Genomic DNA, 57,671 nt, shown 5'->3' on the forward strand with positions numbered 1-57,671 from the left:
TTCGAGCCCATTGCTTTCAGGAGGTCGAGCGCAGGCTGCATTGCTTTCTTTTCTTCTTCGACCGGATTCACCAGTAGGTTGAGCGAATGCCAGCCCGATACATAGCGAAGTTTGCGCGGTTCAAGCACAGCTTTTAGTGCGGCCGGCTCATGCGGAAACTTGTGACCTTTCTCTATCCCGTCGAAACCAATCTCAGCGGTTTCATCGAGACATTGATCCAGGGTGATATGTGCGCCGAGGCTGCGATCATCGTCGTTCGACCAGGCAATAGGATTGGTGCCATAGAGGATCATCGGTCAGTTTCTTTCTTTGAGCTTAGCTTCATAATCAGTACGAGCTGCACGCACCTGTTCGCGCTCCGAGACTTCCGGCACAGCGACATCCCACCACCAACCGCCAGTTTCAGGGGTAGGGTAAGGATCGGTGTCGATAATGACGACAGTGGTGCGTGGGCTGTTGCGGGTTTCCGCCAGTGCTTCTTCCAGTTCGCGGATTGAGCCTACTTTCTTCGTATCTGCACCCATGGCTCCGGCGTGAGCAGCGAAATCGATGTGCGACGGGTTCACGTGGCTCGAATGGTCGAGCAGATTGTTGAATTCGGCGCCGCCGGTTGCCATCTGCAGCCGGTTGATACAGCCAAAACCGCGATTGTCGGTAACAACAACTGTAATCTTCTGCCCCATCATGACGGCAGTGGCGAGTTCGGAATTGGCCATCATGTAGGAACCGTCGCCAACCATTACGATGACGTCCCGATCCGGTTCGGCCATCTTGATGCCAAGGCCACCGGCGATTTCATAACCCATGCACGAAAAGCCATATTCCATGTGATAGGACATGGGACGACCAGCCTTCCAGAGTTGGTGCAACTCTCCCGGCATCGTGCCTGCCGCGCACATGACAACGGTGTTCTCTCGTGCATGACGCTGCACTGCGCCGATTACCTGCATATCAGTCGGCAAGGTATTGCCATCGCTTGGGGCAGCGGTAAACCGGTCTGCCGCCGCAAACCATTTCTCTTTCAATGCTGCGTCTACGGGGTGGCGTTTATAGCTGCCAACCGCTTTCGTGAGCGCTTCAAGACCAATCTTTGCATCGGCAACCAATGGAAGCGAACCGTGCTTTGAGCCGTCGTAGGGTTGGACGTTTAGCGAGAGAAGCTTGCGTCCGGGGTGTTTGAACAGCGCCCATGATCCCGTCGTGAAGTCCTGAAAGCGCGTGCCAACACCGATCACCAGATCGGCTTCCGCTGCGATGGCATTGGCGCTGTCTGCCCCAGTCACGCCAACCGGACCAAAATTGAGCGGGTGATCCCACGGTAGCGCCGATTTCCCAGCCTGTGTCTCGATGACTGGAATGCCATGTGCTTCGGCAAAATTGTGCAACGCTTCGTGAGCGCCGGAGTAGTGCACTCCGCCGCCTGCAACGATAACGGGTTTAAGCGCTGCCTTGATTGCCGCTGCTGCGGCATTCAGTTCATTCTCATCCGGCGGTGGACGGCGCCAGTGCCAGACTTTCGGTTCAAAGAACTCTTCCGGCCAGTCATATGCTTCCGTTTGCACATCCTGACAGAAAGCAAGCGTAACCGGCCCACAATCAGCAGGATCGGTCATGGTGCGGAAGGAGCGGGGCAGGGCAGTGAGAAGCTGTTCAGGTCGGGTGATCCTGTCGAAATAGCGGCTGACCGGACGAAAACAGTCATTCACGGTCATAGTGCCGTCATTGAAATCTTCGATTTGCTGCAAGACGGGATCAGGTCCACGATTGGCAAAGACGTCGCCGGGAATGAGGAGAACTGGTAGGCGGTTCACATGGGCAAGGGCTGCTGCCGTGACCATATTTGTTGCGCCGGGGCCGATGGAGGAGGTGACAGCACAGGCACGCTTGCGGCCAAGCTGCTTGGTATAAGCAATAGCTGCATGGGCCATGGTCTGTTCATTATGGCCGCGCCATGTAGGCAGTTCTTCGCGAATGCCATGGAGGGCCTCGCCAAGTCCGGCCACATTCCCGTGGCCGAAAATAGCCCAGACACCTGCGATAAAGGTCTCACCATTTGGTGTCATCTGATTGGCAAGGTAGCGTACCAATGCCTGCGCAGCGGTCAATCGAACGGTTTTCATAGCTCCTCCAGCTTCCTCCCGGCAGAACGAATTCAAAATGTACGCACGCCATCCCAGACATTGCAAAGGCCACGATAGCGCGTCACCATGTCGGCGATTGCTTCGTCGTCGCTGATCAGGCCGTTCAGCCATTTGCGTGCCGCGTCACCAAAGATCGTACGCCCCACTGCAAAGCCTTTGACGAGGTCGAACTCGGCAGCAATTGCAAGGCTGGCTTCCAGTTCTTCGGCAGGTGCGTCCAGCCCCAGAACAACGATGCCGCGTGTGTGTGCATCGTTGCGTATGATCGCGTCACAGGCATTGGCCCAGGCTGCTTTGGTTTTCATGGGCTCGAGCTTCCACCAGTCGGGATAAACGCCGATTTCATAAAACCGCTCGATCACGCGTGCCGTGGTGTCATCGTCGATGGGGCCCGCTTTGGAAGGAATGATTTCTAAAAGGAATTCCAGTCGATTGCGCCGAGCGGCTGCAAAAAGACGTGAAACTGTTTCTTCCTGTTCTGCCTTGAACTCGGCTGTGTCATCCGGGTGGTAGAAGCATAGCAACTTCACGACATTCTCTACAGGCCACTCGATCAGTCCACCGCAGTCTGGTCCGAGTTCCGGTTCCAGCTTGAGCGGACGTGAACCAGGCCACTCGGTCGGACGTCCAATCCACAAGCCCGTGCCGGCAGCCCGGTAAAGAGCATCGCGGCCCAGTCGCCCATCACATAATATGCCGTAACCTTCAGCGCCGTTCGCCACTTGCAAGGCTGCATTTAGGCAAAGTTGCTTGAATTCACCGATCTTGTCGGTCGAAACGCCCGCCTCAGCGACCATTTCTTCCAACTGGACGCGGTGGTCAAAGGCGAAAACGCGCATATGTGGCCAGTGACCGTTGCGATTGGTGGACCAATGGATCTGCTCCAGAGCGGTGTCCATGCGCAAAGCCTTGTTGCGAATGCCGCGCTGCAGGAAGAATTGCAGTTCCTCCCAGCTTGGATAGGCAGGCGTGCAGCCATGACGCGACACTGCAAAAGCGCCGCAGGCATTGGCGAACTTCAGGCAGGTCGGCCAGTCTTCATCCTTCAGCCAGCCTCGCAAAAGCCCGGACATGAATCCGTCGCCTGCGCCGAGTACGTTGAAAACGTCAATCGGGAAGCCTTCGCCGGTCTGTCCTTCGTCGAGGCTTTCAGGAATTGGGCCTTCGAAAACCACTGCCCCCATGGGGCCACGTTTGCAAACCAGTGCGGCGCCTGTTACGGCCCGCACAGCTTTCAGTGCCTGAAGCGTATCTGTTGAGCCGCCTGCAATATGAAACTCTTCTTCTGTTCCGACGACAAGATCAAATAGGTGGAGCGTCGATTGCAGTTTTGTCGTGACATCTGCGGATTCGATAAAACGGTTTTCGCCATCGCCGTGTCCGGAAAGCCCCCAGAGATTGGGGCGATAATCTATATCGAGCGCCGTTCGGCTGCCATTGTTGCGCGCAAGACGGAGTGCTTTCAGGACAGCTGCTTCCGTCTTTGGATGGGATAAGTGTGTGCCAGTAGCCAGAACACAGCCCGCTTCGGCGATGAAGGCCGGATTAATGTCGTCCTCGCACAATGCCATGTCGGCACAATTCTCGCGATAGAATATCAGCGGAAAATGCTGCTGGTCACGAATGCCGAGAATGACGAGGGCGGTCAGGCGCTCCGGGTCGGTGACGATGCCGCGCGTGTCAACGCCTTCGCGTTCCAGTTCGCGCAGGAGGAACCGCCCCATATGCTCGTCGCCGACGCGCGTAATCAACGCCGATTTGAGGCCAAGGCGCGCAGTCCCGGTTGCGATATTGGTGGGAGAGCCGCCCACATATTTGTTGAAGGATGCCATGTCTTCCAGAAGGCCGCCAACCTGCGCGCCATACAGGTCAACCGAAGATCGGCCAATCGTGATCAAGTCCAGCCGCTTCACTACAATCCTCCCTCGCTACTTTCTTATTGCTGCAAGGCTGTGCATGATTGATGCGCACATAGCAGTTATTCCATTTTTGATTAAAATGGATTTATTATTCTATTTCAACTGAAAAATGGAACATGCACGGGAAGTGTCAATCGCTTTGACGCGCGGTGCCAACGGCGACAGCGAGCGCTATGGCGAGACAAAGCGTTGCGGAGAGTGAACGGAAGGCACCGAAATCCACCTCGGAAACAAGCAATATCTGCTTCGCGGATTTGCTCATCGGGCTGACAAACGTGTCGGTTATGCCGACGACATCGATACCGCGTGCGGCGACAGTTTCGGCCATGGCGACCGTTTCCGGTGAGTAGGGCGAAAACGTAATCGCCAGAAGTACGTCGCCTTCTCGGATAGCATGCAGGTTCTCCAGTTTGCCGACAGCACTGTGCAGCATGGCAGGCACTTGCATCTTTTCCAGCGCGTAAGCCAGGTAGCTAGCGACGGGAAAAGCACGGCGGATGCCGACAATGTGGATTGTCTGTGCACCGGCCAAAAGTTGAACTGCCTTTTCGAGTGCTTCCGGATCAATGGTTTTGAGCAAGCCTTCAAGAGACGTGCGCCCTGCTTCAGCAAATTCGGCAAGGAGGGCCGGCGCGCTGCCCGTTGCGGTCTCACGCAAATGCTGCAGTCTGGTTGAATAGTCAGGCCAACCTCCCGCATAGGAATCCCGGAACAGCTTTTGCATTTCCGAAAAGCCTGAGAACCCCATGATCTGGCAGAAGCGCATGAAGGCGGAACTCTGCACCCCAGCGCCTTCAGCCATCTCGGCGACGGTCGACACTGCGATACGATCCTGGTTGGCAGCAACGAAATCGGCGCACTGTTTCAGTCTCTTCGGTAAACGGTCGGAAACCTCTAGCAGCTTCGCCTCGAATTCCTTGATATTCGTTGGAACGCTGATTGATGACGGTGTAGGGGAATCCATCATTGGCCTCTCCATATGATCTCTTGACAAACTTTATGTCACATTCTAGCAAAATAGAATAAATATTCTATAACATATCTTCGGCTGACTGAAGGTGGCCAGTTTCCTGGGAGGATGAGGCAATGGTGACACGTTTGGCACTGCTCGGCGCGGGCCGTATCGGCAAGGTTCATGCCGGCGCAATCGCGGCGGACAAGCGGGCTCAACTAATCGCCGTTGCGGACGCCAACCAGGCGGCGGCAAGGGCAATCGCCGATTCTGCCGGGGCGGATGTTCGCAGCATTGATGCTATCGAGAAATCAGATGACATCGACGCAGTGCTCATATGCACACCGACCAATACACACGCCGATCTTATCGAACGGTTTTCGCACGCCGGCAAGGCTGTTTTCTGTGAGAAGCCGATCGATCTTGATATTGCACGTGTTCGAGCTTGTCTCGCTGTCATTCGTGATACCAGCGCGAAGGTGATGCTGGGTTTCAATCGCCGTTTCGATCCGCATTTTGCGGCAGTCCACAAGGCCATCGAAGATGGACGCATCGGCAATGTTGAAATGGTAACGATTACCAGCCGCGATCCGGGTGCGCCGCCTGCAGAATATATCAAGGTATCCGGCGGCATTTTCCGTGACATGACGATCCATGATTTTGACATGGCACGTTTCCTTCTCGGTGAGGAAGTCGAGAGTGTATCGGCCTCGGCCTCAGTGCTTGTCGATCCAAAGATCGGAGTACTCGGCGATTACGATAGCGCGAGCGTCATTTTGACGACTGCTTCCGGCCGTCAGTGCGTTATTTCCAATTCACGGCGCGCTTCCTATGGCTACGATCAACGCATTGAAGTTCACGGATCGCTCGGTGCTGTTTCGGCGGAAAACCAGCGTCCGGTCTCGATAGAAATCGCGTCCAGAGATGGTTATAACCGCCCGCCACTGCACGATTTTTTCATGACGCGCTATACCGCTGCATACGCGGCGGAAATAGCATCGTTTATCGATGCACTTGATACAGGCAAAGCACCGCACCCTTCGGCAGAGGATGGATTGCAAGCTTTGGCTCTGGCTGAGGCGGCTCTTCATTCGGTCAAGGAAGGACGCACTGTCAAAGTTGCGGAAGTTCTCGGATAAGGCGGTAATTTTGTTTGCCTTTTTCCGCAATCGGCTGCGATATGCGGGGCATGGCCTATAAGATCGATGATTTGCCTTTTGAAGAGTTTTTCGTACCCGTGAACAAGGCTACGGCGGCTCTGGTGCGGCTGGACGAACGGCTTTCGCGCTCGCCCATTCGCGAAGGTATGGTCGAGCGGATGCATATGCACGATGCCGTCGCTTCGATGTGGCTTGAAGCTGAGCTTGTGCATATGGAAGACTTGGTCTTGCACGACGCCTTGATGGACAGCCGAATGCCAAGCCATGCGCTGACCATCGCACATGCCGTATTACGCATGCGCCGACAGATTGCTGGAAGGTCCGCTGACTGGGCTCTTGGCCCGATCGGCATTCAACAATTGCTCGGTCGAACGGTTGATACGACACCTCCAGAAATTGAGCCGTCAGAGGGAACGGACGACGAAGTCAATCCGTTGTTTGATGATATTGACAATTTGCTTGCACGGACTGACGCACTTTTGAAAGGCGGAGTTCCAGGCAAATCCAAACCAGAAACGACTGCGCGGGATACGCTACTTTACGACGATGACTGGGATGAGGATGCGCGTTTGCAGGAATGGCGGGATTGTCTTGTTGGGACAAGGCATCTGCCGCCACTTATGCGCGCCGCATTGATCCACGACGCATGGTTTTCTCTGGAGGTTGTACAGCGATCGTCATGGATTGGCCGATTGCTGACTGCCGCCTTCTTGCGTCAAAGTGGTCTTGCAATGGGGCATCTGCCGGCGATTAGTCTCGGCCTTCGCACAAAGCGACCGGATGAACGGCGTTCGCCCAACCGTCTGATCCGTCTCAAGGCGTTTTGCGAAAGCATCGAACATGCAGCCGATACGACCATGAAGGAGCACGACCGACTGCTTCTGGCGCGCGAACAGATGCAGCGTAAGCTCAAGGGGCGCAGGTCCAATTCGCGATTGCCACAATTGATGGAGATGGTTCTGCGCAGTCCCGTTATTTCCAGCCAGATGGTGGAGAAGGAACTGCAGGTTACACAACAAGGGGCGCTGAAGCTGATTTCGGAACTCAATTTGCGGGAAATCACAGGGCGGGGGCGGTTTCGCGCGTGGGGAGTTCTTTAAATCGGCTTCATGCACTTGCTGCGAAGATGGTCAGCGAAGAGCTGAAATTCGTTGCGGCGAGCGGCGTTGGAGCGCCAGACGAGAACCAGTGAACGGTAATTGTTCCTGCCCTCATAAGGAACGATACTCAGCTCTGTTCCGCGGGTAACTCCGGCTTTGACCGCGACTTCCGGCAATAGTGTAACCCCCATCCCGAAATCGACGAGTTGTACCAAGGTCATGATGGATGTGGCGTGAACGTCGCCACTCGCTTGAGCTGGGGTAGAACCTATAGCAGCCATGACGTGTTCACGAAGGCAATGCCCGGTTTCCAGCAAAAGAAACGGCTGGTCCTGCAAGTCGTCTGCGTCGACCCGGTCGCGATTGGCTAGGGCATGATCGCGTCGCACTGCCAGATAGAAGATGTCCCGACCAAGCTCTGCTACCTCAAATTCATCAAGGTCGTAGGGATGGGCTACGAGTGCGACATCTAGCGAACCCGAACGCAAACTGTCGAGCAACGATCGCGTAAGGCCCTCGCGAATGGTCAACTGCAGTTCGGGAAAGGCTTTGGCGGTGGCTGGCAGGACTTTAGGTAGCAGAAAAGGCGCTATCGACGGAATGACGCCCATTCGCAATCTGGTCGTCAGCGGTCGCTCGGCCTGCCGCGCATGTTCGGGTAGTTCTTCAATGAGGGCTATGATCGTACGAGCGCGAGCCAAAAAATCTTCACCGGCAGGCAGAAGCTGCATTCTTCGGCCCGAGCGATCGATCAGTATTACACCAAGTTCTGTCTCGAGCGTCTGGATCGCCGCACTCAGCGTCGACTGGGTAACGCCCACGACCTCGGCTGCACGCGAAAAGGACCCCGCTTTGACAAGGGCCATAAAGTAATGGAGCTGACGGATGCTTATGTTGAGCATTGAATCTTTCGATTTTTCTCCATCGTTAAAATCGATGGATTTGATCGTTATAATCGTTTTGACCGATTTAACAAGAATCCCTATATATGAATCGCAGACGGAAAATTCTGAAAATTCAGAAATTTCCGCATAACAATTGAATTTACAGGCAGGTATAAAATGCTCGGTATCGGCGACAAGCTTCCCTCCTTCAAGGTCACCGGCGTAAAGCCCGGTTTCAACCATCACGAAGAAAACGGCGTTTCGGCATTTGAAGAAATCACCGAAGCAAGCTTCGCGGGCAAGTGGAAGGTTATCTTCTTTTACCCGAAGGATTTTACCTTTGTGTGCCCGACCGAAATCGCTGAATTTGCGCGTCTTGCTTCGGATTTCGAAGACCGCGACGCAGTCGTTCTGGGCGGTTCGACCGACAATGAATTCGTGAAGCTTGCATGGCGTCGCGATCACAAGGACCTCGACAAGTTGCCGATCTGGTCGTTTGCCGATACCAATGGTTCGCTGGTCGATGGCCTCGGTGTTCGTTCGCCGGACGGCGTCGCATACCGCTACACCTTTGTTGTCGATCCGGACAACACGATCCAGCACGTTTACGCAACCAACCTCAATGTTGGTCGCGCTCCAAAAGATACGCTGCGCGTTCTCGATGCGCTGCAGACCGATGAGCTTTGCCCATGCAACCGCGAAGTCGGTGGCGAGACGCTCAAGGCTGCCTGATAGGCCCTGATTGGTTTGCAGAAAGGCGGGTCAAGGCCCGCCTTTCTTTTATCTAATATCCAAATGACAGATAAAGAGGGTTCCATGTCCATTGATGATCTGAAGTCAAAGATCCCGGATTTCGCCAAGGACGTTCGTCTCAATCTTTCGTCGATGGCAAGCGACGAAACTCTGACATCGCAACAGAAATACGGTCTGTTTGTCGCCTGCGGCATTGCCTCTCGAAATGCCGATGTGCGCAAGGCGCTTGTTGCCGAAGCAGCTGCCAAGGTCGATGCTTCCGTCATTCAGGCGGCAAAGTCTGCTGCGTCGATCATGGGCATGAACAACGTCTATTACCGCTTCGTGCATCTTGCGACCAACAAGGACTATCGCACCATGCCAGCGAAGCTGCGCATGAATGTGATCGGTAATCCGGGTGTCGATAAGATTGATTTCGAACTCTGGTCGCTGGCTGTATCTGCGATCAACGGTTGTGGCATGTGCATTGATGCGCATGAGGATGTCCTGCGCAAGGCCAATGTGACGTCGGAAACGATCCAGACCGCCGTGCGTTTTGCATCGATTATTCAGTCGGTGGCTATCGCGCTGGAAGCTGCAGACACTGAATAAGAGCAGCACGCTTTTTTAAAAAAGAAAAGCCCGCGTGGATTAGTCCACGCGGGCTTTTTGTTTCGTAGGGTTTATTACTCGTCGCGCTTGAACGAGATGAATGCAAAACCGATCAGCGAGATGACCGCAGCAACAGACATGTAATAGCCGACATAGTCGAAGCTATAATGCGTTGCGAGCCAGGTCGCGATATAGGGCGCAACCGAAGCACCGAGAATACCCGCCAGATTGAAGGTCAGCGAAGCGCCTGTATAGCGGACCGAGGTTGGGAACGGCTCGGCCAGAGCTGCACCGATTGGGCCATAAGTGAGGCCCATCAAACCAAAGCCGATGATAAGGAATGCGAGAACGCCAGCCGTACCAGCCATGAACAAAGGTGCCATGATGAAGCCGTAGAGGCCGATCAGAACAGTGACGATGATCATGACCGGACGCATGCCGAAGCGGTCGGACAATAGGGCTGCTACCGGAATCATGAGGCCGAAGAATATCACGCCAACCATCTGAAGAATAAGAAATTCCTCGCGGCTGTAACCAAGAGCGCGTGTACCCCAGCCGAGTGAGAAGACTGTCATGAGGTAGAACAGGACGAAGGTTGCAACCGCACCGATGGTGCCGAGGAGAAGGCTCATCTTGTGCTGCTTGAACAGGGTTGCGACCGGTACCTCGACGCGTTCAGCCTTGTCGATTGCCTTTTGGAATTCTGGCGTTTCAGCGATTTTCAGTCGGATGAACAACCCGACACCGACCAGAAGGGCGCTGGCGATGAAAGGAATGCGCCAGCCGAAAGCAAAAAACTGTTCTTCAGTGAGAGCTTCAGCCAGGACAAGGAAGATGCCGGTTGCCAGAATGAAGCCAACCGGCGCGCCGAGCTGCGGGAACATGCCGTACCACGTACGCTTGCCTTCCGGCGCATTTTCAGTTGCGAGCAGGACTGCACCGCCCCATTCACCACCAAGACCAAGCCCCTGACCCAGACGGCAGAGAGCCAGCAGAAGTGCCGCCCAGACGCCGATGGAGTCGTAGGTTGGCAGGAAACCAATGGCGACCGTGGAAATGCCCATGGTCATGAGCGCGGCAACCAACGTCGCCTTGCGTCCAACTTTATCGCCGAAGTGACCAAACAGGGCGCCGCCGATAGGGCGGGCAAAGAAGGCAATCGCGAAGGTCGCGAGTGACTGTAGAAGCGCAGAATTGCCATCACTCGCAGGGAAGAACAGATGCGGGAATACGATCACCGCAGCGGTGGCATAAATATAGAAATCGAAGAATTCGATCGTTGTGCCGATCATGCTTGCGGCCAGAACGCGGCGCGCGGAATTTTTCTGCGGAGAAACCGCTACAGCGACAGTCATTGTTTCAAATCCAATACTTGCGGGCGTCTAGATTGGGGGAGGAGCCCGAGATGTGGTTTCTTTAAAACCGCAGAGTATGGAATCGCAAGCAGAAAACGGCTTTTGAGCAACTTTATAAGTTCGGATGCGCTGTTTTGGAAAGAAACGCGAAAATGGATAAAATTCCCGTCATCACTCGGCTCGGTCTTTCAATTGTCGTGACTGATGACTAGATTTCCGGTGTCGTCCGTTTGGAAATAAAGATGTATCGAGCAAAGTACGATATCGGAGTAAGGAGTACAGCGCGAGGCCATGCGGTCTTGCGTTTGCCTTCCCGTGTATTCGTGACATTGCTTTCGTTCCTGTTTCTCGTTTCCGCGCAACTTTGTTATGCGATGTCGCATGATACACCATCTGTGCAGACAGTTTCCGAATGCCATGTGAACATTTCGGATCATATGGACGACTCGGCTATGTCGGCGGACAAAGGCAAGGCTGCACCGATGGATCGCGGTGCCAAAACGCCAAATGCTTGTGTCATGATGACATGTGGCTGTGTTGTCCAGTTGGCAGCGGACTTGCGCGCGTTTGTTCCAGCACAGGATTTTGGCTTGCCGCCGCTGGTCGCGGCGCTGAACGGCAAGTCTCCAAATAGAGATCTGCGACCTCCAATATCGCTTCAGGCTTGATCTGGAAATCGCCGTCAAAGGTTTGGCGGCTATTATGATTATTGTCTGGAGAATAACCATGACTGGAATTACACGTCGTCGCCTGCTGACTCTTGGAGCAGGGGCCGCCTTTATTGCTGCCATTCGCCCTTTTGACATCGGGGCACAGGATGTACATCAGCATATGCGGCACGGTGCAGTCGCCCCATCAACCGCTCGAACCGGCGGGCCTTTGCCTCTGCCTGCTCTGATCGAACCCGATGCATCAGGTGTCGTTAAGCTGAAAATACAGAAGGGGCGACATAGTTTTGAAGAAGGTAGTGAAGCGGCATCTGCTGGCATCAATGGCGCTTATCTTGGCCCGCTCGTGCGCTTGAAGAACGGTGAAACGGTCACCCTTTCCGTTGAAAATGGCATGGATGAAGAAACCACGCTTCATTGGCATGGGCTGTTTGTTCCGTCTGTCCTCGACGGTGGACCACATAATATGATAGCGGGGGGCACAGTGTGGAAGCCGAAAGTTACGGTTAACCAGCCGGCTTCGTTCAACTGGTTCCATCCGCATCTGCATGGAAACACCGCTCGGCAGGCGCATATGGGTATCGCTGGTTTGATGGTGGTTACGGATGGCAAGGATGCTGAACGCGGGCTGCCTGAAGATTACGGCGTGGATGATATTCCGCTGGTGCTTCAGGATCGCCGGGTGATTGAGGGCGATAAGGTTTATCAACCCGATATCATGGACTTGATGCATGGATTCCGTGGTGACAAGCTTATCGTGAACGGTGTCGTTTCACCCGAAGCGCGTGTCCCTGCATCCATCGTTCGCCTGCGTATTCTGAACGGTGCCAATGCGCGAAATTTTCATGTTCGTCTGAGTGATGATCGGCCTTTACTCGTCATTGCATCGGATGGCGGATTTATCGGAAAACCTGAGCCAGTCGAAAGGCTGACCATCAGCCCCGGTGAACGTTATGAGATTCTGGTTGATTTCTCCAACGGCGAGGCGGCTGACCTGCTGACCTATGGCGATGATAGCGGCGGTGACGATCTACATTTAATGCGGTTTGTCGTAGACGCTGCATTGCAAGGGAAAATCACGACCCTTCCAGATCGCCTTGACGGTCCTGATACGCCTGATGAAAAACTTTCTGTAAGGCGCCGCTCATTTTTCTTCGATGAGAGGATGGCGGACAACATGAAGCTAATGATGGCGAAGCCGTCAGCCGATCCTTATGCTGGGCATAATATGGGCAATATGGACATGGACCTAATGCAGTTCGGTGCGATGGATCATGATTTGCATGGCGCCAAAAGTTCTGCCGATACAGGACCGGCGCTTGAAGCTCTGACGTCAGGTGTCGAAATGGCGATTGCGGGTAAGCCATTCGATATGGATCGCATTGATGTCGAGGCTAAACTTGGCTCTTGGGAGATTTGGGATCTTGCAACAAAAGAGATGCCGCATCCATTCCATATCCATGGGGCATCATTTCGCATTCTTTCCCAAAACGGAGAGGTTCCTCCAGCACATCAATCAGGATGGAAAGATACTGCATTGATCGATGGAAAGGCCGAAATACTTGTCCATTTTGATCGCGAGGCAGTGAAAAGCCATCCATTCATGTTTCATTGCCACGTTCTGGAACATGAAGATGTGGGTATGATGGCGCAGTTTGTAACAGTATAGGCTTTGACGGGCCGTGAGACACGCATATGTCACGCGGCCCTTCTTTCGACAATTTAATTTCGAACAATTTCAGACAGTGTGCGTTGTCTTTGGGTCACGAAACAATGTGATCAGGAGAAAGAGATGCAACCGTTATTGATTGCTTCAGCAATGATGCTTTTGACAGTTCCCGCTGTCGCTGCAGATATGAGTGTCAAACTCTACGAAGCTTTGCCGACTGGTCAGGGGAAGGAGATCGGCACCGTGACGATCTCGCAAACTGCAGAAGGACTGCAATTCAAACCGGATTTGCGCGGCCTTCCCACGGGTGAGCACGGTTTTCATGTTCATGAGAAAGGAAGCTGCGCGCCTGCCGAGCAAGATGGAAAAACTGTTCCGGCGCAAGCCGCCGGTGGGCATTACGACCCTTCACATTCCAAGCATCACATGGGGCCGGAAGGCGAAGGGCATCTTGGTGATTTGCCTTTGCTCAAAACTGATGCCGAGGGCAATGTGACCCAAAGCGTTACGGCTCCGCGTCTCAAGTCGCTAGATGAAATCAAAGGCAGGGCTTTGATGGTTCATGTTGGTGGCGACAATTATTCCGATGAACCCAAGCCACTTGGCGGCGGCGGAGCGCGTTTTGCCTGCGGTGTGATCGAGTAGTCCGGAGTGAAGACCTATCTATCCCCAGTTCTCGATGCGGATTTTGGAACCATCGGAGAAGCGCGATATATGAAACGCCGAAGGATCGACGATCGGCGTTTCTCCTGTGACCATATCGGCTACAAGTTTACCCGCTCCTGGGCCGATCCCGAAGCCATGTCCTGAAAAGCCTGTTGCCACGATCAATCCTTCAACGCCAGGAAGAGGTGAAATGACGGGAATGACATCGGGCATCGTATCGATGAGACCTGCCCATTCCTGTGCTATTGTGGCAGATGCGAAAGAAGGGATTGCCTGCTTCAGTTTCGCAAGCACTTGAGCATTGGCTGCCTTGTGCGGAGCAGGGTCGAGTGTACGGATTTTCTCGAAGACCGAGACCTGATCTGCAGGTCGGAGCTTCCACTGGAATGCTTCTTCGAAAAACCGTTCGCCAAACCGGAATCGCAATGAGCGCCATTCGGTCGAAAGCGACGGTATGAAATCGCGGAAAAACCGGAAACTATCGGGTACGATATCCGCGATGGATCCACCAAGGCTCGCTACCGTATAACCACCATCCAGCCGTTTGCGCAGGGCGAAGTCTGAAAATGCAATCGCAGGTTCCACACTGGCCTCGAGAGGTGTCGTACGGAAGACGGAAGAACGGACTTTCAGCTGCGGCAGGTGGGCATTGAATTCAGAAACAATAAGCTTGGACCATGCCCCTCCCGCGACAACCACCGCCTCACAGCGCAAGCGACCTTTTTCAGTCAGGACAGCGGTGGTTCGGCCATTGGTCGTTTCGATACCGCGTACAGCACAATTTTGTAAAATGACAGCGCCATCTTCTTGTGCTTTTGCTGCAAATGCGGGAACGGCCTTTTGCGGTTCCGCACGACCGTCGAGCGGCGTAATCATGCCACCGGCAAGGCGACGATTGATCCCCGGTGCAAGTGCTGCAACTTGTTTGGTGTTGAGAAGTTCCGTTTCGATACCATGCTCGCGGGCGATTTTGATCCACTCGGCATAAAGAGCCATTTGCTCTTCTTTTTCAGCCGTGTAAGCAATTCCAGTAACGTGGAAGCCGGTTTCGCGGCCCGTGCGTTTATTCATGCCTTCCCATAGTCGCATACTTTCGACGATGAGCGGCATTTCGCGGCTGTCACGACCCGTACGACGACACCAGCCCCAATTGCGGCTCGATTGTTCGCCAGCGATTTCGCCTTTTTCAAGGAGGGTAACAGGGACGCCTCGCTCGGCCAGAAAGAGAGCCGTGGAAACACCGATGACGCCGCCGCCGATGATGGCGATTTTGGTTTCCTGCGGCAAGCTTTCGGTTGTCGCCACCTTATCCGTGACCGGCCCCATTTCGGTATTCTCCTGCAATGCGATTGGGTGATTTGGCATGTGGAAGCATTGCGAACATGGCTCGCTTTTCATTCGCGATCAACAAGATAAGCCGTTCTAGAAATACTTAATCACGATATTCCTGAGATATTCTATCCTGTTTTGGTAGCTTTCTGGAAAATGTATCTCTATATCCGCATCAACTGTAATTTGGATACGCGATCTGGCTCATGGACGCACGCAACCCGTACGACGACAGACAGGTTTCCGGTCATTCCGGTCCGGCGCTAGCTTTGTCCGGTATCAGCCGTCAGTTTGGCCCGGTGCGTGCTCTCAATGATATCTCTCTGGACGTTCATGCGGGCGAGATTATCTGTCTGGTTGGTCATTCTGGCTGTGGTAAGACTTCTCTATTGCGCATTATTGCCGGCATTGATGCCCCAGACAGTGGAACGCTCACGATGGGAGGCAAGACGCTAGTCGGATCGGCGATATTTATTGAGCCGGAAAAGCGCAATGTTGGTGTCGTCTTCCAAGACTACGCCTTGTTTCCGCATTTGACGGTCAAAGAAAACATCCAGTTCGGCTTGCGGAGAATGCCTCGCGAAAAAGCGAATGTTCGGACAAGAGAGCTTCTAGAACTGGTGTCGCTCTCTCATATGGCGGATCGTTATCCGCATATGCTCTCAGGTGGTGAGCAGCAGCGTGTTGCTCTCGTTCGGGCTCTTGCGCCGAAGCCGCATCTTCTGCTGATGGACGAGCCGTTCTCAAATCTTGATCGAGGTTTGCGTGCCCGGGTTCGTCGTGAGACGGTAGCTTTGTTGAGGGAGCTCGGGACAACCGCGATTATCGTGACTCATGAGGCTGAAGAGGCACTGTCTACCGGGGACAGAGTTGTGCTGATGCGATCCGGCGAGATCGTTCAGAGCGGCAATGCGCGCGAACTCCATGATCGGCCAGCGAACCGTTATGCGGCAGATTTTTTCTGTGACTTCAATATGATACCGGGAAAAGTTGAAGGCGATAACTTGGTCACTCCCTTTGGGATTCTCGCCGCGGCTGAAAAGCTTGAACCAGATGTCGAGGCGTTCGTTTATCTGCGTCCGCGTGATTTTTCCATCCTGACTGACGGCGAGACTGGCGAAGATTCATTGCGAGGTCGCATTGAATCACGCACGTTTCTCGGTGAAATCGAAGAATTGGTCGTACTGGTGACAGACACAGCTTTTCGTTTGCGAGTACGCACAGAACTGCGGCTTCCCGCATCGACTACCAATATTGTTCTGTGCCCGCACTGGGATAAGGCGCTTATTTTCCCCAAATGACCGAAAATATATGTGTCAGAGTTGCATGGGTAATTGACCGTTAGCGAGCCTCACCGTATAACTTGATTACTTCGCTCATAATTCAAAATGAAATAGGTTCATCCGGAGGTAAAATGTCCAAATTTGCGCGTTCTGGTCTCGCTCTCGTTGCAATAACGCTGTTCGCAGGAGCCGCCCACGCAGATGAAGTGAACATTTACACGACACGTGAGCCGGGCCTCATTCAGCCCTTGCTCGACGCTTTTAAGTCGTCCACGGGTATTACCGTCAATACCGTGTTCTTGAAGGATGGTCTGGCAGAACGTGTGGCCTCCGAGGGGACGAATTCGCCAGCGGACATTCTTATGACAGTCGATGCCGGTAATCTGGTTGATCTCGTCGATAAAGGACTCACCCAGCCTGTCGATTCCAAGGTACTGAAAGAGGCTGTTCCAGAGCAGCTTCGCGATGCAAAGGATAACTGGTTCGCGCTCTCCATGCGGGCTCGCGTTGTTTATGCAGCCAAGGACCTTGAGCTCGACAAGATCAATTATGAAGATCTATCTGATCCGAAATGGAAGGGTAAGGTTTGTATCCGTGCAGGCCAGCATCCTTACAATACCGCGCTCTTCGCGGATTTCATCGCGCATTATGGTCCGGAAAAGACCGAAGAATGGTTGAAGGGGCTGAAAGATAATCTCGCACGCAAGGCTGCGGGCGGGGATCGGGATGGCGCCAAGGATATAGTCGGCGGTATCTGCGATATTGCAGTCGCAAATTCCTATTATGTCGGCCTGATGCGTTCGGGTAAGGGCGGTGATGAACAGAAGGCCTGGGGCGAAGGCATCAAGGTTCTGTTGCCTACCTTCAAGGATGGTGGAACCCAGGTCAACATCAGCGGTGCAGCTATTGCCAAGAATGCGCCGAACAAGGATGCTGCAGTCAAGCTGCTTGAATATCTGGTGTCTGATGAGGCCCAACAGATCTACGCCAAGGCCAATTTCGAATATCCGGTCAAGCCGGGTGCGCCCCTTGATCCAATCGTGGAATCGTTCGGGGAGCTGAAAATCGACAGCGTTCCGCTGTCCGAAATCGTCAGCCATCGCAAGCAAGCAAGCGAACTGGTCGACAAAGTCGGTTTTGATAACTAAAAGCCGAATGACCTAGGCAGACTAACGCCGGTGCAGTTCATGCGCCGGCGTTGCATTATAGAGAGCCCAATGGAAACTTTTCCAGTTATGCGGAAACGATTTTTGCAGCCCGCAAGGGCAGGGCGCAGTTGGCTGTGGTTCTCCATTGTTGTCGCAGTTCTGGTTTTGCTGCCGATCCTCGCCCTTACGTTGGAAGCTATACAAGGCTCAACCCGACTATGGGCACATCTGTTCGCGACCAATCTGCCATCTGCTTTTCTCGAAACGGTAGTTCTGCTCACCGGGGTCGGCATTATTGCTGCGATTCTTGGTACATCGACGGCGTGGCTGGTTACAGCCTATGACTTTCGCGGGCGGGCTGTGTTGGAATGGGCGCTTTTGCTGCCATTGGCTGTGCCAACCTATATTATTGCTTACGCCTATCTTGATATCCTGCATCCTATTGGTCCGGTCCAAGGCGCGGTTCGTTTCGTGCTGGGATATGATAGCCCGCGCCAGTTGCGGTTACCCGATATCCGTTCGATGGCTGGATGTATTCTTCTTCTGGGTTTCGTTCTCTATCCTTATGTTTATATTCCCACGCGGGCTATGTTTCTCACTCAGTCTGCCAGTCTCATTGAGGCGGCAAGAACACTGGGTGTAAGCCGCAAGGGTATCTTCTGGCGAGTCGCCTTACCGCTAGCCCGGCCCGCTGTGGCGGTCGGAGTTAGCTTGGCCTTGATGGAAACGCTGAATGATGTGGGCGCCGCAGAGTTTTTAGGTGTTCGTACATTGACCGTATCGATTTACACGACCTGGATAACGCGTTCTGATTTACCAGGTGCGGCCCAATTAGCGCTCGCTCTCTTGCTTCTGGTTGTTGCTCTGGTTTCGATCGAGCGTTGGGCCCGGCGCAAACAGCGCTTTGCTTCCAATATTCGTCACTCACGCGGCTTTGAGCCGTTGAAAGTTAAGCGAGGGCAGGCTGCCTGGTTGTTCTGTCTTTGCTCACTGCCCATCGTCATAGGATTCGTCATGCCTGCGATCTATCTGGTCGTGGAGGCCATAAAGCGCGTTCGCTTTGCCGGTGTATCCCCCCGATTGGTCGGCGAAGCTTTCAACACAGTCACTCTGGCTTCAATCGCAACAGTTCTGGTACTGATCTGCGGAATGCTTGTTGCATATGCGGCTCGGCTTTTCCCCATTGCGATTTCACGCTGGTCTTATCGCTTTTCGACGATGGGTTATGCTGCGCCTGGAACCGTAATCGCTATCGGCATTCTTGTCGTTGCGAGTGGCTTCGATAGCCTCATCAATCAGTTTACATCACATATATTCGGGTTCTCGGCAGGACTGGTGCTGATAGGAACAGGCGCAGCGGTGATCTATGCCTACGTCGTCCGATTTCTCGCCATTTCTGCGGGTGGTATCGATTCCGGTCTTGAGCGCATTCCCTTGTCACTGGATCAAGCATCGCGCACCTTGGGACGTGGTGTGACGCAGACATTTTGCGCAGTTCATTTACCGCTTTCCAAAACGGCTATTGTTGCGGCTGGGCTACTCGTATTCGTTGATTGCGTGAAAGAACTGCCAGCTACACTCTTGCTGCGTCCGCTCAACGTTGAAACCTTTGCGACGCATCTTTATGGCGAAGCCGCACGTGGGACTTATGAAGAAGCGGCCATTGCCGCGCTCGCCATTGTGGTAGTTGGAATTTTGCCGGTGATATTGCTTGCCCGTGTCGGGAAACGTTATGGAAAGCGTGCCTGATCATCAATTCGGCGCGATATTCGCACGGTGTCCCTCTTTAATGGGTAGAAAACACAGATTTGTATATTACGGAATTCAGATTTGCTTAAATAGTTATTGGTAGTTTTGTCCAGGGAAAAAGCACAGTCTGAGTGATGCCTCTTGTTGTATTTTTATAAGAAGTGCACTTCGGACTAAAGCGGGGCGGTATGTTTAAAGTCCTGGAATGCGTGGCAGTACAGCACGATCAGCCTTTTGTTGTCTTGGCTGCATCTATTTCATTTGCAAGTATGTTTGCCTTTTTCCTATTGCTAGCACGTGCGCGAGAATGCACAAAAAGCCGCCGCGACAATTGGCTGGCAACGAGTGCGTTTGCGGGTGGGTTGGGTGTGTGGGCGACCCATTTCGTAGCCATGCTCGCTTATCGCGGCACGGTGGCTATCGAGTTTGACTTCACAATCACTGTTCTTTCGGCGGTGATAGCTGTACTTGGCTTTTGGCTAAGTCTGCGATTTCTCAAGGGGCCGACTTTCAGCAATATTCTGATCGCTGCCGTTTCTGCGACGTTATCGATTGCGGCAATGCATTTTACCGGCATGAGTGCGATCAAAGCTGCAGCTAATGTGCGCTATGATCTTCCACCGGTCCTCGTCGGCAGCATTATATCGACTCTATTGCTCATAGCCGCTTTTTGGTTTGTGACAAATGCATCGGGTTGGATGCGTATTGTACTTCCGACTGTTGGAGGGATACTCGCGGTTTGTACGCTTCATTTTACAACTGTTGCGTCAACTGAGTTGGTTCCGAATCCCACTCTTCCAGCGGCCGATCCGCTTGGCATAGGTCGTCTCTGGTTGATTGGTGCCATAGCTGCAGTTGTTTGTGTCGTCGCACTAACGACGATTGTTGCCGTATTCGTAGACCGTTACATGACAGACCTTAAGGGATTTGCGAACGCTACGCTGGATGGTTTGGCGGTGATCCGAGAAGGTGGAATCGTTGAAATGAACGCTCGGTTTTCTGAACTTATGCGACGTAGTGAAAAGGCGCTCGCTGGCGTTGCGCCGGATACCCTGTTATTGGCGGCTGATGGACTTCCCGTCTGTGCCCCCCGTTCGGAAGCAATTGAGGCCGCGCCGCGATTCCCAAATGACGAGCGCATTTTTGAACTTGCAGTTCACACGATTGAGTATCAGGGGCGTCCTTGTGAGGTTCTGGCCGTTCGCGACCTCACCGAAAAACGCACGGCCCAGCGCCAAATCGAACATATGGCGCGGCATGACGCACTCACTGATTTACCTAACCGCATGTTTTTTGAGGAGCGTCTTTCGAATGCTGTAGCGCGCCGTAACCGTGAACCTTTCGCTGTACTGGCGCTCGATCTGGACCGCTTCAAGGCCGTGAACGATATTTTCGGTCATGCAGAAGGCGACCGTGTATTGAAAACGGTCTCCAACATTCTGAAGCGATCCATCAACGGCATAGACACAGCTGCACGTATCGGTGGTGACGAGTTTATCATTCTACAGGTGGGGGTGCCACAACCCAAAGGTGCGCGAAAACTATCTGAGAAGATTCTGGAGACCTTCCGATCAGAACTGAATACCGTGCTCGATCCGACTGCTGTCGGTGTCAGCATTGGTGTCGCTGTATATCCGAGTGACGGCAAGGACGTTGAAGCAATTCGGCATGCGGCAGATATTGCCCTTTATCGGGCTAAGACGGAAGGGCGGGGTACGGTTGCATTCTACTCACCGGAAATGGACCGTGAGATAAGCGAACGTCGCCAGATGGAGGCCGATTTGCGCCACGCGATGGTTCGCGGGCAGATCAGTATTGCCTATCAGCCATTGTTCGCGACGGCTGACGGAAGCTGCACAGGTTATGAAGCTTTGGTTCGCTGGAACCATCCAGAGCGTGGCCAGATACCGCCGGAAGTTTTTATCCCAATCGCTGAGGAAACGGGAACAATAATAGCTTTGGGCGAGTGGGTTCTGCGTGAGGCTTGTCGCACGGCTGCCGGATGGGACAAGCACCTGAACATAGCGGTAAATCTTTCGCCGGTGCAGTTTCGACTGGTTAATCTACCCGATACGGTCGGTTCGGCCCTCAAGGAAACTGGTCTGAATCCAGAAAGATTGGAACTGGAGGTCACGGAATCTGCGCTGATGAAGGATCGGTTGACGACACTTGAGCTGTTGCGTCGCATGAAAAAGCTGGGTGTTCGTATCGTTATGGACGATTTCGGCACCGGTTATTCCTCGCTCAGCAATCTTCAAAGTTTCCCGTTCGATAAGATTAAAATAGACCGCAGCTTTATCACCAGTATGGAAACTGATGTTAGTGCGCGGGCCATCGTACGAGCCATCGTCGGATTGGGGCGTAGTCTGGATCTGCCTGTGGTAGCCGAAGGTATAGAAACCTTCGATCAGCATCGCATGGTGACCGAAGAGGGCTGTGAACAGGTTCAGGGTTTTCTTTTCGGGCGTCCCGCCAACGCGCCAGCTGCCGTGGACCCATCATTGATGCTTCCCCGCAAGAAGGGCGAGGGGCAAGTAAAAGCCAGCTGATAAACTGCAGACATGTGAATAACTGTGCGACCTCGGTGTTGCTGAGGCCATTTTGCTGTGCCGAATTGTTACACCGCTGTCATATGATGCGATTGTGAATGAAATAGCCCAGTGGAACCTTCTGAGCAGGAAATGCAAATTTCTTTGTTCCTGGAATGGGTTACATGGGGTGAACCCGATCCTGCTCCGCGAATAGATTAATGTTTTCAACACGATATTTCGCGTTATCGCAATAATAAGTGAATTTATCCGAAGGAGCTTTCCGTGCTTCTAACACGTTGCGGCCACAAAGCGAAAGCTGAATAGGACGAACAGTAACAGTACTTTGGATCGTAGCGAAAATCTCGTAACAGAATTTCTCGATGCGCATCTTGGTGAAGTGGATGATGGAAACGATGCTTACTTCGCAACAATGGCTGCCAGTCGAGTTGCTCAATATCGGGTTGGCCGCTGCCCTTTTCTTCGCCTGCCTTGTACACTCACTGTGGAAGGCTGTCTTTGATGAGATCAACCCGGTATTCTGGCGGCGCACGGCGTCGTTGCTCTGGGCGGGTATCTTCATTGTTGCACTGAGTGGCGGGATTGAAAGCTTCAACTGGCCACAGGCTATTGGCTGGCTTCTCGTTCTGGGCGGTGTGGTTGCGACCGTCACACGTACTGGGATGAGCTATTATCGTCAATATTCCGCTCATACATCGCGCGTTGTCCATTCGGGTCGCACCCGGCTCTCGGGACGGTGATCGCCATGTTTGCAAAGACCGTAGAAATGCCTTTGCGGCTTCACCGCCCTCATAGTTTGCGCTCGTTTTTTATCCGCGCTTTTGCTGCTGCACGATCCCGTAAATATTCGTAGAGCGTGCACCTGATCGGCAGTAGCCAAGAATGGGTCCTTCGGCTTCATCCAACGCTGCTGCCATCGCATCCACATCTTCCTGCGTCAACTGCCCGCCAATGACCGGAATGTAATAGGTTGCAAGTCCAGCCTTCTCTGCCACACGTGCAATTTCGCTGAATTGAGGTTGCTCGGGGCCACCTTCGCCATCAGGCCGGTTGCAGATGATCGTGCGAAATCCCTCCGCAGCAATATCGCGCACATCGTCGGGTTCGATCTGGCCCGAAACCGAGTAATTGTCGTCTACTTGGCGAATATCCATCTTTTCCTCACTTGCCATCCAAATTGCGACGGCTTGTCCGGTGGCACCTTACATAAAAGTTGTTTTCATGCCACATGAAACTGTTGGGAGGATTGATGCGATGGCAGGTAAGCAAGTAAGATGACGATCCACAAGATAAGTCAGAGTGCTGCGCGCCTCGCGCATCGTGCGTCCAGCTTCCATGAGGGTATACGCATTGTACCGGAAGAAGTACCGGTGGCAGTGAGCTATAACGGCTCAACGCAAGCCGTGATGATGGCTACTCCTGACAATCTTGAGGACTTCGCGATCGGTTTCACTCTTACCGAGAATATCGTCGATCATGTTTCGGAGATAGAAGCGGTTGAGGTGGTAGCCTTCGAGAAAGGCATTGACGTTCAGATCAGACTGTCCGAACGCCCCGAGCAGAGACTTGCAGCGCGACGCAGATTTATGGCCGGTCCAGTCGGATGTGGTCTCTGCGGCATAGATTCCATCGAACACGCTCTGCGGCCGCTTGGGGCGCTCAGCGAGAACAGCCGAAAATTTGCCCCGCGCGATATCTCAATGGCTATCTCGTCGCTTGCGGAAGGACAACTGCTGAATGCGCAAACCCATGCGGTTCATGCTGCGGGTTTCTACGTTCCACGTGAGGGCCTCATAGCCGTGCGTGAGGACGTTGGACGTCACAATGCTTTGGATAAACTCGTCGGTGCCGTCTCGCGTATCGGTTCCTCGCCGGAAAGCGGGATCATTGCGATCACCAGCCGTGTATCGGTCGAAATGGTGCAGAAGGCAGTCATGTTTGGAGCGCCGGTTCTGGCGGCGATTTCTGCTCCGACGGCACTTGCCATTCGGACAGCTCTGGAATCGAATCTGACACTTGTTGCGTTGGTGCGAGGCGGTGAGTTCGACGTTTATGCTCACCGAGAACGCGTCGTCGGAGAATGACCGGCCTCTACAATAAGGCCGGTCTGAACATCTTTATGCGAGGGCCGCTATACGGCTGCGTTCACTAATGAGTTGTAACGCCGCATTGGCTGCTTCCACGCCCTTCACCTTGAAGTGGGCATGGAAGAAGTCATGGTGCTCCTTGCTTTCATGGAAATGATGCGGCGTCAGGACGACGCTGAGAACCGGAACTTCAGTCTCAAGGCCGACTTGCATCATGCCGTCGATAACGGCAGTTGCCACGAAATCATGCCGATAAATGCCACCGTCTACGACCAACGCCGCGCCGATGATGGCCGCATACTGGCCGGTCTTGGCGAGGGTTTTGGCATGGAGAGGGATTTCATAGGCACCAGGAACGTCGAAGATTTCCACTTCCACGCTAGTGCCAGCTTTCGCTGATAGTTCCGCGACAAAGCTCTTGCGGGCTTCGTCGACAATATCAGCATGCCAGCGGGCTTGAATGAATGCAATCTTGAATGAAGTTTTGTTCGGATAGCTCTGGTTCATAGGTTCCTCGCGAAACTAGAATCAGGGCGCACAAAAGAACGCATAGATAATGCCCAAGGGCATGATCCTGACGCTCAATCGCTCTCTTCCATCCGGACTTTAACCGTCGGCCCCGGCATCTCACCGGATCTGCTGACCCTGAACTGAAGCCGAATCGGCCTCTGTACAGGCGCTCGCGGGCTCGAAACGTTCGTTTCATACCGCCGGTGGGGAGTTTCACCCCGCCCCGAGAACAAGCCCGCACACCATTGTGCAAGCGCCGCGAAACTATGCTCTCGTAACACGCTTGTCCAGTGAATTGAGGAGGATTTCTGTCTCCGATTTTTCAGGTTGAAGAGGGCATATTGAGGGTGCAATGCAACAGGAAGTGCGATGCAGAGCACTTCGTTGAGGCTAAGTGGTTAATTTATAAGATCTTTTCCGATGGAAATTCGCTCTTTGATTCTAATCGATTAAATTTCACCGATTTTATCAATCAAGGGATATTGACACCCTGGCGGGTTATGAGCCTATCCTATGGTCACATCTTGTCTTGCGGATATTTCGCATCCATGAAAGACAACGTTGTCAATTGTGCTGAAGCGGCGTATGAGTGGGATGGAGGATTTCAGGAAAACGTCGTGAAGGATGGCCGAGCACAGGTGAAAGCAGATGCTTTCGCATCGTATTGCGGCAGTAAATAGCGGGGTCAGCTGTTTGGAGCAGCCGGTTCTGGGTCCGTGCCGAGGAGGTGCGGATGGGAATGACGAGACGGATTACCATGGAGAAGCAATGGCTTGTCCGGATATCCGATAGTTATGGTTTCGTTTGTTTCTACGGGAGGTAGACATGCATAAACTTTTGAAGCTCGCTGCGATGGGTACGGCCGCCTGTGCTTTGCTCGCCGGAATGGCCCCTGTTGCCAACGCGCAGGACAAGCAGAATGTTGAAGTTCTGCACTGGTGGACCGCTGGCGGTGAAGCTGCGGCTCTCGACGTTCTCAAGAAAGATCTTGAAAAGAAGGGTATCAGCTGGACCGATATGCCGGTTGCCGGTGGTGGCGGTACGGAAGCTATGACAGTGCTGCGTGCGCGCGTCACAGCGGGCAATGCGCCGACGGCGGTGCAGATGCTTGGCTTCGACATTCGCGACTGGGCGGAGCAGGGTGCCCTTGGCAACCTCGATGAGGTTGCTAACAAGGAAGGTTGGGAAAAGGTCATCCCGGCTCCTTTGCAGGAATTCGCCAAATATGATGGCCACTGGATCGCTGCTCCGGTCAATGTTCACTCCACCAATTGGATGTGGATCAACAAGGCGGCACTCGACAAGGCTGGCGGCAAGGAACCTGCCAACTGGGATGAACTGATCGCTTTGCTCGATAAATTCAAGGAGCAGGGCATCACGCCGATCGCTCATGGTGGACAGCCTTGGCAGGACGCGACCATTTTTGATGCGGTCGTCCTGTCTTATGGCACCGACTTTTATAAGAAAGCTTTCATCGATCTCGACCCTGCAACTCTCGGCAGCGATACGATGAAGCAGGCTTTCGACCGTATGACGAAGTTGCGGTCCTACGTTGATGACAATTTCTCCGGTCGCGACTGGAACCTCGCTTCCGCTATGGTCATTGAAGGCAAAGCTGGTCTTCAGTTCATGGGCGATTGGGCAAAGGGCGAATTCATCAAGGCTGGCAAGAAGCCGGGCGAGGATTTTGTCTGCATGCGCTATCCGGGTACGCAGGGCGCTATCACCTTCAATTCCGATATGTTCGCTATGTTCAAGGTCTCGGAAGATAAGGTTCCGGCGCAGCTTGAAATGGCCTCGGCGATTGAAAGCCCGACATTCCAGTCGGCCTTCAATGTGGTGAAGGGATCTGCTCCGGCGCGCACCGACGTACCGGACACTGACTTCGATGCTTGCGGCAAGAAGGCTATCGCCGACGAAAAGGAAGCGAGTGAAAAGGGCACGATGCTGGGCTCCATGGCCCATGGCTATGCTAATCCGGCTGCAGTCAAGAACGCGATCTATGACGTTGTAACACGCCAGTTTAACGGTCAGCTTTCTTCGGAAGATGCCGTCAAGGAACTCGTGTCGGCTGTCGAAGCTGCCAAGTAACAGCATATGGGCGTCTGGGATATTCTTCCCGGACGCTTTTCATTCCAGGCGTTCTGAATATGGGCGCGCATTTTAAAGTGCTGGCAGCAACGGCCAGAAATCAAAACAACAATTGCATGATTTAGGTCTGCATGTTTCCATCGGAAATTGCAGCAGGCCGAGCTTATTAAGTGCATTCGGTTGCGTGTCATAGAATAGCACCGGATTGCCAATCAAACCGATGTCCGGATCCTTCGCCAGATAATTGGCCTGGTTTCCGGCGGCGTGAACAGGGTGACGCAAATATGCAGCGTAACAGCCGATTACAGGAACTGGTGCCAAAGCTGGTTCTGGGACCGAGCTTTCTGATAGTGCTCGTGTTTGTCTATGGTTTCATCATCTATACAGGTGTTCTTTCGCTAACCAATAGTCGAATGTTACCATCCTATGGTTTCGTCGCTCTCACGAACTACACCAAACTTTGGGCTTTGCCGCACTGGTGGCGCGCGATCACCAATCTGGCAATCTTTGCATCGCTCTACATCATCATCTGTTCGGTTATCGGACTATTTCTCGCAATCCTCCTCGACCAGAAGATTCGTGGTGAAGGCATTCTGCGCCCGATCTATCTCTATCCGATGGCGCTGTCTTTCATCGTCACTGGTACGGCATGGAAGTGGTTTCTCGATCCGGGCATTGGTCTGGAAAATACAATGCATTTATGGGGTTGGGAGAGTTTCTCCTTCAACTGGATCAAGAGCAATACCATGGCAATTTACTGTCTGGTGATTGCTGCCGTATGGCAATCTTCCGGATTTGTGATGGCGATGTTCCTCGCAGGATTGCGCGGCGTGGATAATGAAATCATCAAGGCTGCCCAGATAGATGGAGCATCCACGGGGACCATTTATCGCCGCATCATTATTCCGTTGATGCGTCCGGTTTTCCTGTCCGCTTTCGTGGTTCTCGCTCATCTGGCGATCAAGGCATATGATCTCGTTATCGCGCTGACCGGCGGTGGGCCGGGCCAGGCCACGGAGTTGCCTGCGACGTTTATGTATTCTTACACCTTCACACGCAACCAGATGGGCATCGGTGCATCATCTGCAATCATCATGCTTGCAATGATCTTCTCGATCATTATCCCTTATCTTTACTCTGAAATTCGCGGAGGGTCGCGATCATGAGCGCCCAGTCGCAAGACAATGCCATCAACAGTGGAAAGCTAACGCGTGCGCTGATCTATACTGCGCTACTGCTCTTCGCTTTCTACTATCTGTTGCCGCTCTATGTAATGCTGGTTAACTCCTTCAAACCCCTTGAAGAAATCCGCCAGGGCGGGATGTTGAACCTGCCGCAGCAGTGGACCATTGATCCGTGGCTATCTGCCTGGTCGACAGCTCAGATTGGGGTTCAGCCCACCGGGCTGAAGCCGTTCTTCATCAACTCGATCCTGATGGTCGTTCCAGCCGTTGCAATCTCAACCATTGTCGGCGCGTTGAACGGTTACGTCCTGACCAAATGGCAATTTCGTGGATCGAACATCTTTTTCGGCCTGCTGCTTCTGTCGTGCTTTATTCCGTTCCAGATCGTGCTCATTCCGATGGCGCGTGTTCTTGGTTTTCTGGGGATCGCTGGCACGATCTGGGGACTGATCCTCGTGCATGTGGTTTATGGCATCGGATTTACGACGCTCTATTTCCGCAATTATTATGAAGCCTTCCCAACAGAACTGGTTCGGGCTGCCCAAATAGACGGAGCAAGCTTCTTCCAGATATTCTGGCGTATTTTGCTGCCATCCTCAGGACCGATCATCGTAGTGTCCGTGATCTGGCAGTTCACCAATATCTGGAACGACTTCCTGTTCGGGGCTTCCTTCTCTGGTGCGAATTCCACGCCGATGACGGTTGCGCTCAACAATCTGGTTTCCTCTTCCACCGGCGTCAAAGAATACAATGTCCACTTCGCAGGAGCCATCTTGGCGGCTCTGCCGACGCTGATCGTTTATATCGTTTCTGGCCGCTATTTCGTACGTGGTCTGATGTCCGGTGCCGTTAAGGGATAAGTTGCAAATGTCTTTTCTGAAAATTTCCGACCTCTACAAGTCCTACGGCAATGTTTCGGTTTTGAAGGATATCAATATCGAGATCGACGAGGGCGGTTTCCTCGTCCTCGTCGGCCCATCTGGTTGTGGTAAATCAACATTGCTGAACACTATCGCCGGGCTCGAACCAATCACGTCTGGTGACATTGCTATCAATGGCAAGACGGTTTCCGGCTTGCACCCGTCGCAGCGCGATATTGCGATGGTCTTTCAGTCCTATGCGCTTTATCCGAACATGACAGTTGCCGGGAATATCGCTTTTGGTATGGAAATTCGTAAGGTTCCGAAGGCTGAACGCGACAAGGCTATTCAGGAAGTTGCCGATATTCTGCAGATCGGTCATCTGCTGGACCGCAAGCCGAGCCAGCTTTCAGGTGGTCAACGTCAGCGTGTAGCCATGGGACGCGCTCTGGTGCGCAATCCTCAAGTCTTCCTGTTCGATGAACCGCTTTCCAATCTCGATGCCAAGCTGCGTGTCGACATGCGCACTGAGATTAAACGGCTACACAGCCGGATGAAGACCACGATCGTCTATGTAACCCATGATCAGATCGAGGCAATGACCTTGGCAACCAAGATTGCAGTTCTGAAGGATGGAATCTTGCAGCAATTCGGAACTCCAGCCGAGATTTACAACAATCCGGCTAACATGTTCGTTGCTGATTTCATGGGATCACCAGCGATGAATCTGGTGACTGCGCGGGTCGAAAAAAACGGATCGGGTTATGCGATTCATCTTGGACGCGGTGAGGACGAGCCGCTGAAGCTGCCATTGAAGGCGGCGCCTCAAGGATTAGGCGCGTACGAAGGCAAGGATATTGTCTTCGGTATTCGTCCTGAAGCACTCACCGATCTAGATGGAGCTGATCGCAATGCAGACGCTGTCGTGGAAGGGGATTGTCTGATCGATGTTGTTGAGCCAGCGGGATCGGATACATTTGCCGTCACGCGTCTGGGTGGCAAGCATGTCGTGGCGCGGCTGCGTGCGGATGCCCGCATTACTGCAGGACAGTCAGCCCAGCTTGCATTCAACCTGGATAAGTCGGTTTTCTTTGATCCGAGCAGTCAGGAAAGAGTTCTCTAATCATAAGGTACATAGTGCAGCCTCTGCCAAGAGAGCGGAAGCTGCGTGAAACGAAAAGAGCGCTTCCATTTTATTGAAAGCGCTCTTCTTCATGTCTGCCTGGAGGGCAAAAAACTTTGTTTAGGGGCACACTTTAACGCAAGAAATCTAGCCCGAGAAGGCCAACCGCAAGCGCTGTGTTGAGTGAAATGATCATCATCCCATAGATGATGGCGGTTCTTGTAATATCGTTCATTTCCTACCTCCTTGAACCGGAGCGGCCCCCCACCCGGTTCGAAGCCTCGTGAAACTGTAACGAAATGTAACAAGCTGTTACGGGAAGCGCAACCCCGTTTTACGCAAATGTGAACGACTGAAATCTGGCGTGAGATACTGGGCAGATTCTACATCGAGAAGGATATTTGGCTCAAAATGGTGATAAATTACTGATTTTATCGCACATTCACCGCAATGTGACGCCGTTCCGACTAGCAATGTTTAGCTCAGCGCGACATAGGATAGTCGGTTCTTTCATATCCGTTGTTTCGGAACATTACCGTGAATCGCATCATTCCCCTTGTGTTGGCTATAGCTCTGTTCATGGAACAGATGGATTCGAACGTGATCTCGACGTCGCTTCCCGCTATCGCTGCTGACATCGGCACAAGCCCTATAGCACTCAAGCTGGCGTTGACGGCCTACCTTGTTGCGCTCGCGGTTTTCATACCGGTAAGCGGTTGGATGGCGGATCGCTTCGGTGCCAAAAATGTCTTCCGGGCGGCGATCGCGGTATTCGTGGTTGGCTCTGTTGCCTGCGCAGCATCGAACTCATTGGCCGCTTTTGTTGTTGCACGGTTTTTGCAGGGCATGGGCGGTGCGATGATGACGCCAGTTGGTCGTCTTGTGCTTATTCGTTCGACCCCGCGCAGTGAACTCGTGTCAGCTATGGCTTGGCTGACGATCCCCGCGATGGTCGGCCCTCTGGTCGGCCCACCGGTTGGCGGCTTCATCACCACCTTTTTGACTTGGCACTGGATTTTCCTGATTAACGTGCCGATTGGCTTCGTCGGCATCTGGTTCGCGACACGGTTTCTGCCCGACACAGACGAGCGTATCGTAAAGCGCCTTGATTGGACGGGCTTCTTTCTTTCAGGGATCGCAATGTCGGGCGTTGTGTTCGGACTGTCGGTCGTCAGCCTGCCAGCTTTGCCACCTGCGGTTGGCTTTACAACTCTTGCAATCGGCATTGTCTGTACTGTTCTCTATCTTCACCATGCGAAGAGAGTTGATGATCCTCTGCTGAATCTTAAGCTTTTCGATAATCAGGTATTTCGTTCTGCCGTTATCGGCGGAAGTATCTTCCGGTTTGGGATTGGCGCGATCCCATTTCTGCTGCCTTTGATGTTCCAGCTTGGTTTCGGCCTGACGCCGTTTCAGTCCGGTATGATGACTTTCGTTTCGGCGATTGGCGCTATCAGCATGAAATTCGGAGCAAAGCGTATTTTTGTCCGTGTCGGCTTCCGGCGCGCTCTGATGGCAGGGTCTCTGATTTCAGCCTGTTTCATTGCCATTAATGGTTTGTTCACACCGACAACACCCTACTGGATCATCATCGGTTTTCTGCTGGTAGGAGGCTTTGCACGTTCATTGTTCTTCACTGGTGTCAACGCGCTGGCTTTCGCCGAAATACCGGATGAAAAGACAAGTCAGGCGACGCCTATCACCGCCGTTGCCCAACAGGTTTCCATTGCTATTGGTGTGGCACTGGCAGGTGGTATTCTAGAAATCAGTACGTCGCTGCGCGGGGCTCCTCTAGAATTGGTGGACTTCCACATCGGATTCTTTGTGGTTGCTGCCGTTTCAGCCCTGGCGTTCCTTTGGTTCGCTCGGCTCGCACCGGATGCTGGCAAGGAACTTGCCGCACCGACTGTCGTTAAACATCACAGCAAAGAACGCGCAACCGTAGAAGCTGCGAGCACCTCCGCCGGAAAATAAGCCTTAGCCCTTGAAGTCGCGGGCAAGCAGATAAAGCTCGACGGATTCGGCGCGGGATGCCGGCGGCTTTACATGATGCACGGAGCGAAATTTCTGCTTGAGTAGTGCCAGGAGTTCGTTTTCCGTGCCACCCTGGAATGTCTTGGTGAGAAAATGCCCGCCCGGCTTCAGAACCGAAATGGCAAAATCAGCAGCGACTTCGCAGAGATGCACTGTACGCAGGTGGTCAGTACGGCGGTGCCCGGTGGTTGGTGCAGCCATATCTGAAATGACGAGATCTGGCTTGTCGCCGAGCGCGTCCATCAGCTTTTGCGGGGCCTCATCATCAAGGAAATCCATTTCCAGCAGCACAACTCCGGGCAGGGGATCGACATGTAGATAGTCGATGCCCACGACATGCGGGTTCTCGTCGGTTGAACCTACGATCTTGGCGGCGATCTGCGACCAGCCACCCGGCGCAGCGCCGAGATCGATGATTTTCTGACCCTTCTTGAGCAGATCATAACGATCATTGATTTCAATGAGCTTATAGGCTGCTCGCGAACGATACCCATCCTGCTTGGATTTATGAACATAGGGGTCGTTCAAGTGACGCTGAAGCCAGCGGCGCGATGATTCCTTGATCGTGCCGGCCTTCTTCTTCACGCGCACCTGCAGATTGCTGGAACCCGCACCACCGCGACCGCCAGTTTTTACTCCGCCTTTGTTTCCGCTTGCCTTGCTCATTATCAGTGCCTGTTTCTAGCGCCTGTCGCGCGATTGTGTCGCCATGCGCCATCGCGCGACATCAGTTCGGTCAAAATGCCTTCACGCAGACCACGATCGGCAACAAGTAGTTTCTCACTGGGCCATATTTTGCGTATCGCATCAAGAATAGCACAGCCTGCCAATACCAGATCGGCGCGGTCTGCGCCAATGCATGGGTTCGCTACACGGGCGTCAAAATCCCACGATAGAAGACGGTTGGTCATCTGCGTCACGTCGTCGGCACCCATCCACATACCATCAACCCGACGACGATCGTAACGATCGAGACCAAGGTGAATTCCCGCCAGTGTGGTCACCGTTCCCGATGTGCCCAGCAAGTGGAAACGCGGACTTGCCGCAAGATTTCCAAGACACTGACGCTCAGCAAATTGCGCAAGCAGATCGGTTACATGGGAAACCATGGAATCGAAGCTTTCCTGCGTGACGTTACGTCCGCCGAACCGTTCCGCCAGTGTCACAACACCGACCGGGAGAGATGTCCAGGCCATTATATGTTCTGCCAGGCGTGGAGAACGGCGACGGGAAACATCAATCAGCGCGATTTCAGAAGAGCCGCCGCCAATATCGAACAGCACGACGGCATCCGTCTCGCGGGTAACCAGCGTGCCGCAGCCTGAGACAGCAAGCCGGGCTTCCGTCTGCCGGTCTACGATCTCCAGTTCAAGTCCAGTTTCAGCCAGAACCCGTTCCAAAAACGCTTCGCCATTCGAGGCTGAGCGGCAGGCTTCGGTGGCTATCAGCCGCGAACGCCGGATTTTTTTGCCTGCAAGTTTGTCACGGCAAATCTTCAGCGCTTCGACGGCACGATCCATCGCATTGTCGCTAAGTCGGCCGGTAGCACTCAAGCCCTCTCCCAATCGTACGATACGTGAAAACGCATCCACAACGCGGAATTGGCCGGGTCTCGTCGGCGACGCAACCAGCAGGCGGCAATTATTTGTGCCAAGATCCAAGGCAGCATAAAGCGGAGCATCGCCCTTTTCGGGGTGCGCGCCGTTAACGGCCCTCAATGTTTGGCCATTGCTATCCTTACGCTTGTTTTGAGCCGAAGCATGCGGGTTATCCCCACGTGCACCGTTGTGCTGAGCCTTTGCTGTTATCTCGACTACCGGAGGCGTCTGTCCACCTTGCTGCCGTGCCTGCTTCTTCTTGCGAGCACGACGACGGCGATTCGAGATTTTACCGGGAGATCGCTGTTGGTTGTTTTCTGCCTCAGTTGCTGTGGGCTTTTGTGCAGAAGATTCGACGACAGGTACGGACTTGCCACGCCGACGCCGACGCGCCCGTTTACGCTGGCTCTGCGAGTTCGTGCCTTCGGTCTCGTCCTGTGATTTTGAGCGTCCTGAATCGGATGCACTACGGGCATTACCGATATCTATAACGGCTTTTTTGCGCGGTCTGCGCTTGCCGTTATCGGACGGATTCCGGGCTTGCGAGTTGCCCGATTGTCCGCCGGACGCCCCTTGGTGCACCATTTCGGCGGTGCGCTCGTCGGGGTTCTTCAAGGTTCTTGTCCTTATGGCGCCGCGCGAACCTGTCAGGACGCAAGCAAGGCGCTTCAATTTCTACGTTGTGCATAATGTAACAGTGGTTTTCTGTTTTACCAAGGGGCAGGCTGTGGGGAGCCGCCGGAAATTTTTGAATGCACGTATGAAATTTGAGGCAACGGCGCGCCCGGGGGCTTTCGCTGGTGGCGAAAGCCCTTACTGAGTCGATATATCTAGGCCTAGATGTCGTAAGTATGGGCAGCGTTGATTGTCGCAACGAATTGTTTGGTGCGCTCTTGCTTGGGCTTTGTGAAAATCTCGTGTGCAGTTCCGGTTTCGACGATACTGCCCGACTCGAGAAAGACGACATTTTTTGCAATCTTGGATGCAAGCCGTAGGTCATGCGTAGCAATCACCATGGTCGTGCCTTCCTTGGCGAGCTTGCTCAAAACATCAACGACTTCAGATGCAAGCTCGGGATCAAGTGCCGAGGTGGGCTCATCGCACAAGAGCACACGCGGTGACGGAGCCAGTGCACGTGCAATTGCGATACGCTGTTGCTGTCCGCCAGAGAGCGTTGAAGGCCAAGCATCTGCTTTATGCGCCATGCCCACTTTGGTAAGCAGCTCCATCGCACGTTCTTTTGCTTTGTCTTTTGGCCATTTTAGAACCGTAACAAGGCCTTCCATCACATTCTGGATAGCTGTCTGATGAGGAAAGAGCTGGAAGTTCTGAAACACCATGCCCGTCTGACGGCGGATTGACTGGATCGCTTGCCAGCTCGGCTTGCGGTCAGGTTCGAAGCTCAGGCTCTGACCACCCAGAATAAGAGTGCCCGACGTCGGAATCTCAAGCAGGTTTATGCACCGCAACAACGTGCTCTTGCCGCCACCGGATGGACCAACCAGTGCTGTCACTGTGCCTTCTGCTATCGCAACATTGATATCGTTGAGAATAACAGCGTCGTCAAAGCGCTTTACGATGTGTCGAAGCTCGATCATGCGTTTGTCTCCAGTGTGCCGCCATAGCGTCCGAAGCGCCGTTCAAGCCGCACTTGCAGGGCGGAAAGAACGGAACTCATCACCAGATAGATCAGGGCTGCTTCGATGTAGAGGATGAGAGGTTCGTAAGTGGTCGCGACGATACGTTGTGCCGACTGGAAAAGTTCAGGCACTGTGATCGCGGCAGCGAGCGATGTGTCCTTTACCAGAGAAATAAAGGAATTAGAGAGCGGCGGCACCGCAGTCCGGGTTGCCTGAGGCAGGACTGTGCGTGCAAGCGCCTGACGCCAGCTCATACCGATGGAGTATGCGGCTTCCCATTGACCTTTCGGAACGGCGGATATGACAGCCCGGATAATCTCAGAACTGTATGCGCCGACGCTGAGAGAGAAACCAATCACGGCTGCTGGAAATGCATCAAGATAGATGCCTGCGCTTGGCAGACCGTAAAAGATCACGAACAACTGTACGAGGAGAGGTGTGCCGCGGAATATCCAGACATAAAAGCGGGCGACGGACGAAAGCCAGAGTGGTGCAAACAATCGCACAAGTGCGGTTAGCAATCCCAATGTCAGGCCGAAAGCAAAGGACAAAAGGGTAAGGGGAATGGTGAAGATCAAACCAGCCCACAGAAGAGTGGGCAGGGATTCCAACATCAGTTGAAGCCAATCGGGCACGTTTTTCGGCTCCTCATCAATACTTGGAAGTCAGACTGAAATGAAGCTGTACGCTCTTATCTTATACAGTCTGGCATTCATGTCTTTGGAATAGTTTTTTAAAATCACAATAAAACGAAGCCGGAAGTAGCTTCCGGCTTCGCGCATGAACCCGTTACAACGCTTACTTGGAGACGTCCTGGCCGAAATATTTCTGCGAAATCTTGTCGTAGATGCCGTCAGCTTTGATTTCGTCGAGAGCCTTGTTGATGGCTGCTACGAGATCGTCGTCGCCTTTACGGACAATGATGCCCGAAGCGTCTGCATTCTCCTTCTCGGCCACAATTTTTACCGGTGCCTTCGGCTGATGCTTTTTGAAGTCGAGGAAAGAAAGGCTGTCATTGAGCGTTGCGTCGGCACGGCCCGCCAGAACGAGCTGGATTGACTGGTCGAAGCCATCGGTTGCAACGAGCTCGGCCCCAGCTTCCTTCGCAAGCTTGCCATAGTTGCTGGTCAGCGATTGCGCGGACTTCTTACCCTTGAGGTCGGCAAAATCCTTGATCGTGTCGTCCTTGTCATTGACGATCAGAACGACTTTCGAAACGATATAGGGATTGGAGAAGTTGAACTTCTTCTGGCGTTCTTCGGTAATGCCTACCTGATTGATAACAGCATCATAGCGCTTGGCATCAAGACCTGCGATGAGGCCATCCCATTTGCCTTCCACGAATTCCGGCTTTACGCCGAGCTTGGCGGCAACAGCCTCACCAATTTCCACATCGAAACCGACAAGTTTGTTTTCCTTGTCATGGTAGGTAAACGGCGCATACGTGCCTTCGGTGCCGATCTTCAAAACGCCAGCCGACTTGATGGCGTCGAGATTTTCTCCAGCCATTGCACCAGTGAAGAGGGCTGCCTGAATAATACCTGCGGTAGCGAGAATCTGAGCAAATTTCATTTTGGTATCCGTGATCTGGTTGATGTCCTATTGATCGCAGAAATTTAATTCCAATGATGCGTTGAAACCGGGTCGCAATTCCTCTCAATTGAGAGATTATTTCCAATTTTTGATAATCACATAGGATTATATTCTATCTGAAGCGTTTGTCCAGATCGGGTGTAGAAGATGCTTCCGCATATAACTGAAAGTGGCGGTCTGCGATAACGAGTTTGAAAACGAAAAAGCCGCCCAAGTGGCGGCGTTCTCTTCTCAAAAATGCCGGATTACTCCGGCTTGCCGTACCCACCGCCAGTCGGAGTGATGACGGTGAAGGCTTCGCCTACCTGCAGAACGGTCTGGTCGCAATTGCCTAGCACATCCACTGAACCGTCCTTGCGGCGGACTTCGTTACGACCGGTCTGACCGGCTTCGCCGCCGTCGAGGCCAAAGGGGGGCACACGGCGATGGCCAGAAAGAATGGCAAATTCGAGTGTCTTCAGCGCGCGGATAGTACGCTTGGTCCCATCGCCCGCATGCCACTTGCCCTTTCCGCCGGAGTCCTTTCGAATATGGAAGTCTTCCAGCAAGACGGGGAACCGGGTTTCCAGAATTTCCGGGTCGGTCAGGCGCGAATTGGTCATGTGGGTGTGCACAGCATCGGCACCGTTGAAACCGGGGCCGGCGGGCGCGCCGGAACAGATGGTTTCGTAATACTGATATTCATCATTGCCGAAAGTCAGATTGTTCATCGTGCCCTGCGCTGCGGCCATCGCCTTGGTCGCGCCAAACAGGCAGTTGGTGACGGCTTGACTGACCTCAACATTGCCTGCCACGACCGCCGCCGGATATTGCGGCGAGAGCATGGAGCCTTCCGGCACAACGATTTTGATCGGCCGTAGACAGCCCGCATTCATCGGAATGTCGCCTTCGACCAGCACGCGGAAGACATAGAGCACGGCCGCGCGGGTGACGGGTTCCGGCGCGTTGAAGTTGTCAGAACGCTGTTCTGACGTGCCGGTGAAATCGACCGTCGCTTTGCGCTTTTCCTTATCGATGGTGACACGCACCTCGATCTGGCAGCCCTGGTCCATCTCATAGGTAAAGTGACCGTCCGGCAGCTTGTCGAGCACGCGGCGTACGCTTTCGGCGGCATTGTCCTGAACGTGGCCCATATAGGCTTTCACGACATCCTCGCCGAAAAGACCGATCATCTTTTTCAGTTCGGCAACGCCCTTTTCGTTGGCGGCGATCTGCGCCTTCAGATCGTTGACGTTCTGCGTCAGGTTGCGGACGGGGTAGGTGGCGCCAGTCAGCAAAGCGGCGAGCGCCTCTTCGCGGAAGGTGCCACGATCCACCAGTTTGAAGTTGTCGATATAGACGCCTTCCTGCTCAATGTTGACCGCAAGCGGCGACATGGAACCCGGCGCTATGCCGCCAATGTCCGCATGGTGGCCACGGCTTGCGACCCAGAATCGGATTTCGCGATTCTTGTCATCGAAAACTGGCGTGCAGACGGTGAGGTCGGGAAGATGGGTGCCGCCATTGTATGGTGCGTTAATGAGGAACACATCGCCCGGCTTAATGTCGCTGTTTTCGCGGATGGCAGTGGCGACGGATGCATCCATGGAACCCAGATGCACCGGCATATGCGGCGCATTGGCGACGAGATTGCCGGCAGCGTCGAAAACCGCGCAGGAAAAGTCGAGACGTTCCTTGATGTTCACCGAATAGGCGGTGTTCTGAAGCGTCACGCCCATCTGCTCGGCAATAGACATGAAAAGATTGTTGAAAATCTCCAGCATGACCGGATCGGCTTCGGTGCCAATGGCCGTGCGCGCAGGCAGCGCCTTGATGCGCGTCAGCACCACATGGTCATGGGCGGTCAGGCGAGCTTGCCAGCCATCTTCGATGACGATGGTCTGGTTCTTTTCGATGATGATCGCCGGGCCGGTGACGGTCTGGCCGCGCTGCATCTGCTCGCGCAAGACGACGCCCGCATCGTGCAACGTGCCTTGCGAGAAGAAGCGGGTCCGCTTGGCGGTTGCAGCTTCCAGATCGCTGTCGAGCGATTGGGCGCTTTCGGTCTCGCCTGCGCCACCGCCTACGGCTTCAACTTCCACGGCATCGATAACGAGAGCTTTGTTCTCCGCAATGAAGCCAAAGCGACGCTTATGGGCCGCCTCGAACTCGGCGCGAAGACGGTTGGCATTGTCCTCAGCGGGGAAAGTGGCTTCAATGGAGAGCACCGTGTCGGTGCCCGCATAACGGATATGCGCGCGCAGATGACGCTGTACGGCTGCGACCTCGATACCCTGGGTCAGAAGTTCGGCAATGCATTCCTGCGCCAGTTCTTCGCCGAGTTTCTTCAGGGCTGTAGGCGCTGCTGGATCAAGCGCGACGCCGAGCGCCTTTTGACGTGTGGCGCGAATATCGGCCAGACCCATGCCATAGGCCGAAAGCAGGCCGGACATCGGATGAAGGAGAATATTCTTCATGCCAAGCGCATCGGCCACGAGGCAGGCGTGCTGGCCGCCTGCACCGCCAAAACAGTTGAGCGCATAGCGCGTCACGTCATAGCCGCGCTGGACGGAAATTTTCTTGATAGCCTCGACCATATTGGCAACCGCAATGCGGATGAAGCCGTCGGCAACTGCTTCCGGCGAACGACCATCGCCAATCTCAGCTGCGAGCGCGGTGAAGAGTTCACGCACCCGTTCCACATCAAGCGGCTGGTTCTGTTCGGGGCCAAAGATCGCCGGGAAAAATTCCGGCAACAGCTTGCCCAGCATGACATTGGCGTCGGTGACGGCGAGCGGTCCACCATTGCGGTAGCAGGCCGGACCGGGATTGGCGCCGGCCGAATCCGGGCCGACGCGAAAACGTCCGGCATCGTAATGCAGGATAGAGCCGCCGCCTGCTGCAACCGTGTGGATCAGCATCATTGGTGCGCGTACGCGAACGCCGGCCACTTCAGTTTCGAAGGCACGTTCATATTCACCATCGAAATGCGCGACGTCTGTGGAGGTGCCGCCCATGTCAAAGCCGATGACTTTCGGGAAGCCAGCCGTTTCGCCGGTACGGGCGAGGCCGACAACGCCGCCTGCGGGGCCGGACAGGATCGCATCCTTGCCCTGAAACAGATCCGCTGCCGTGAGACCACCCGACGACATCATGAACATGACGCGCGCACCGGTGCGCTCGACATCCAGCTCATTGGAAACCTGCGCAACGTAACGGCGGAGAACCGGCGACAGATAGGCATCGACGACGGTGGTGTCGCCACGACCGACCAGCTTGATGAGCGGCGAAACCTCGTGGCTGACGGAGACTTGTTCAAAGTCGAGACCGCGCGCAATGCGAGCAATTTCAGCCTCATGCGCGGGGAACTTATAAGCATGCATGAGCGCGATGGCGATGGATTTGTAGCCCTGTTCCTTCAGTGCAACCAGTGCGGCTTCGGCCTCGGAGGGATCGAGAGCCGTTTCAACCGTGCCATCCGCCTGAACGCGCTCATTCAGTTCCACGACCTTTTCATAAAGCGCTTCCGGCTTGATAATCTCGGTGGCAAAAATGTTCTTGCGTTCCTGATAACCGATGCGCAGCGCGTCGCGGAAACCCCTGGTGATGACAAGGGCCAGCCGCTCCCCCTTGCGCTCCAGAAGCGCATTGGTGGCGACCGTTGTGCCCATGCGAACTTCGCCGATGGCACCGGCGGGAATCGGTTCACCGGAGTTCAGGCCCAGATGCAGGCGAATGCCGTGAACGGCGGCATCCTTATAGGCAGACGGGTTTTCGGAGAGAACCTTGCGTGCATGGAGCTGGCCCTGCGTATCGCGCCCGATTACGTCTGTAAACGTACCGCCGCGGTCGATCCAGAAGTCCCATACTCCGCGTCCCGTTCCGCTCATTGCCGGCTCCCTCACACAAAATTCCAGATGCATTGAGTTGTGTATTCTGAAAACACTTCTGAAATTGATAGTCACATTTTATTGACAAAATGTCGATAAGATGATGACATAAAATTCACATAAAAGCGGGAGCGTCAAAATGGGTAAAGATAAGGCTCTTGAGGAAGAGCCTAAGATCGGAGACGAGATGCAGGAGGCTGGCTTCGATGAAGTGACGCTGCCCAAGCATTTGCGCCCGGTTGCCTCAATCGGCCCTATTGTCTCGTCTGCGCATCTCGCTGAAGGCGGTTCGCCCGGCATGTCCGAGGTTGAATATGGTCTCATTCTCGCATCACACGCGTTTTCGCGCTGGATGGTTCGCTGCATGGCTGCGGCGGGATTACCTGGGCTTTCCCCCATCGAAGTGCTGATTCTCCATTCGATCCGCCACCGCGATCGCGAGAAGAAGCTTGCCGATATCTGCCTCGTTCTCGACATTGAAGACACGCATATTGCCACCTATGCCATCCGCAAGCTTGAAAATGCCGGCTTGTTGACGACGGGCAAGGCGGCAAAGGAAAAGACGGTGCAGATCACCGCCAAGGGCGCAGATGCCTGCGCGCGCTATGCGCAGATTCGCGAGCGCCTGCTGGTCGATTCCACGGCCAATGCGCGCCCATCGGAAGAAACGCTTTCCGAAGTGGCTGCCCTTTTGCGCTTCATGTCTGGTGCATTCAATCAGGCCACGCGGTCTGCCATCACACTTTAAGAGGGTTGAAAGTTTGAGCGGAACCGAGTTGAGCGAACCAGTTTCAAAACCTCTGCTGACCGTCGATGGCCTCAGTGTCGAATTTGGCGCGAGCCGTGTCGTTGACGATCTGAGCTTCTCGGTCCATCCCGGTCGTACGCTGGCTGTGGTGGGCGAATCCGGTTCGGGCAAGTCCATCACGTCGCTTTCCATCATGCGGCTTGCCGATATGAGCGGCGCGAAATTCCCGTCCGGCCGCATTCTGTTTGGCGAACGCGATCTGCTCAAGGCCGATCAGAGGACGATGCGCGGCATTCGCGGCAAGGAGATCGCCATGATCTTCCAGGAGCCGATGACGTCGCTCAATCCGGTTTTCACCATCGGCAATCAGCTATCCGAAGTTTTGATGCTGCATGAAGGCATGACCCAGCAGGCGGCGCTTGCCGAGGGGAAGCGGCTTCTGGAAATGGTGCGGCTGCCGGATGCGGAAGGGCTGCTGAAGCGCTATCCGCATCAGCTTTCCGGTGGTATGCGCCAGCGCGTCATGATCGCCATGGCGCTTGCCTGCCGCCCGAAACTGTTGATCGCCGATGAGCCGACGACTGCGCTTGATGTGACCATTCAGGCCCAGATACTGCACATTATCAGAGATTTGCAGCAAGAGCTTGAAATGGCGGTAATTTTCATCACGCACGATATGGGCGTAGTGGCGGAGATGGCCGACGATGTCGTCGTCATGTGGAAGGGCAGGAAGGTCGAGGAAGGCCCGGTCGGGCAGATTTTTTCGAAGCCGGAACATGCCTATACCAAGACGCTTCTGTCGGCAGTGCCGAAGCTTGGCAGCATGACGGGCGAAGCATTCCCCAAGCGAATGCCGGTCATGACCATGCGGGACGGTGTGCCTGTTCTGACGGGTGAGGAGCGCATTCAGGACACGGCGCGTTATGGCGATAAGCCGTTGCTTTCCGTGGACGATCTCTACGTGCGATTTCCGATCAAAAAGAACCTGTTCGGCAAGGTCACGCATGTCTGCAACGCGGTGTCGAAGGTCGCTTTCGATATTTATCCGGGTGAAACGCTGGCATTGGTCGGTGAATCCGGTTCGGGCAAATCGACCATAGGGCGCACCATCCAGCAATTGCAGACGCCGCTTTCCGGCGATATCCGCTTCAACGGTAAGGCCTATTCGGCCATGAGCGCTGCCGAGCGTTATGCCATGCGCCGCGAAGTGCAGTATATTTTCCAGGACCCGTTCGCATCGCTCGACCCGCGCAAGACGGTCGGCTTTTCCATTGCAGAACCCATCCGCACACATGGCCTTCTCGACAATGACAAGGCAATCAATGCACGTGTGGCGGAATTGCTGGAGCGGGTTGGCCTCGGCCCGGAACACGCCAAGCGTTATCCGCACGAATTTTCCGGCGGTCAGCGCCAGCGCGTCTGCATAGCGCGTGCACTTGCCTCCAAGCCGAAGCTCATCATCGCCGATGAAGCCCTGTCGGCGCTCGATGTTTCGATTCAGGCGCAGGTCATCAACCTGTTCATGGACCTGCAGAAAGAGCAGGGTCTGGCTTATCTCTTCATCAGCCATGACATGGCGGTGGTCGAAAAGATGAGCCATCGGGTCGCTGTACTTTATCTCGGCCAGATCATGGAACTCGGCTCGCGACAGCAGGTTTTCGAAACACCGTCGCATGACTACACGAAGCGACTTCTTTCGGCTGTGCCGATTGCCGATCCGTCGGCGCGCACCAACCGGCCTGCGCTGGAAGGCGAAATTCCAAGTACGACGCGTCGGATCGATGACAAGCCGCCGATCTATCACCATCGCGAGGTCGCAGCCGGGCATTTTGTGGCCGAAACCACCTGACACACAAAGTTCAACAGAAACCCAAAGGGGAAAAAACAATGATAAGGAAAACACTTAAAGCCATTCTCATGGCTTCCGCTCTCTCGGCGGCAGTGTTTGCATCTGCTCCGGCTTTCGCTGCCGGAAAGCTGACCGTTTCGTCGCCGCAGGACCCGGGCAGCTGGGATCCGATCGACACTTTCCTCGTCAACTGGGCTTCTGTCGCCACCAATATTTTCGATGGTCTCGTCTATCGCGGACCGGACCTCAAGATCGTTCCGGCACTGGCAACCTCATGGGAAGAGCTGGATAACGGCAAGCGGATCCGCTTCCATCTGCGTGAGAACGTCAAGTTCCATGACGGCGAGCCGTTCAATGCCGAAGCCGTCAAGTTCACCTTTGATCGCCTGCTCGGTGACGAGGGCGCGAAAGGCCCGCAGCGTTCCAACTATATCGCCATCGAGAAGGTGGAAGTCATCGACGACAAGACCGTCGATTTCCATCTGAAGGCACCGGATCCTGTTTTGATCACCAAGCTGGCCGGTTATGGCGGCATGATCGTTCCGCCGAAATATATTCAGGAAAAGGGCGACGATTATTTCAACACCCATCCGGTCGGCACCGGACCGTTCAAATTCGTTTCCTATGAGCCGAAGGTGAACATCAAGCTTGAAGCGTTCGCCGATCATTGGGGTGGCGCGCCGAAGCTTTCCGAACTGGAATATCGCTTCATCACCGAGCCTTCGACCGCTGTTGCCGAACTTCAGGCCGGTCGCGTCGATCTGGTCATTCCGCCGACCATTCCAATTGGAATGATCCCGACCATTCAGGGCGATCCGAAGCTGGAACTCGTCACCGCCTCGGGGCCAACAGTCTATGCCCTGCGCTTCAACACGACTGACGGCATCACCAAGGACGAGCGCGTGCGTAAGGCGCTAATTATGGCTGTGGATCGCGACGCGATCATTCAGTCCATTCTGGCAGGTCAAGCAGAGCCGATTGCAAGTTTCCAGGGTTCGCTGTCCTTCGGCTTTGACCCGAACATGAAGCCGCTGCCTTACGACCCGGAAGGCGCAAAGAAGCTGCTCGAAGAAGCGGGTGTTCAGCCCGGCGCAAACGTGCAGATCGACGTGCGTGGTCAGGATGCAAGCTTCAATGAAGTGGCGCAGGCTATCGCAAGCTTCCTGCAAATGGTCGGCGTCAATGCAACCATCAAGCCTTATGACACCAATGTTCTGCTGAACGATATCATCCCGCAGGGCAAGACCGGCGCAATGTTCCAGCAGGCCTGGGGCGGCTGGACTTTCGACTACGATAACACCGCCTATTCCATGTACCATTCCGGTGAGAAGTGGAACCCGTACGACAAGGACGAAAAGCTCGACAAGATGCTGGAAGCGCAGCGCTCGGTTATTGATCGCGGCGAACGTGAAAAGCTCCTGCAGGAAATCGCGCATTACGCTGCCGACCGCGCACTGGAAATGCCGCTCTACAACCTCAAGGCAATCTTCGGCGTCAACAAGCGCGTGAAGAACTTCGTGCCGGTTCCCGACAGCCGCCTGCGCCTGACGGACGTCACTGTCGAGTAAGCAAGAATGACAATACGGCAAGCCGGATATGACCGGCTTGCCGCAGCATTTCGGAGGCGCACTGGTGGCCGGATTTCTGATCAAACGAATTTTGCAGGCGTTGTTCGTGCTTGTCGCGATGACGCTGCTTGTCGCTTTCGCGGTCCGCCTGACAGGCGATCCGGCATTGATGCTGACGCAAGGCGCGGGCAGCATCACCGAAGCCGATCTCGCGCGCATCCGCGAAGGTCTCGGTCTCAACCAGCCCTTCTTCGTTCAATACTGGCAGTTCCTCAAAGGACTGTTCACGATGGATTTGGGGCGTAGTTTCCTCGGTGGCACGCCGGTTTCAACGCTCGTCGCTGGCGCTCTGCCTGCCACGCTGATGCTGGCCTTTGCCTCGCTGTTCGTTTCCATCGTGATTTCCGTTCCACTTGGTATCAAGGCTGCGGTGTCGCGTGGAAAATGGGCCGATCAGCTCATCCGAATCTGTTCGCTGGTTGGCCTGTCCTTTCCGAATTTCTGGCTGGCGACCATGCTGGTGCTACTGTTCGGTATTTCGCTGCAATGGCTGCCCCCAAGCGGCATGAGCGGCATTGCAAGCTTCATCATGCCAGCGCTCACCATGGGCATCATCCTGACTGCGACCAATGTCCGCCTCGTGCGCACGTCGATGCTGGAGACGCTGCAATCGCAATATATCATGGTGGCGCGCGCCAAAGGGCTGAGCGAGAACAAGGTTCTCTACAAGCATGCGCTGCGCAATTGCGCCATCCCGCTGATCACCTATCTCGGCCTTCAGTTTGGCGGACTTCTCGGCGGTATCGTCGTAGTGGAGCGCGTGTTCAACTGGCCGGGCATGGGCACTCTTGCCTTCGACGCCGTCGCCGGGCGCGACTATCCTGTCTTGCAGGCCACCATTGCGATCCTTTCCATGCTGATCATCGGCGTCAATCTTCTCGTGGACATCGCCTATGGCCTTGTCGATCCGCGTATCCGCACGGAGTAGGACCCCATGGCAACCAAGACCTCATCCGTTCTGTTTTCGCGCTTTGCGAGCCTTGAATTCGTCGCCGGCGTTGTGCTGACTGGCTGCATATGTCTGGCCGTGATTTTCTCCGGCTATCTGTTTCCGGGCGGAGCCAACAAGATTGATCTTCTGGCGCGCCTGACGCCGCCTTTCGTCAATCCGGCACATATTTTCGGCACCGATCCACTGGGCCGTGACGTGCTGGCGCGTGTCGTGACCGGTGGCAAGATTTCGCTGTTTGTCGGGTTCGTTTCGGTGATCGGTTCTGTCATCATCGGAACAATAATGGGTCTCGTCGCCGGTTATTATCGCGGCTTCTGGGACATGGCGCTGATGCGCTTTGTCGATGTACAGCTTGCCATGCCGTTTATCCTGCTCGCTATCACCGTTATGGCTATTCTGGGCGGCGGACTGTTCAACACCATCATTTTGCTGATCGTCTCGCAATGTGTGCAATATGCGCGACTGGTGCGCGGCTCGGTGCTATCGTTGCGCGAGCGCGAGTTCATCCTGTCGGCCCGTGCTATCGGCGTGAAGGACTGGCGCATCATCTTCCAGCACCTGCTGCCAAACCTGCTTGGTCCGGTCATCGTGCTGATGACGCTCAATGTCGCCAACAATATTCTGCTGGAATCGAGCCTGACCTTCCTCGGTCTCGGTGTTGATCCCACCATTCCAAGCTGGGGCGGCATGCTGGCTGATGGCCGCACCTATCTCCAGACCGCATGGTGGGTGAGCATATTCCCGGGCCTCGCCATTCTCTTCACTGTGCTTGGCCTCAATCTCCTTGGCGACTGGCTGCGTGACAGCCTCGACCCAACCGGCAGGACTTCCCGATGAGCGTGCTTTTTGAGAAAACTTATCCGCGTACCGTTCATGCGCTTGTCGAGCACTTTCTGAAACCGGAAATGCGCGGCGCGCAGGTAGAAGTCTGGCTGTTCGACGACCAGCCGAGCCGCTTTGCTGCGGAAGCGAAGCTGCGCGAGGCAGGTGTCGAGGCACGGCTGCGTTCGGCTTACAAACCGTTCCTGCATTTCTTTCTGGAAGAAGTTGATGGCTCGGCGGTAAAGTCGGCTGCGATCCGATATCCTCGTCATGATGCCTGTGTGCAGAACCGTTTCCTGCTGGAAACCTATCCCTTGTCGGCGTTGCTGCCGGAGGCGGAAGTGACTTTCGCAGCTTCGGGCAAAGACGATTTTCATTATGACGTCGATCTGGTCTTTGTGGATGGCCATAGCGAGAGCCACCGGGTTTTTGCACCGAACCGCGTGCATGTGGATTTCATCGGCGAAACGCTTGTGTCGCCAACCGGCTGGCTGACCGTCACACAGGACGGCAAGACCGAAAGCGCGCGCTATGAGACATCCTATGAAAAGCTGTTTCATGACACGGTTTCAGCCATCGCAGCCCATGACTGGAAGCGCGGCGAACCCTATTTCGATGAGTTGAACATCGCCGTCAGTCTGCCGATCACCGACCGCCGCCTGCCTTACGATGAGGAGACGCTGAGCCTCACCGAAGCCATGCACGAGGATATCTATTTCTCGTTGCTGGAAGTTTTTCAGAAAAAGTCGGGTCGTCCGGTTGGTGACCGCGGCTTGCAACCGGGCCAGATCGTGCCGGAAGTCCGTTTTCGCGATGCCGAACCGTCAGTCAAAGTGGAAACGCGGCCGCTTTTCACCGATGATGCGCTGACGGCAGAACAGGTCTTGGAGACGGCGCAAGCGCCGCTTTCCGCCGATCAGATACGCCGTGAAATCGCCAGATTGGGCGGTGAGCCATTCGACGCCAAGACCCGCTCTGGCAGAACGGTGCGCGCGACGTATCGCAAGGGCAGCGATGCCGCGATGATGATCAGCGCCGGGCAGCACGCCAATGAAACGACGGGCGTTGTCGGGGCGTTGCGCGCGGCCAACAGGCTTGCTGCGCGCGAAGGCGCGCATTTCACGATTTCCCCGCAGGAAAACCCGGACGGATACGAGATACACAAACGGCTTTGCGCACTTCAGCCGCATCACATGCATCACGCGGCGCGCTATACGGCGTTGGGCGACGATTTGGAATATCGCAATGGCGAGGGACTTTATGAAAAGGCCATTCGCGTTGAGGCGGAAAAGCGGACGGACGCAAAACTGCACGTCAACCTGCACGGTTATCCGTCGCATGAATGGACGCGCCCGCTATCCGGCTATGTCCCCCGTTCCTTTGCCATGTGGACCCTGCCGAAGGGCTTTTTCCTGATCATTCGCCATCATGCTTCCTGGGAAAGCCAAGCGGAAGAACTGATTGACCGTGTGACGAAACACCTGGCTGCGATTGATGGATTGGTCGCTTATAACAACGCTCAGATCAGGCTTTTCGAGCAACATGCAGGCGAAACCGGTTTCCGCATCATCAACGGTTTCCCGTGCCTCGTCGGGGTTGATGACCGGCACACCGTGCCGCTGACGCTGATCACCGAATATCCGGACGAGACGGTTTATGGCGATGCGTTCGTCAAAGGGCATACGGCGCAAATGGAAACCGTGATGGCATCATATGATGCTTTGCAAGCACTGTTTCCTTCGGATGCAGTTGCTTAAAGATAATAGACGCCAATACGTTTGCCACTGATGATTTCGACGGCAATCTCCATCTCATAAATGTCTGTAAGGATTTCCGGATGAATGAGTTCATCCGGACTTCCCTGATGTACCACCTTGCCGTGGCGCATGGCGACTATATGGTCGGAATAACATGATGCGAAATTGATATCGTGCAGAACCAGAACGACAGTCTTGCCAAGTTCGTCTGCAGCGCGTCGCAACAGCTTCATCATTGAAGCGGAATGCTTCATATCAAGATTGTTAAGCGGTTCGTCCAGCAGCACATAATCGGTGTCCTGGCAGAGCACCATTGCCACGAAGGCACGCTGGCGCTGTCCGCCGGAGAGCTCATCCAGAAAACGTCCACTCAGATCGCCAAGGCCAAGATAGCTGATGGCCTCTTCGACATGTTTTCGATCATCGTTGTTCGGTCGGCCTTTGGAATAGGGATAACGACCGAAGGTTACGAGATCATACACGGTCAAGCGGGAGTTAATCGCGTTTTCCTGCCGCAGTATCGAGAGCCGCTTTGCTAACACATCACCGGATGTCATTGAAACGTCGAGCCCGTCCACGGTCACGCGGCCCGTGTCCATTGGCAGGAGACGGCTCATCATCGAGAGTAGCGTCGATTTCCCCGCTCCGTTCGGTCCTATGATAGAGGTTATGCCGCAAGCTGGCAGTTTCAGGGTTACATCATCGACGACAAGTGTGCCGTTGTAGGATTTGCTTACCTGGCTGATTTCTATCAACGCGCGTGCCCCCTGACGAGAAGGATGATGAAGACAAGGCCGCCCAGAAACTCGATAATGACGCTTAGTGCGGTGTTGAACGAGAAAACACGTTCAAGAATGGTCTGTCCGCCGACTATGCAGAGGATTGCAAGCAAGATGGCTATAGGCAAGATAAACCGGTGTTTTGCCGAACCGGCAAGCATGTAAGCCAGATTAGCGACGAGAAGACCAAAAAAGGTAATAGGGCCGACCAATGCGGTAGACACGGAAACCAGCACGGTGACCACGAACAGGATCTTGCGCACGATGGGCTGATGATCGACACCCAGATTGATTGCCGGATCTCGCCCGAGAGACAGGACATCAAAAACGTATATGAAGCGCAGACCGTACAGCGAAACCGCAGCGACAATGACCACCGATATGATCAGAATGTCGCTATTGATGGTGTTGAAACTGGCGAAGAAGCGGTCTTGAAGGACAGCGAACAAATTTGGATCAAGCATCCGCTGCATCAGGTTGGAAATGCTGCGGAAAAAGACTCCGCAGACAACACCGACGAGCATCACGAGATGCAGGCTACGCGCCGCTCCCGAGAAGAGCCAGTAATAGAGCGTACCGGCAAAAACCGCCATGATGGCGGTTTCAGCTAGAAACCGAACATTTGGCCCCAGCCAGTCGATCTGAACGGCACCGAAGAAGAAGACCACCAACGTCTGGATCAGAATATAGAGTGCATCGAACCCCATGATTGATGGGGTCAGGATACGGTTGTTTGTGACGGTTTGGAACAATACTGTTGAAACAGCAACCGAATATGCAACCAATATCATGGCTGTAAGCTTGGTGCCGCGGAAGGACAGGATAAACGACCAGCTTCCCTTTGCGCCGATTGTCATGAATGCCGTCACTGCAAGCAAAGTGAGTACGCACAGCAGCGGAAGGATCAGGGTAGGACGTTTAAGCAAGGCGTGAACCTCGCCGCAACAGCAGGTAGAGGAAGATTGCACTTCCTACGACCCCCATCATGGTGCCAATAGGAATTTCGTACGGGAAACGAACCAACCGCCCGACGATGTCACATGCAAGAACAAGTCCCGCGCCGAGAACTGCCACCCATGGCACCGCGCGCCGCATATTATCACCTATGAACATGCTGACAACATTCGGGACGATAAGACCGAGAAACGGTATCATTCCGACTGTCACAACGACTGATGCGCTAACCATCGAAACAATAACTAGGCCAAGCGTAACCACGCGCCGGTAATTTAGTCCAAGATTGGTAGTGAAATCCTCACCCAGTCCCGCAACCGTGAAGCGGTCGGCGGCGATATAGGCAACAACGGTCAGGAAGAATGCAAGCCACAAGAGTTCGTAGCGTCCACGGAGAACACCGGAAAAATCTCCGGTCGTCCAGGAATTGAGCGATTGTAGGAGATCGAAGCGGTAAGCGATGAAAGTAGTTATCGCACTGACGACGCCGCCGAGCATAATGCCGACCAATGGCACCACAAGTACGGACCGCAACGGAATTGCCCGGAGAATGCGAAGGAAGAGGGCGGTTCCGGCAAGCGCGGTCAAAGAAGCAACCAGCATTTTTCCGATTACAGGCGTTTCCGGTGCAAACAATATGACCAGAAGAATGCCAAGACTGGCAGATTCCACTGTACCGGCCGTTGATGGTTCAACGAAACGGTTGCGTGTCAGCATTTGCATAATCATGCCCGAAACAGCCATGGACATGCCCGCCAAAATGATTGCAAGGGTGCGTGGAATACGGCTGATGAGCAGAATTTCGGTTGCGCGGTCGGTACTTCCGGTTCCGAAAAGTGTGCCCAGAGACACATCGCTGACACCGATAAACAGGCTGATGACAGCCAGTACGGCAACAACGGCTATGGCTGCTGCAAGTCCCTTCACGCCCATTTCCTGTTCTATTGCCTGATCGCGAATTCGGGCCATCTGTGGATGGCCCGACCGGATTGGGTTTGGAAAGCTGTTACTTCGCTTTGTCGAAAGCCTGTGAAAGCTGATCGATCGTGCCGTGAAGCGCGCCGAGGCCACCGCCGATCAGATACCAGTTCTGAGCGTTCAGATAGACGAGCTGATCTTTTTTCCAGGCATTGGTCTGGTGCACGAGTTCGTTATCGAGAACCTGCTTGGCTGAATTACCTTCACGACCAATGGCGGCATCGCGGTCAATGACAAACAGCCAGTCGGGATTGGTTTCGAGGATGAATTCCGAACTGATGGGCTGGCCATGATTGCCGATTGAAAGATCGGGTGCTGCAGGCTTGACCCCAAAGCTGTCATGCAGGACGCCGAAGCGCGAACCTGGGCCATAAGCGCTGATCTTGCCGCCGGACGTGAGGATCAGGAGGCCGGCGCCCTTGTTGGCGGCCTTTTCTTTCAACGCAGCAAGTGCGGCATCAAGCTTCTCGGCTTCTGCCTTCGCTTCTGCTTCCTTCCCGAAAATCTGGCCAAGTTTCTCGACGTTGGCTTCCGTATCGGCGATGAAATTCTTCGCGTTGGTCGTCAGATCGATGGTGGGAGCAATTTTTGAAAGCTCACCATATTTTGCGGCCGAACGACCCGCTACGATGATCAGGTCCGGTTCTGCTGCATTGACGGCTTCATAGTCCGGTTCGAACAATGTGCCGATTTTAGCATAATCGTCGCTCTGATATTTCTTCAGATATTCGGGGAAGGATATGCCGCTTGGAACACCCGTTACCTTGACACCAAGACGGTCCAAATTATCGAGAGTGCCGAGATCGAAAACCAATACCTTTGCCGGTGAGGCTGGCACCACTGTCTCACCCTGAGCATGCTTGATGGTTAGATCCGCAGCATTTGCAGTTGCAGCAATGCCCATCGCCATGATGGCGGCACCACACAAGCGTGTAACCTGTTGAGCGATATTCAGCATGGTTTTCGATCCTTTCATCAATCCTGTGCTTTACAGTCAAGTATCTTCTCCGTCAAAGACAGAGAGACAAAATTCAGTTGTTTTTTGCCTCGGGGTTTTGTCCGAGCAGAATGAAATTGAGGCTGTCTCCAACGGTGAGCGGGATCATCGAGCCGTGGCTTTCATCTTCGAAACGATGAAAGGCAGCATCCATCCGCGGTAATTCTGAAAGCTCTTTGAAGACATCTGAACCGGAAGGTCCGCCACGGAGTTTTTTAAGCCGTTCATTGTCCTGCTTCGTCTGACCGGGGCGACTCCCACGCTTGCCGGAAGTTTCTATGAGCAAACGGATCGGACGAGGGGCATCCTTGAAACGCGTGATGAACTGATCTTTATCGTTTAAAATTGAGCGGTCATTCCACCAGATTGACGGGTCTGCCGCACTATAGCTCTGGAAGGAATCCGTGTGGCTGAACAGAGCATAAAGGGTGAACAATCCGCCCAGAGAGTGGCCGAACAGAGCCTGCCGGTCTTTGTCGACGTTGAAACGCTTTTCGATTTTGGGCTTCACCTGATTGTTTATGAAATCGAAGAAGGCATCCCGTCCTCCCGTATTCGGCACATTGAAGTGAACCGGGATCAGGTCGGCAGGCGTCGAAGGTGTAAGGTCAAAATATCTCAGGCGAACAATTTCATCCTGATCGTCCGTCGGGTAGCCGATACCGACAAATACAGCCTTTAGGGCGGGGTTTTCTGCCATGAGTTTTGCCGCGATCGGCAACATGCGATTGCCGTCGACCATGTATACGACAGGATAACCGCCTTCGGGCGCAGTCTCTTTCGGCGCAGCGGTGAATATACGATAGGCGATGCCGTTAGCTTCCAGATCAAAGGACGAAGTGACAGGCCCGGCAGCCTGCACGCTGGAAGCTGTAAGTATCCCTGCCATTATCAGGCACACCTTTTTTAAGATATTCGTCAGTACGCTCATATGAGCATCCATTCAGGGAAAAGGCGCCCGGCATCGCTGGCAGGCGTCTTGTTGTTGCGATCCTAAAAGCGGGAGGTCATACCGACCCAGAGGCGGCGACCGTCGACGACTGTATTGAAGTCGTCTACATCGATCTTCTTGTCGAAGATGTTGTAAACGGCAGCGTTCAGGGTGACATTCTCGCTGAAATCGTATGAACCGCCGATATCGAAGGTCGCATAGGGCTTATATTTGCGAGCGATCACCTTGCCGTTTCTGTAGACTGGTTCACCGGCTGTTCCGATACGTGCACCGGCATTGGTTTCTTCGCCGTGGTAATTACCGGCAGCCCATGCACTCAAGCCTTCAACCGGCGTTATCCAATCTGCGCGCAAGCTGGCCATGTGCTTGGGCGTACGCGTTAGCGGCAATCCTTTATAATCACCTGTCTGCTGTTCCGAGTCCGTATAGGTATAATTGCCGCGTACGGTAATTGTGTCAGTTGCTTCCCAGTTGAGGGTCAACTCCACACCTTGCATGACGGCTTCATCGATGTTGAAACTGTACCAGAGACGATAGTTCGGATCTTCGCTCCAGCGAACCGGATTGCCGTTGGCGTCCGTCACTAATGCGTTGCTGATCTTGTCCTTGAAATCTGTGTAGAAATAAGTTGCGCCAAGACGAAGCCCGGACTGGTTGTCCCAGAGGACACTGGCTTCATAGCTTGTGCTTTTTTCGGGCTGCAGGTCCGGATCACCGATGATCACACCGCAGGTGCCGTCCGGTCCGTAGGAGCAACCTGCACCGCCCGTTGTATAAGCATAGCCCGGAGCGATTGTGCGCAGTTCCGGTGCACGGAAGCCGGTGGAAATACCGCCTTTAAACGTTAGTTGTTCAGTCGCGTGCCAGACGGCATAGCCGCGGGGGCTGAAATGTGAGCCGTAAATTTGATGGTCATCCATACGCAGTCCGCCCGTCAGGGCGAAATCCGGTGTGATCCACCATTCGTCTTCAGCAAAGAGGGCCCACTGGCGAACACTGAACTCCTCGTCCAAGCCTGTGCGGCGTCCTGGATTCTGGTCGGTTAGCACCGATTGTGTGAACTGCCCGCCGGTTACGAGTGTGTGATTGCCGTAGAATTCGAACGGTGTTGTGAACTTGCCATCGAGCACTGAATTGCGGATATGCGGCGAACGCAGATTCTCGACGTAGCTCTTAGTCTTGTTATCCCAGTTGAAATTGGTGCGTTCGGCCCACTCCTGCTGGAATGAGAATTCCGATGTGGTCGGTCCCCAGCGGCCAGTATGGCTGATCGACCAATGATCGCGGTCATTATAATTGTAGGAGTCCGAGCCTGATGCCGCCGTGTTGCCAACAGTCGCGTCGCGGCGGAGGCGAGTCTTGCCCAATTCGAGCATGATATCATGATCTTCATTAGGCGTAAGGGTGATGCGCCCGGTAATATCGATGTCTTTCTGTTCAGGCGTACCACTGACGATATTATCTTCCTGGCGCTTGAGACCGCGTCCCCAGACCTGAACACCGACAAGGTTCGGGACCAACGGCCCGGTCATGTAATAGGACCCCTGCAACGAATTTCCGAATTTGGAATGCTGCTGAACCGTGCCATCGACAGAGAACGAACCGCTCCACGTATCGGATACTTTTTTGGTGATCACGTTGATGACACCGCCCATAGCGTCCGATCCGTAGAGCGAAGACATAGGGCCGCGAATGACTTCGATCCGTTCTATGGCATTAGCAGGCGGCAAGAAGCTCTGTTCAAAGCCCGAGTTTCCATTGGTACGTGCATCACGCGTGCTTTGGCGCTTCCCGTCAACGAGCAGTAGAGTATAAGAGCCGGGGAGACCGCGAATATAGATGTCGCGTTCGGCAGCAGGGCCGGTAACAGCTACGCCCTGAACATCTTTCAAAGCGTCGGTCAGATCGCGATAGGCGCCTTTTTCCAACTCTTCACCAGGAACCACCGTGATACTCGCCGGAGCGTCAGTGATATTCTGCTCGAACCCGGTTGCAGTGACGACGATCTGGTTGAGCTTGACGGCACCATCGGCGGTTGTTTCGATGCCCGCTTCTGTTGCCGATGACTTTTTCTTCTTAGCGCTGGCTTCGTCTGAAGTTGCCTCTTCTGCGGCGTTGGTTGCCGTTTGCGCGATCGCAATCGTTTCGCCCAGGAGTAGTGCTGTGGAAAGACAGGTCCCGGCAAGAAACGCTCTATAAATGAGCGGTTTGCTGGCCAAACGCCTGTTTTGTGTACCGTCGGCCCACAATCCCCGAAACAAGCTGGTCATTTTCGTCACCGTTTAAAGTTGAGTTTTCAACTCTCCTTATGTATGCCAGTAAGGTGACGTCAATCGTCATGTTTTATAAGCGTTCTAAGTTTCAAAAATCGCAAATGAGCGAGCAAGAAAGCGATGTCAGGCAAGCAAGTGAAAACGCAGCAACAAACGGGGAAGAGCGAGAATGAAAGCCTTCGTTTGGGGCAATTGCGCCTGCTGATCGCGCTTGATGCACTTCTTGTGGAAGGCAGTGTTGGCGGTGCTGCCAAGCAGATGGGTCTAAGCATTGCTGCTATGAGCCGACTGCTTGGCCAGATTCGCGAAAAGTTCAATGATCCCATTCTGGTTCGTTCCGGTCGAAGCATGATAGCGACGCCGAAAGCCGAAGCCTTGCGTGGACGTCTGCGGCGGCTAGCGAATGAAGCCGAAACGCTGTTGAACCTAGACCTGACCGAATTGCCGAAATCGACTTGTACCGGACACCATGGGTGGAAGCGAAGCGCCATTACGGCGCCGCCTCCGCTAGGCATTCGTAAGATCGTAGAGCTCGAAAACCATCCAACACCAGAACAGCTCGCCGCACAATTCGCGAACATTCAGGGTGAGAACGATCCGGTCAGAAGGCTTGCAAAATACATCGCTGTTGTCGGGCGGAAGGTCGGGCATACCCGTCCTCTCGAAATGTCGGAAGCCGAGGATGCATTCACGACAATCTTTACGGGTAACGCCGATCCGATGCAGATCAGCGCATTGCTTCGGCTCATTCATTATCGCGGAGAAACTGCTCCGGAACTTGCAGGCATGGCGCGTGCGGCGAGACGAATTTATTCGGTGGATCCGGGATTGAACATACCGGCACTGGATTGGCCAGCCTATCTGTCACCGAACTCCATGCAGTCGCCCTGGTTCATGCTTTCGGCCTTGCTTGTAGCAAGAGCCGGTTATCCCGTTGTTCTGCATGGCAACTGCGGCACAGGCGAAGTCTCGGGCAAGCTTGAGATGGCGGCTGAAGCCATCAACCTACCGATTGCAACATCGCATTCGCTGGCGGAGAGTGCTTTGAGAGCACACGGTATCTGCTTCATGCCGATGGCTGGTTTTGCGCCCCAGATTCACGCGTTGTTTGCGCTTTATCCATTATTCGAGTCACGCTCATCGATGAATAGCCTTGTCCATCTGCTGAATCCGATGAGTCTCAAAGCATCATTTCTTGGTGTTACGCAACCTACATATCGCGAATTGCACCGCGATGCGGCTGTGCTGCTTGGCACGCCGTCGATTTCGGTTGTTTCAACCAGTCGTGATGTTGCCGAGTTGGTTCCACACAGAACGCATACGATCTACAGGCTTCTCGAGGGACACGAAACGGAAATGTTGCTTCCCACGCTCTCCAGAGAGAGCAGCGACAAGCATTCCAATTTCAGTTCATTCGAATATTGGTATGGTGTCTGGTCCGGTGCAGCCGTGGATAAGCGTGCAGAAAATACAATCGTCGCCACGGCAGCTATGGCGATGATGACGGCGGTCTCTGCCGAAAACGAAAGCCACGCGCAGTTCTTTGAGAGAGCTGAAGAACTTTGGCGCAATCGCCATAACCGAGCAGTGGCATGATGTGCAAGTAGCTGCGACTAAGGAACTCAAAACTGTTTTACGTTTGAAAAATTTGAAAAAGCTTTCCCTGCGATCATCAAGGACGGCAAGTCCATGCTTTGTCCACTAAATTTATAGGCTTTATCTTCTCTCCATAAGTTCGATTGCAACAGGGGAGCTTCGATGGTCAATCAAGTGTTCGGCAACGCGGGAACGTCGATTTTCGAGGCTATGTCACGGCTCGCCGTCGAGTGTGGAGCCATCAATCTGGGGCAGGGGTTTCCAGAAGGCTTTGAACCTGACGAACTTCTTGATGCGGCCGCTCGTGCTCTTCGTGAAACCTCACAACAATATCCACCCATGATGGGCCTGCCGGTTCTTCGTCGGGCTGTCGCAGAAAACACTAGACGGTCTCTCGGTCTCGACGTTGATTGGGAAAAGGAAGTTCTGGTGACCTCCGGAGCGACGGAAGCTCTGGCCGATACGTTTCTGGCACATCTGGATACTGGCGACGAGGTTATTTTGTTCGAGCCGGTTTACGATGCTTATGCAACACTTATCCGGCGTGCTGGCGGGAAAGTGGTGCCGGTGCGATTGAGACCACCTCATTGGGAATTGCCGCGAGGTGAACTGGTAAAAGCAATCTCTCCTCGAACCAAACTCATTGTCGTCAATACGCCGATGAACCCAATCGGCAAGATATTCGATCCAGATGAGTTGGACTTTCTCGCCGAGCTCGCGATCAAGCGTGACCTTTTGATTGTTTCGGATGAGGTCTACGAACATCTCGTGTTCGATGGTCGCCCATTTTATTCTATGTTCGGTGTCGAGAAAGTCCGCGACCGTGTCGTGCGAATTGGCTCCGCCGGAAAGAGCTTTTCATTGACGGGATGGAAGGTCGG

Annotated in this window: 47 protein-coding genes and 1 riboswitch (2 of these 48 cut by a window edge); of the genes, 26 read left to right on the forward strand and 21 right to left on the reverse strand. The window is 54.1% G+C overall.

Annotated elements, in window-relative coordinates; genetic code table 11:
- The 4 genes from iolE to HWX93_RS14430 form a co-directional block, all read right to left on the reverse strand.
- Positions 1 to 293: the 5' portion of a myo-inosose-2 dehydratase gene (iolE, locus tag HWX93_RS14415; protein ID WP_176037717.1), read on the reverse strand. Its footprint begins 610 nt before the window's first position; 293 of the gene's 903 nt are visible here — the first part of the coding sequence; the start codon lies at positions 291 to 293; its stop codon lies off the left edge, out of view.
- Positions 294 to 296: 3 nt separating this feature from the next.
- Positions 297 to 2,120 (reverse strand): 3D-(3,5/4)-trihydroxycyclohexane-1,2-dione acylhydrolase (decyclizing), encoded by a 1,824-nt coding sequence (gene iolD / locus HWX93_RS14420; RefSeq protein ID WP_176037718.1) that lies wholly within the window; start codon positions 2,118 to 2,120, stop codon positions 297 to 299.
- 32 nt (positions 2,121 to 2,152) lie between these two features.
- A complete protein-coding gene (locus HWX93_RS14425) occupies positions 2,153 to 4,054 on the reverse strand; it encodes a bifunctional 5-dehydro-2-deoxygluconokinase/5-dehydro-2-deoxyphosphogluconate aldolase (protein WP_176037719.1) in 1,902 nt (633 codons plus the stop codon).
- Positions 4,055 to 4,190: 136 nt separating this feature from the next.
- Positions 4,191 to 5,024, reverse strand: coding sequence for a MurR/RpiR family transcriptional regulator (locus HWX93_RS14430; RefSeq protein WP_109986637.1), 834 nt, complete (start codon positions 5,022 to 5,024; stop codon positions 4,191 to 4,193).
- 122 nt (positions 5,025 to 5,146) lie between these two features.
- On the opposite strand from HWX93_RS14430, the gene iolG reads away from it, so the two are divergent.
- Both iolG and HWX93_RS14440 read left to right on the forward strand, forming a co-directional pair.
- Positions 5,147 to 6,151: an inositol 2-dehydrogenase gene (gene iolG, locus HWX93_RS14435; protein ID WP_176037720.1), complete on the forward strand. Its 1,005-nt coding sequence runs from the start codon at positions 5,147 to 5,149 to the stop codon at positions 6,149 to 6,151.
- 50 nt (positions 6,152 to 6,201) lie between these two features.
- Positions 6,202 to 7,272: an RHE_PE00001 family protein gene (locus HWX93_RS14440; RefSeq protein ID WP_176037721.1), complete on the forward strand. Its 1,071-nt coding sequence runs from the start codon at positions 6,202 to 6,204 to the stop codon at positions 7,270 to 7,272.
- Here HWX93_RS14440 and HWX93_RS14445 read toward each other — a convergent pair.
- Positions 7,269 to 8,174, reverse strand: a complete 906-nt coding sequence (locus HWX93_RS14445) for a hydrogen peroxide-inducible genes activator (protein WP_109986441.1) — start codon at positions 8,172 to 8,174, stop codon at positions 7,269 to 7,271. The genes HWX93_RS14440 and HWX93_RS14445 overlap by 4 nt on opposite strands.
- A 159-nt stretch (positions 8,175 to 8,333) precedes the next feature.
- Between HWX93_RS14445 and HWX93_RS14450 the strand changes: the two genes are divergently transcribed.
- Together HWX93_RS14450 and HWX93_RS14455 are read left to right on the forward strand one after the other, a co-directional pair.
- A complete protein-coding gene (locus tag HWX93_RS14450) occupies positions 8,334 to 8,888 on the forward strand; it encodes a peroxiredoxin (protein ID WP_006469087.1) in 555 nt (184 codons plus the stop codon).
- An 84-nt stretch (positions 8,889 to 8,972) separates the two neighbouring features.
- Positions 8,973 to 9,500 carry a carboxymuconolactone decarboxylase family protein gene (locus HWX93_RS14455; RefSeq protein ID WP_151554507.1) on the forward strand — a complete coding sequence of 176 codons (528 nt, stop codon included), beginning with the start codon at positions 8,973 to 8,975 and terminating at the stop codon, positions 9,498 to 9,500.
- Between the two features lie 74 nt (positions 9,501 to 9,574).
- On the opposite strand, the gene HWX93_RS14460 is transcribed toward HWX93_RS14455, so the two are convergent.
- Positions 9,575 to 10,855 carry an MFS transporter gene (locus HWX93_RS14460; protein ID WP_176037722.1) on the reverse strand — a complete coding sequence of 427 codons (1,281 nt, stop codon included), beginning with the start codon at positions 10,853 to 10,855 and terminating at the stop codon, positions 9,575 to 9,577.
- A 242-nt stretch (positions 10,856 to 11,097) separates the two neighbouring features.
- Here HWX93_RS14460 and HWX93_RS14465 point away from each other — a divergent pair, with 242 nt between their 5' ends.
- From HWX93_RS14465 to sodC, 3 genes are all read left to right on the forward strand, one after another.
- On the forward strand, positions 11,098 to 11,523 hold the full coding sequence (locus tag HWX93_RS14465) for a hypothetical protein (protein ID WP_176037723.1): 426 nt from the start codon (positions 11,098 to 11,100) through the stop codon (positions 11,521 to 11,523).
- A 58-nt stretch (positions 11,524 to 11,581) separates the two neighbouring features.
- Entirely contained in the window at positions 11,582 to 13,192 is a 1,611-nt protein-coding gene (gene cueO / locus HWX93_RS14470; RefSeq protein WP_176037818.1) for a multicopper oxidase CueO, read from the forward strand.
- A 123-nt stretch (positions 13,193 to 13,315) separates the two neighbouring features.
- A complete protein-coding gene (gene sodC, locus HWX93_RS14475) occupies positions 13,316 to 13,837 on the forward strand; it encodes a superoxide dismutase family protein (protein ID WP_176037724.1) in 522 nt (173 codons plus the stop codon).
- 18 nt (positions 13,838 to 13,855) lie between these two features.
- Here the strand turns inward: sodC and HWX93_RS14480 are convergent, their stop codons facing one another.
- The gene (locus HWX93_RS14480) at positions 13,856 to 15,184 is read right to left on the reverse strand and encodes an NAD(P)/FAD-dependent oxidoreductase (RefSeq protein WP_176037725.1); all 1,329 of its coding nucleotides are present in this window, start codon (positions 15,182 to 15,184) and stop codon (positions 13,856 to 13,858) included.
- 209 nt (positions 15,185 to 15,393) lie between these two features.
- On the opposite strand from HWX93_RS14480, the gene HWX93_RS14485 reads away from it, so the two are divergent.
- From HWX93_RS14485 to HWX93_RS14505, 5 genes are all read left to right on the forward strand, one after another.
- Positions 15,394 to 16,488 (forward strand): ABC transporter ATP-binding protein, encoded by a 1,095-nt coding sequence (locus tag HWX93_RS14485; protein WP_176037726.1) that lies wholly within the window; start codon positions 15,394 to 15,396, stop codon positions 16,486 to 16,488.
- A 113-nt stretch (positions 16,489 to 16,601) separates the two neighbouring features.
- Positions 16,602 to 17,618, forward strand: coding sequence for a Fe(3+) ABC transporter substrate-binding protein (locus HWX93_RS14490; RefSeq protein WP_176037727.1), 1,017 nt, complete (start codon positions 16,602 to 16,604; stop codon positions 17,616 to 17,618).
- A gap of 69 nt (positions 17,619 to 17,687) precedes the next feature.
- The gene (locus tag HWX93_RS14495; RefSeq protein ID WP_419190961.1) at positions 17,688 to 19,367 is read left to right on the forward strand and encodes an ABC transporter permease; all 1,680 of its coding nucleotides are present in this window, start codon (positions 17,688 to 17,690) and stop codon (positions 19,365 to 19,367) included.
- A gap of 188 nt (positions 19,368 to 19,555) precedes the next feature.
- A complete protein-coding gene (locus HWX93_RS14500) occupies positions 19,556 to 21,916 on the forward strand; it encodes an EAL domain-containing protein (protein WP_176037729.1) in 2,361 nt (786 codons plus the stop codon).
- 362 nt (positions 21,917 to 22,278) lie between these two features.
- Positions 22,279 to 22,656, forward strand: a complete 378-nt coding sequence (locus HWX93_RS14505) for a hypothetical protein (protein WP_176037730.1) — start codon at positions 22,279 to 22,281, stop codon at positions 22,654 to 22,656.
- A gap of 69 nt (positions 22,657 to 22,725) precedes the next feature.
- On the opposite strand, the gene HWX93_RS14510 is transcribed toward HWX93_RS14505, so the two are convergent.
- Complete coding sequence (locus HWX93_RS14510) at positions 22,726 to 23,070, reverse strand: TIGR01244 family sulfur transferase (protein ID WP_109986452.1); 345 nt, start codon at positions 23,068 to 23,070, stop codon at positions 22,726 to 22,728.
- A gap of 120 nt (positions 23,071 to 23,190) precedes the next feature.
- Between HWX93_RS14510 and fdhD the strand changes: the two genes are divergently transcribed.
- Positions 23,191 to 24,000 (forward strand): formate dehydrogenase accessory sulfurtransferase FdhD, encoded by an 810-nt coding sequence (fdhD, locus tag HWX93_RS14515; RefSeq protein ID WP_176037731.1) that lies wholly within the window; start codon positions 23,191 to 23,193, stop codon positions 23,998 to 24,000.
- 33 nt (positions 24,001 to 24,033) lie between these two features.
- Here fdhD and HWX93_RS14520 read toward each other — a convergent pair whose 3' ends face one another.
- On the reverse strand, positions 24,034 to 24,510 hold the full coding sequence (locus tag HWX93_RS14520) for a 6,7-dimethyl-8-ribityllumazine synthase (RefSeq protein ID WP_109986454.1): 477 nt from the start codon (positions 24,508 to 24,510) through the stop codon (positions 24,034 to 24,036).
- 76 nt (positions 24,511 to 24,586) lie between these two features.
- Positions 24,587 to 24,748: riboswitch (FMN riboswitch) on the reverse strand.
- Between the two features lie 590 nt (positions 24,749 to 25,338).
- Here HWX93_RS14520 and HWX93_RS14525 point away from each other — a divergent pair.
- The 5 genes from HWX93_RS14525 (at position 25,339) to HWX93_RS14545 (ending at position 31,745) form a co-directional block, all read left to right on the forward strand.
- Entirely contained in the window at positions 25,339 to 26,604 is a 1,266-nt protein-coding gene (locus tag HWX93_RS14525; protein ID WP_176037732.1) for an ABC transporter substrate-binding protein, read from the forward strand.
- Between the two features lie 284 nt (positions 26,605 to 26,888).
- Positions 26,889 to 27,770, forward strand: a complete 882-nt coding sequence (locus HWX93_RS14530) for a carbohydrate ABC transporter permease (protein WP_176037733.1) — start codon at positions 26,889 to 26,891, stop codon at positions 27,768 to 27,770.
- Positions 27,767 to 28,648 (forward strand): carbohydrate ABC transporter permease, encoded by an 882-nt coding sequence (locus HWX93_RS14535; RefSeq protein ID WP_176037734.1) that lies wholly within the window; start codon positions 27,767 to 27,769, stop codon positions 28,646 to 28,648. The genes HWX93_RS14530 and HWX93_RS14535 overlap by 4 nt, the downstream gene beginning before the upstream one ends.
- Before the next feature lie 7 nt (positions 28,649 to 28,655).
- Positions 28,656 to 29,771, forward strand: coding sequence for an ABC transporter ATP-binding protein (locus tag HWX93_RS14540; protein ID WP_176037735.1), 1,116 nt, complete (start codon positions 28,656 to 28,658; stop codon positions 29,769 to 29,771).
- Between the two features lie 537 nt (positions 29,772 to 30,308).
- Complete coding sequence (locus HWX93_RS14545; protein WP_176037736.1) at positions 30,309 to 31,745, forward strand: DHA2 family efflux MFS transporter permease subunit; 1,437 nt, start codon at positions 30,309 to 30,311, stop codon at positions 31,743 to 31,745.
- 3 nt (positions 31,746 to 31,748) lie between these two features.
- On the opposite strand, the gene HWX93_RS14550 is transcribed toward HWX93_RS14545, so the two are convergent.
- From HWX93_RS14550 to HWX93_RS14575, 6 genes are all read right to left on the reverse strand, one after another.
- A complete protein-coding gene (locus tag HWX93_RS14550; RefSeq protein ID WP_109986461.1) occupies positions 31,749 to 32,471 on the reverse strand; it encodes an RlmE family RNA methyltransferase in 723 nt (240 codons plus the stop codon).
- A gap of 2 nt (positions 32,472 to 32,473) precedes the next feature.
- Positions 32,474 to 34,018, reverse strand: a complete 1,545-nt coding sequence (locus HWX93_RS14555; protein WP_176037737.1) for a Ppx/GppA phosphatase family protein — start codon at positions 34,016 to 34,018, stop codon at positions 32,474 to 32,476.
- A 221-nt stretch (positions 34,019 to 34,239) separates the two neighbouring features.
- On the reverse strand, positions 34,240 to 35,001 hold the full coding sequence (locus HWX93_RS14560) for an amino acid ABC transporter ATP-binding protein (RefSeq protein WP_176037738.1): 762 nt from the start codon (positions 34,999 to 35,001) through the stop codon (positions 34,240 to 34,242).
- Entirely contained in the window at positions 34,998 to 35,678 is a 681-nt protein-coding gene (locus HWX93_RS14565) for an ABC transporter permease subunit (protein WP_109986464.1), read from the reverse strand. The genes HWX93_RS14560 and HWX93_RS14565 overlap by 4 nt, the downstream gene beginning before the upstream one ends.
- Positions 35,679 to 35,841: 163 nt before the next feature.
- The gene (locus tag HWX93_RS14570) at positions 35,842 to 36,615 is read right to left on the reverse strand and encodes an amino acid ABC transporter substrate-binding protein (protein WP_176037739.1); all 774 of its coding nucleotides are present in this window, start codon (positions 36,613 to 36,615) and stop codon (positions 35,842 to 35,844) included.
- Positions 36,616 to 36,881: 266 nt separating this feature from the next.
- Positions 36,882 to 40,505: a hydantoinase B/oxoprolinase family protein gene (locus tag HWX93_RS14575; protein WP_176037740.1), complete on the reverse strand. Its 3,624-nt coding sequence runs from the start codon at positions 40,503 to 40,505 to the stop codon at positions 36,882 to 36,884.
- Between the two features lie 139 nt (positions 40,506 to 40,644).
- On the opposite strand from HWX93_RS14575, the gene HWX93_RS14580 reads away from it, so the two are divergent.
- The 6 genes from HWX93_RS14580 (at position 40,645) to HWX93_RS14605 (ending at position 48,261) form a co-directional block, all read left to right on the forward strand.
- Positions 40,645 to 41,253: a winged helix DNA-binding protein gene (locus tag HWX93_RS14580; RefSeq protein WP_176037741.1), complete on the forward strand. Its 609-nt coding sequence runs from the start codon at positions 40,645 to 40,647 to the stop codon at positions 41,251 to 41,253.
- Positions 41,254 to 41,266: 13 nt separating this feature from the next.
- Complete coding sequence (locus HWX93_RS14585; RefSeq protein WP_176037742.1) at positions 41,267 to 43,102, forward strand: ABC transporter ATP-binding protein; 1,836 nt, start codon at positions 41,267 to 41,269, stop codon at positions 43,100 to 43,102.
- A gap of 38 nt (positions 43,103 to 43,140) precedes the next feature.
- Positions 43,141 to 44,670, forward strand: coding sequence for an ABC transporter substrate-binding protein (locus tag HWX93_RS14590; RefSeq protein ID WP_176037743.1), 1,530 nt, complete (start codon positions 43,141 to 43,143; stop codon positions 44,668 to 44,670).
- Positions 44,671 to 44,734: 64 nt separating this feature from the next.
- Positions 44,735 to 45,658: an ABC transporter permease gene (locus tag HWX93_RS14595; protein ID WP_109986641.1), complete on the forward strand. Its 924-nt coding sequence runs from the start codon at positions 44,735 to 44,737 to the stop codon at positions 45,656 to 45,658.
- Between the two features lie 6 nt (positions 45,659 to 45,664).
- The gene (locus tag HWX93_RS14600; protein ID WP_176037744.1) at positions 45,665 to 46,519 is read left to right on the forward strand and encodes an ABC transporter permease; all 855 of its coding nucleotides are present in this window, start codon (positions 45,665 to 45,667) and stop codon (positions 46,517 to 46,519) included.
- Complete coding sequence (locus HWX93_RS14605) at positions 46,516 to 48,261, forward strand: peptidase M14 (protein WP_176037745.1); 1,746 nt, start codon at positions 46,516 to 46,518, stop codon at positions 48,259 to 48,261. Before HWX93_RS14600 ends, HWX93_RS14605 begins: the two co-directional genes overlap by 4 nt.
- On the opposite strand, the gene HWX93_RS14610 is transcribed toward HWX93_RS14605, so the two are convergent.
- The 6 genes from HWX93_RS14610 to HWX93_RS14635 all read right to left on the reverse strand — a co-directional run bounded on the left by HWX93_RS14610 (position 48,258) and on the right by HWX93_RS14635 (position 55,191).
- Positions 48,258 to 49,016, reverse strand: a complete 759-nt coding sequence (locus HWX93_RS14610) for an ABC transporter ATP-binding protein (protein ID WP_176037746.1) — start codon at positions 49,014 to 49,016, stop codon at positions 48,258 to 48,260. The genes HWX93_RS14605 and HWX93_RS14610 overlap by 4 nt on opposite strands.
- The gene (locus HWX93_RS14615) at positions 49,013 to 49,966 is read right to left on the reverse strand and encodes an iron chelate uptake ABC transporter family permease subunit (RefSeq protein ID WP_176037747.1); all 954 of its coding nucleotides are present in this window, start codon (positions 49,964 to 49,966) and stop codon (positions 49,013 to 49,015) included. The genes HWX93_RS14610 and HWX93_RS14615 overlap by 4 nt, the downstream gene beginning before the upstream one ends.
- A complete protein-coding gene (locus HWX93_RS14620) occupies positions 49,959 to 50,921 on the reverse strand; it encodes an ABC transporter permease (RefSeq protein WP_109986642.1) in 963 nt (320 codons plus the stop codon). Before HWX93_RS14620 ends, HWX93_RS14615 begins: the two co-directional genes overlap by 8 nt.
- Positions 50,922 to 51,000: 79 nt before the next feature.
- Positions 51,001 to 51,948, reverse strand: a complete 948-nt coding sequence (locus HWX93_RS14625; protein WP_419190967.1) for a siderophore ABC transporter substrate-binding protein — start codon at positions 51,946 to 51,948, stop codon at positions 51,001 to 51,003.
- Between the two features lie 55 nt (positions 51,949 to 52,003).
- Positions 52,004 to 52,900, reverse strand: coding sequence for an alpha/beta hydrolase-fold protein (locus tag HWX93_RS14630; protein WP_176037749.1), 897 nt, complete (start codon positions 52,898 to 52,900; stop codon positions 52,004 to 52,006).
- Between the two features lie 62 nt (positions 52,901 to 52,962).
- Entirely contained in the window at positions 52,963 to 55,191 is a 2,229-nt protein-coding gene (locus tag HWX93_RS14635) for a TonB-dependent receptor domain-containing protein (protein WP_109986475.1), read from the reverse strand.
- Positions 55,192 to 55,314: 123 nt separating this feature from the next.
- Between HWX93_RS14635 and HWX93_RS14640 the strand changes: the two genes are divergently transcribed.
- Together HWX93_RS14640 and HWX93_RS14645 are read left to right on the forward strand one after the other, a co-directional pair.
- Positions 55,315 to 56,790, forward strand: coding sequence for a glycosyl transferase family protein (locus tag HWX93_RS14640; RefSeq protein ID WP_109986476.1), 1,476 nt, complete (start codon positions 55,315 to 55,317; stop codon positions 56,788 to 56,790).
- 162 nt (positions 56,791 to 56,952) lie between these two features.
- Positions 56,953 to 57,671, forward strand: partial view of an aminotransferase gene (locus HWX93_RS14645; protein WP_176037750.1) — the 5' portion only. The gene runs 457 nt beyond the window's last position; 719 of the gene's 1,176 nt are visible here — the first part of the coding sequence; it begins with the start codon at positions 56,953 to 56,955; the stop codon falls past the right edge of the window.

This window comes from Brucella tritici (assembly GCF_902825325.1).
Classification (GTDB): Bacteria; Pseudomonadota; Alphaproteobacteria; order Rhizobiales; family Rhizobiaceae; genus Brucella.

Excerpts from the sequence above, each read along its gene's own strand:
- HWX93_RS14505 (WP_176037730.1), top strand. The coding sequence starts at position 22,279 with ATGCGCATCTTGGTGAAGTGGATGATGGAAACGATGCTTACTTCGCAA.
- iolG (WP_176037720.1), top strand. The coding sequence starts at position 5,147 with ATGGTGACACGTTTGGCACTGCTCGGCGCGGGCCGTATCGGCAAGGTT.
- HWX93_RS14605 (WP_176037745.1), top strand. The coding sequence starts at position 46,516 with ATGAGCGTGCTTTTTGAGAAAACTTATCCGCGTACCGTTCATGCGCTT.
- HWX93_RS14635 (WP_109986475.1), bottom strand. The coding sequence starts at position 55,191 with ATGACCAGCTTGTTTCGGGGATTGTGGGCCGACGGTACACAAAACAGG.
- HWX93_RS14495 (WP_419190961.1), top strand. The coding sequence starts at position 17,688 with ATGGAAACTTTTCCAGTTATGCGGAAACGATTTTTGCAGCCCGCAAGG.
- HWX93_RS14600 (WP_176037744.1), top strand. The coding sequence starts at position 45,665 with ATGGCAACCAAGACCTCATCCGTTCTGTTTTCGCGCTTTGCGAGCCTT.
- HWX93_RS14580 (WP_176037741.1), top strand. The coding sequence starts at position 40,645 with ATGGGTAAAGATAAGGCTCTTGAGGAAGAGCCTAAGATCGGAGACGAG.
- cueO (WP_176037818.1), top strand. The coding sequence starts at position 11,582 with ATGACTGGAATTACACGTCGTCGCCTGCTGACTCTTGGAGCAGGGGCC.
- HWX93_RS14455 (WP_151554507.1), top strand. The coding sequence starts at position 8,973 with ATGTCCATTGATGATCTGAAGTCAAAGATCCCGGATTTCGCCAAGGAC.
- HWX93_RS14630 (WP_176037749.1), bottom strand. The coding sequence starts at position 52,900 with ATGAGCGTACTGACGAATATCTTAAAAAAGGTGTGCCTGATAATGGCA.
- HWX93_RS14535 (WP_176037734.1), top strand. The coding sequence starts at position 27,767 with ATGAGCGCCCAGTCGCAAGACAATGCCATCAACAGTGGAAAGCTAACG.
- HWX93_RS14570 (WP_176037739.1), bottom strand. The coding sequence starts at position 36,615 with ATGAAATTTGCTCAGATTCTCGCTACCGCAGGTATTATTCAGGCAGCC.
- HWX93_RS14510 (WP_109986452.1), bottom strand. The coding sequence starts at position 23,070 with ATGGATATTCGCCAAGTAGACGACAATTACTCGGTTTCGGGCCAGATC.
- HWX93_RS14500 (WP_176037729.1), top strand. The coding sequence starts at position 19,556 with ATGTTTAAAGTCCTGGAATGCGTGGCAGTACAGCACGATCAGCCTTTT.
- HWX93_RS14490 (WP_176037727.1), top strand. The coding sequence starts at position 16,602 with ATGTCCAAATTTGCGCGTTCTGGTCTCGCTCTCGTTGCAATAACGCTG.
- HWX93_RS14590 (WP_176037743.1), top strand. The coding sequence starts at position 43,141 with ATGATAAGGAAAACACTTAAAGCCATTCTCATGGCTTCCGCTCTCTCG.
- fdhD (WP_176037731.1), top strand. The coding sequence starts at position 23,191 with ATGACGATCCACAAGATAAGTCAGAGTGCTGCGCGCCTCGCGCATCGT.
- HWX93_RS14445 (WP_109986441.1), bottom strand. The coding sequence starts at position 8,174 with ATGCTCAACATAAGCATCCGTCAGCTCCATTACTTTATGGCCCTTGTC.
- HWX93_RS14430 (WP_109986637.1), bottom strand. The coding sequence starts at position 5,024 with ATGGATTCCCCTACACCGTCATCAATCAGCGTTCCAACGAATATCAAG.
- HWX93_RS14465 (WP_176037723.1), top strand. The coding sequence starts at position 11,098 with ATGTATCGAGCAAAGTACGATATCGGAGTAAGGAGTACAGCGCGAGGC.
- HWX93_RS14560 (WP_176037738.1), bottom strand. The coding sequence starts at position 35,001 with ATGATCGAGCTTCGACACATCGTAAAGCGCTTTGACGACGCTGTTATT.
- HWX93_RS14480 (WP_176037725.1), bottom strand. The coding sequence starts at position 15,184 with ATGGGGCCGGTCACGGATAAGGTGGCGACAACCGAAAGCTTGCCGCAG.
- HWX93_RS14540 (WP_176037735.1), top strand. The coding sequence starts at position 28,656 with ATGTCTTTTCTGAAAATTTCCGACCTCTACAAGTCCTACGGCAATGTT.
- HWX93_RS14520 (WP_109986454.1), bottom strand. The coding sequence starts at position 24,510 with ATGAACCAGAGCTATCCGAACAAAACTTCATTCAAGATTGCATTCATT.
- HWX93_RS14640 (WP_109986476.1), top strand. The coding sequence starts at position 55,315 with ATGTCAGGCAAGCAAGTGAAAACGCAGCAACAAACGGGGAAGAGCGAG.
- HWX93_RS14625 (WP_419190967.1), bottom strand. The coding sequence starts at position 51,948 with ATGAAAGGATCGAAAACCATGCTGAATATCGCTCAACAGGTTACACGC.
- HWX93_RS14550 (WP_109986461.1), bottom strand. The coding sequence starts at position 32,471 with ATGAGCAAGGCAAGCGGAAACAAAGGCGGAGTAAAAACTGGCGGTCGC.
- HWX93_RS14460 (WP_176037722.1), bottom strand. The coding sequence starts at position 10,855 with ATGACTGTCGCTGTAGCGGTTTCTCCGCAGAAAAATTCCGCGCGCCGC.
- sodC (WP_176037724.1), top strand. The coding sequence starts at position 13,316 with ATGCAACCGTTATTGATTGCTTCAGCAATGATGCTTTTGACAGTTCCC.
- HWX93_RS14485 (WP_176037726.1), top strand. The coding sequence starts at position 15,394 with ATGGACGCACGCAACCCGTACGACGACAGACAGGTTTCCGGTCATTCC.
- HWX93_RS14575 (WP_176037740.1), bottom strand. The coding sequence starts at position 40,505 with ATGAGCGGAACGGGACGCGGAGTATGGGACTTCTGGATCGACCGCGGC.
- iolD (WP_176037718.1), bottom strand. The coding sequence starts at position 2,120 with ATGAAAACCGTTCGATTGACCGCTGCGCAGGCATTGGTACGCTACCTT.
- HWX93_RS14530 (WP_176037733.1), top strand. The coding sequence starts at position 26,889 with ATGCAGCGTAACAGCCGATTACAGGAACTGGTGCCAAAGCTGGTTCTG.
- HWX93_RS14525 (WP_176037732.1), top strand. The coding sequence starts at position 25,339 with ATGCATAAACTTTTGAAGCTCGCTGCGATGGGTACGGCCGCCTGTGCT.
- HWX93_RS14440 (WP_176037721.1), top strand. The coding sequence starts at position 6,202 with ATGGCCTATAAGATCGATGATTTGCCTTTTGAAGAGTTTTTCGTACCC.
- HWX93_RS14450 (WP_006469087.1), top strand. The coding sequence starts at position 8,334 with ATGCTCGGTATCGGCGACAAGCTTCCCTCCTTCAAGGTCACCGGCGTA.